We start from the raw sequence: 57,671 nt of genomic DNA on the forward strand, positions 1-57,671 counted from the left end.
CGGGGGCTTGAACGGCTGGGCCGTGACCAAGAATGCGCCGCCTGAAACCGAGGCGTTTTTGAAATTCCTCTCCAGCGAGAAAAACCAAAAGCTGCTTGCGGAAAAAACCCGTATTATTCCGGTAGCCAAGGGGGCTTTGGACGGCGTTCAAAATCCAATTCTCAAGGACAGCGCGATCGCGCTCAGCAAAGAGACCTGGCATCAGAACTTCCTTGATCAGGATTTGGGCCCGAATGTTGGCGGCGTTGTCAACGATGTGAGCATGGAAATCGTCTCCGGCGCAATGACGCCCAAAGATGGCGCTGAGCAAATTCAGGATGCCTATTCGCTGGAAGCGCATTGACGGTCTGCGGGCGCTTTAACGCAAAAGCGCCCGCATTTCAGATGGGCTGATATGTCCTGTGCGGTACCGATGAATTTCATGGTTTTAGAGAAGCAGAACATCTGCCTTTTGGGTATGGCCTGTCTTTTTCCGGATAAAACCGACGGGCAAGTAAAAACTGAGAGCATCGCAGAGGGTTCATAACCAAAACCTCTAAGCCTTTGTTTCCCATAACTTCTAAGCGCATGGCTATGAAGCATTTTTGTTGAAACTGTTGTCATGGCCTCGGCTAAGGGAGCCTGCAAACGCAATGACCAATACCACGATGAACGCTGCGGACGCCATGGCAGAGCAGATGTCGAGGCCGATTCGGCGGCGGCGCTCGCTTGCGCAGGGCAAGTGGCCCGTGCTTGTGCTGTTTTTACCGCCCGCCTTGTTGCTCTTTACCGTGCTGGTGATCCTGCCCATGGGGGAGGCCGCCTGGTATTCCTTCTACGATTGGAATGGATATGGCACGCCCGAAAAATGGGTGGGATTGCGCAACTACCTGTTGATCTTCCACAATCGCGCTTTCACGCAGGCCTTGCTGAACAATGGCCTCATTGTTCTCGTGTCAATTTGCGTACAGATTCCCCTGGCGTTGTGGCTGGCGACCATGGTGTCGTCACGGATAAAGGGCGCGTTGGCTTTTCGGCTGATCTTTTTCCTGCCTTATGTTTTGGCCGATGTTGCGGCTGGCATGATCTGGCGCTTCGTTTATGACGGCGATTTTGGTCTTGTGGCCGGTATCTGGCATGCCTTTGGAGCGGAAGCGCCATTCTGGCTTGCGGATCGCCATGTTGCCATGTTCGCCATTCTTGGCGTTATCGTCTGGAAATATTTCGGCTTTCACATGATGCTCTTCATTGCGGGGCTGCAATCGATAGACAAAAGCATTCTGGAAGCGGCCGATATCGATGGTGCCACCGGTTGGCAGAAATTCCGGCTGGTCACCCTGCCGCTTCTTGGCTCAACGGTGCGTCTATCGGTGTTCTTTGCGGTTGTCGGGTCTTTGCAGCTGTTTGACATGATCATGCCGCTCACCGGTGGCGGTCCTTCAAACTCCACCCAGACAATTGTGACCTTCCTTTATAACTTCGGGGTGACACGTATGCAGGTCGGTTTCGGCAGCGCTGTTGGCGTCGTGCTGTTCGTGATCTGCGTCACGCTCGCCTTCAGCTACAAACGGGTGTTTATGCGCAATGACTGAAGCAACAGCAGAGCCAATTGATGCAGCAAGTGCTGGCGGCGAGGGGCGTCAGCTTTCAGCGCGGCAAAAACTCTACATCTATTTTTCCTTGGTGATTGTGGCGAGTATTGTGCTGGTTCCGCTTATCAGCACAGCCCTTGGCGGGTTCAAAACCCTATCCGATCTGCGGGGGAACCCGTTTGGCATGCCGAGCCAGTGGGAATGGAGCAATTATACGGACATCATCTTTAGCCAACGCTATTGGTTGCAGATGGGCAATTCATTGTTGATGGCTGTGTTGACCGTGTTTCTCACGCTGGTTTTCGGTGGCATGGCGGCCTTCTGTTTTGCTCACATCCGCTTCTTCGGGTCGAGCTATCTGGTCAACTATTTCCTGATCGGGTTGATGTTTCCGGCGGCAACGGCGATTTTGCCGCTTTATATCCGTATTCGTGATCTGGGAATGCTCGATACCTATTGGGGGGTGGTGTTGCCGCAGGTGGCTTTCGGGCTTGGTATGAGCATCATGCTGTTTCGCAACTATTTTCGAAACATGCCGAGCGAGCTGTTTGATGCCGCTTTCGTCGATGGCTGTGGCTATATGCGCTTCTTTTGGCATATCACCATACCGCTGGCGCGACCGATTATCGCGACCGTTGGGATCATTTCCTTTGTTGGCAGCTGGAACAGCTACATTCTGCCGCTGATCCTTCTCAATTCAGAGAGCCTCTATCCTTGGCCGCTGGGTATCATGATCTACAAGGGTGAGTTTGCGACGGAATGGAACCTTGTGCTCGCTTTCATCACGCTGACTATCCTGCCCACCATCATCGTCTTTTTCCTTGCCCAGAAGCACATCATCGCTGGCCTTACGGCCGGTGCGGTGAAGTCCTGAGCAGACGAAAGCACGTTGCGTTCAATCGCACTGATGCATCGTGCTTTCACTTTTTGTTTTACCGCATGTCTTTATCCCAAAACCGCATACCACTTTTGGGAGACATGCTATAGCGGAGTAACACCTATGGCATCAGTCGAACTCAAGGATATTCGCAAGCAATACGGCGCGCTGGAAGTTATCCACGGCGTGTCATTATCGATCGAGGATGGCGAGTTCATCGCGCTTGTTGGCCCCTCGGGCTGCGGTAAATCCACGCTTTTGCGCATGATCGCAGGCCTTGAAGACATCAGCGGCGGCGATGTGGTGATTGGTAACGAGATCGTCAATCAGCTCACACCGCGTGAGCGCAATATTGCAATGGTCTTTCAATCCTATGCGCTTTATCCGCATATGACGGTTGCCGAGAATATTGGCTTCAATCTCCGCATTTCCGGTCAGCCCAAGTCGGTGATTGACGAGCGCGTCGGTGAAGCAGCGCGAATGCTGGATTTGACAGCGCTTTTGGATCGCAAGCCGGGACAGCTCTCGGGAGGGCAGCGGCAGCGTGTTGCCATGGGGCGCGCGGTGGTGCGCAATCCGGCCGTGTTCTTGTTTGATGAACCACTGTCCAATCTTGACGCCAAGCTGCGCGTGCAGATGCGCTCTGAAATCAAGACGCTGCATCAAAAGGTGCAGACAACGTCCGTCTATGTCACGCATGACCAGATTGAAGCCATGACGCTGGCCGACCGTATCGTGGTGCTGAACAAAGGCAGGATTGAACAGATCGGCACACCGATGGAGCTTTACCGCAATCCAGCCAATCTCTTTGTTGCGGCCTTTATCGGCTCACCTGCCATGAATATGGTTGACGGCACAATCGAGAGTGACGGCGGTATGCCGATGGCGCGTCTGGCCGATGGCAGCAGCATTCTCATTTCAGACAATCACGATGTTGTCATGGGGCAGCCAGTGACCCTGGGGCTGAGACCAGAACATCTAACCCCTGGAGGGGAAGGTGGATCGCGTTTGGGTGGCAAGACATTGCTGGTGGAGCCAACCGGTGCGCAAACCCATGTCATGTTTGATGTCGCCGGCCATTCCCTGACGGCGGTGGTGGACGGCGAGGTGCCTGTTCGCCACGGCGGGCCATTTGAAGCCCATATTGCCCGCGATCTGGTTCATGTCTTCGACAGAAAAACCGGCGCTGCGTTATAAGACCCCAAAATTGCATTGTTACCACCAGACGGCAAAGCGCGGGGGTAAGCACCTCGCGCGCAAAGCACACGTGTGGCCGTCGAAACTGGCGAAGACGCTTTCCGCGCATCGCCACATATGGCGCACGGCGCTGTAAAATGAAATAACTTGTGTAAACAAATCAAGTTATATGTTGCGTGGTCTCGGGCACCGATTTAGGAAGGCAACACTGACGGCGACTAACGAAAGTTTTGAGTGCCAAATGCCCATGGTGCGTTTCAAATGGCGAACGGTGCCTTATCGAGGAGGTGATGTTGCTCTCCCGGATGTGGTGCGACAAGCGTGGGGGAGGCCGATTGCGTGCCTGCCATTTTGAACGCTATTTTTGCCGCCCACCGGCGCTCCCTGCTCTGGACCGTCATGCGCATCGTGCGCGATCCGCAGACGGCGGAAGACTTGGCCCAGGAGACCTATCTGCGCGCTCATAAGGCGGTCGAGAGTGGACAGGTTGAGCATATCGAGGGCTTTTTGCACCAGACGGCCCGCAATCTTGCGCTGGATCATCTGCGCCGCCGCAAGACCCGCGCGGGTGCCGAAGTGCAGGGATTGGACGAGCATCTGCTTGCTGGAATCTCGGCCGATATCCCCTCCATAGAACAGGCTTTGATTGAGAAACAGACGTTCGGTGTGTTTCAGACGGCGCTTGCAGCCCTGCCAGAGCGCGCTCAGGCCGTGTTGGTGCTCAGCCGCATCGAAGAGTGGTCAAATGTCCGCATCGCCGCACATCTCGGCATTTCGGAGCGCACGGTCTTCAACGACCTGAAGCTTGCCATGGCCCATTGCCGGGATGCGATGGCGCGTCTGGACCGGAAGTAAGGAAGACAATGGCGATTTTCTTGATCCTGCAACTTAGCGAGGCTACCGCGACAAAGGCTCTGCTTTGCTGTCTTCAAGAGCATTTTTCCGGGTTTGCCACGCTCGCACGTCAAGGTAAAAGGCCCCTGCAAACACGTTTGGATCGGATCGCCTGAGTGGGACACCAGAACGGACACGACACGGATAGGACAAGCGGTGGATCTCCCTTCGCAAATTCGGTAGCGGATCAGGCGCTCGACTGGTTTGCCCGGTTGCGAAACAGCGAGCCGGATGCGGGGACACGCGCGGCCTTCCAGGCATGGCTGACAGAGGATCCCCGGCATGAGGCAGAATTCCGCAATCTCGAGACCCTGTGGAACTCGACGGCTTTCAGCGATGCGGTGAAAACGCTGCCGGTGGGTCGGCGCACGCTGGTGCGGCCGAAGACACGTCGCTGGTCGTTGCAGGCCGTCGCGCTTGCGGCCTCGGTTCTGATTGCCGTCGGCGTCTGGCAATATCCGGCGCTCACGATTGCCTTTCAGGCAGATTTCCAGACTGCAACCGGCAGCCAGACCACGGTTCGTCTGCCGGACGGCTCTATGATGATGCTGAACACCGACACGGCCGTGGCGACAGATTTTGAGGGTGGCCGCCGTCACATTCGCCTGCTGCGCGGCGAAGCCTTCTTTGATGTCGTGCATGATCCTGCCCATCCCTTCACCGTCAGCGGTCATTATGGTGAGGTGCAGGTGCTGGGGACGGCCTTCTCTGTCAGAACCGGGGATGACGAGGATCAAGTGGTGCTGGAGCGTGGTCGGGTTGAGGTTCTCTGTCTATGCGAGGGTAAGGGTAAGGGCAAGGCTGCACTTGTGCCAGGAGAAGCAGTCAGCATCACGGCATCCGCCATTTCGCCCGTGCGGGCGGCTGACCCATCGGCCACACTTGCCTGGCGGGAAGGACGCATTATCTTTGAAAACGCCAGCCTCGGCTCGGTTCTTGAAGAGCTGCGCCGCTACCATCGCGGACCCATCGTGGTCGCAGATGATCGGGTGAACCGACTGATGGTCACCGGCAATTATCGTCTCGACAATGTCGAAGGCGCTTTGAGGACGCTTGCCGATGCGGCGGGTGTCGGATTCTACCGGATTCCCGGCGGCATTATAATCCTTCGCTAAATATTCAACTTTTTTTGCCGGTTTGCAAACCGTGCTGCGTCCTTGCTGACAGAAGGGCTGGATGATGCATGACGCACATCTGTCCTGGGGTTTTCTACAGAGGGTTTGGACGAGCATGGTTTCGGGGAAAAATTCACGCGTTGACATGGTTGCTTACGAGCGCCGCCGCCAAAGGACAAATGTGCTTCTGGCGTCAAGCATTCTAGCCTGCATCGCGGGTCTTCTTCCGGCTGCCGCCCATGCGCAGGCGCGGCCGGTCGCAAGCGCGACCGAAGCCCTCAGCTTCCAGATTCCGGCCCAGCCGCTCTCTGCCGCCATCAATACTTTCATTCGTCAGAGCGGCTGGCAGATCAGCTATTCCTCGGCGCTCGCCGCCGGTAAGACCTCAACCGCCGTCTCCGGCAACCTCACGCCGTCGGCGGCATTGCAGCAGCTCGTGCGCGGCACGGGTATCACGGTGCGGATCAGCGGGCCGGGCTCAGCCGCTCTCGTTGAGCCGCAGGCGGCCGACGCCGCAAGCGTTGCGGCGAATGGCACGACTGTTCTCGATCGGATTGTCGTCACCGAGAATAACAGTGGCGTTGATACCTTCGTTCCATCCCGCTCGCAAGGCGCGCTGAAGACCAGCGCTCCACTGATCGAAGTGCCGCAATCGGTATCGGTCGTGGGGCGCAAACAATTGGACGCGCAGAACGCGCAGAGTGTTTCTGAGGCGCTTCGTTATGTTCCAGGTGTCGCCATCGAAACTTACGGACCCGATCCCAAGGGGTATGATTGGATCATGATGCGTGGCTTCAATGCCCAGGCCACGAGTTCCTATCTCGATGGCTTGCGGCAGGTGTCCAGCAGCTACAGCTTTTTCCGGACCGATCCTTACGCCTTGGAAAGTGTCGAGGTTTTGCGTGGCCCATCTTCGGCCCTGTACGGACAGAGTGATGCAGGCGGCATTGTCAACAAAACCTCCAAGAAGCCGACAGAAAAAGATGTGCGCCAGATCGAGCTTCAGTATGGAAGTCACGACCGCAAGCAGGCAGCCTTCGACGTCGGCGGCGCGCTCAATCAGGACAAGAGCATTCTCTACCGCGTGATCGGTGTTGCCAGGAATGCCAACACCCAGTTCGAATATTCGAACGGGGCCGAAATCGGCGATGACCGGATGATGATACAGCCTGCCGTGACCTTGAAGCCCGATGAGGACACCACGCTGACGGTGACCGGTCAGGCGCTGAAAGACAAGAGCGGCGGTACGATCATGCTGTTTACGCCGACCAACATTCTCCTTGGTGACCCCAATTTCAACCAGAGCACCCAGGAGCAACAGAGCATCGGCTATGAGTTCGAGCATCGCTTCGACGAGACCTGGACCTTCCGCCAGAACGCGCGTTACGGACATGTTAACTTCACACTCGACAACCTTTTCTTGTCCGGTCTTGGCTCATCGGGCCTTAGCCGTATAGCGCGGCATTTCGACGAAAGCCTGGATACCTTCACGATCGACAATCAGGCTTTGGCCGAATTCGATACGGGGGCGCTCTCCCATGAGGCGCTGTTCGGCATCGACTATAGTTGGTCTGATGCTGACGTTCGGCGTTTTCAAGGATCTGCTCCATCGCTAAACCCCTATGCACCAGTGTATGGCGTTACCGTTCCGGTACCCACGACGCCTATGATCAACTATACGGAGCGCTACAGCCAGACAGGCATCTACGCCCAGGACCAGATCAAGTTTGGCAATGGCTTTGTAGCAACTCTGGGCGGTCGGTATGACTGGCTTAACCTGGAGACCCATAACCGCCTGACAGGTGCCGATACCAAGATTGATGTCGGCAGCTTTTCCGGTCGCGCTGGTCTGAGCTACGTCACCTCCTTTGGTGTGGCCCCCTATGTCAGCTATTCCGAATCCTTCGTACCCAACAGCGGCGTGGATGAAAAGGGAAATACCTTCGATCCATCCAAAGGCCGCCAGTGGGAAGTCGGCGTGAAGTATCAGCCTAACAGCTTCGATGGGCTCTTCACGATCGCATATTTCGACATCGAGAAGACGAATGTCCTCAACTATCTCTCGAATGGCTTTGCCGTGGCAACGGGCGAGATCGCTTCGCGTGGTCTCGAGCTGGAGGGCAAGGTCAGCCTCGGCGGCGGTTGGGACTTTGTCAGTTCCTACACATACACCGATGCGGAGATCACACGCGACGCGACCGGCAATGTGGGTAAGCGCCCGATGCTCGTGCCAGCACAACAGTCCTCGGCATGGTTGAACTACACGTTTGAGACGGGCGTTCTCGAAGGCGCATCGGTCGGGGCCGGGGTTCGTTATGTCGGGAAGGTCTACGGCAACAATGCCAATACGTTCTCAGTGCCCAGTCGGACACTCATTGACCTTGGGGCAAGTTACCGGATCAACGAGCATGCGAAGGTCTCATTGAATGCGACCAACCTGTTCGACAAGAAGTATTTTTCGACCTGCGAGGCGAGCTACTCCTGCTATCAGGGTGATCGACGTACCGTTATCGGCAAGCTGACCGTCGATTTTTGAGATGGGGGAAGGCGTGACCGCAAGGTCACGCCGCCACAAATGTCATGTTGAACAGACGCTTTTTCATCACCAGTAGCCTTGCCGCTCTTCTGCCTTCGATACCGGTTCTGGCTGAGGAGGGAAGGCGCATTGCCGCTGTAGATTGGGCTGCCGCCGAGTCTCTTCTTGCCTTGGGGATCGCGCCGCTCGCCGTTGCCGATACTGGCTACTACAATCAACGTATGCCGCAAATCCTGCCCGCAGAAACCCACGACATCGGGCCCTTCTGGGAAGTCAATCTGGAGCTGCTGGACAGGCTCCGCCCGGACCTCATTTTTATTGGTGCGGCAAGCCTGTTCATGACGCCCCGCCTGAACGAGATCGCGCCTGTCGAGGTCGTCGAGGATAGGACGGGCGATAAATCTTACGGGCGGGCGGCAGCCATTCTGCGTCAATGCGGACGTGCTGCTGGTATTTCGTCCAGTCAGGTCGAGGCCGTCCTGTCAAACTTTGAGCAGCGAATGCAGAGCCTTGCCGCAAGCCTTGGAGGAGGGCGGCGGGTCTGCATTTTGCTACCCGATCAAAGCGGCAGCCGCGCCATGGTCTATGGCAATGGCAGCATGCCCGGGTCCGTGGTCACCCGTCTGGGTTTGCAAAATGCGTGGCAAGGACCAACCAATGCCAATGGCTTCATTCAGGTCGGGTTCGATCAGCTGATGGCGCTGGACGATGCCGTCTTCATGCAGATCGAGATCCCGTCACTTGCTCCGCAGACGAACAGGGCGCTGGGCAATAGCCAGCTCTGGCGTCGGCTTCCCGCAGTGCGCGACGGACGCGTGGTGCCCATGCCGCAATTCTATCCGTTCGGGGGATGTCTTTCGATGCTTCATCTTGCCGAGGCTTTGGCGCGCGCGCTTCAAGCGCCTTCAGGAGCGGGTATACCATGAGCATGAGCAGCATCCTTGCCCGACGCGGTTCACTGCAAGGCCTCGTCCTGATCTCCCTCCTGGCTTTGCCGGCTCTTGCTCTTGCCGTGCTGGCCATCGTGCAGGTCAAAGAGCCGGCCATCCTTTTCTACGCGACTTTGCCGCGCATTGTTGCTGCGCTGGTTTCCGGTTGCCTGCTGGGGTTGGCGGGGGGCGTGTTTCAGAGAACCTTCGACAATCCGCTTGCCGAACCGTCACTTCTCGGCATCTCTGGAGGAGCGGCACTCTGTCTCGCCGCATCGCTGGTCTTCGCCCCGGTCTTATGGTCACACGGCTATCAAATCGTGGCACTCGCCGGGGCGCTCATTGCGCTTGCAACGGCTTTCGCCGTTGCCTGGGGGCCGCACCTTTCAACCCAGACACTGGTGCTGGCCGGTGTGATGATCAATCTCTTCTGCAATGCGGCCTATGCTGGCCTTGTCCTTTTCAATCATGATTTCCTCAGCAATCTCCTGATGTGGCAGGCCGGTTCGCTGCAACAGAGCGGCTGGGGGCCATCGCTTCGGCTGGCGGTGCTTGCCGCAATCTCTCTCGGTCCGCTTCTTCTTCTGGAGCGCCCGCTACGGCTGCTCTCCCTCGGTGATGGTGCTGCAGCCAGCCTCGGTCTTTCCGTGCGCACGGTGAAGCTGATCCTGCTTTTCATCGCTTCGCTGCTGGCCGCGTCGGTTACAGCCGAGTTCGGCCAGATCGGTCTCGTGGGGCTGGCCGCTCCGGCGCTTGCCCGCGCTATTTGGCGCGAGACGCAGGCGGGATTGATTCGCTGTGGGGTGACGGGAGCTCTGCTTCTGCTTCTGACGGACCAGGTTATGCGTTTGCTCTCCAGTGTGCTGGGCAATCTGCCGGTCGGGGCGGCTGCAGGGCTTCTGGCGGGGCCTTTGCTGGTTGGTCTTGCACGCAGGGCACCGCTGAACGCGCCGACACCAATCATGCTCACCTTCGCGGCGCGTGGCCATGGCAATATTAAGCGGCTTGTGATCTTGTCTCTGCTTCTATTGGCCGCATTTGCGTTTGCGGCAGTCGTGGGACGCGGACCGGAAGGATGGGCACTTGCGGGGCGTGACGACCTGGCTCTGGTCTGGCGTTGGCGTCTTCCGCCGCTGCTGGCAGCAAGCGGTGCCGGTCTCTGCCTTGCGGTTGCGGGTTTCATTTTGCAGCGCTTGCTGCGCAATCCCCTGGCCGGTCCCGATCTTCTGGGCATCAGCCACGGTGCCGGACTCGCTCTTGCTGTGGCCTTTGTTATCCTGCCGACGCTCGGGGTTGCAACGAAACTGGCAGTCACTTCTGCCGGTGCCATTGCTGCTCTGTTGGTCGTGACATTGCTTGGACTTCGAGCGCGTTTTGAGCCCACGCGCATGCTGCTGCTCGGCGTCGGCCTCGCAAGCATGGCGAATGCCATGCTCGTCATCGCACTTGCCGGTGGCGGGCAAAGAGGTGCCGCGCTGCTCGGATGGTTCTCAGGCATGACCGCAGGTGTGGATCTCGCAACATCGGTCGCCGCGTGCCTGGTGGGCTGTGCCGGTCTCCTCGCCTGCCTTTCGCTCCATCGGCAGATGGACCTGATATCGTTGGGCGATGCAGCAGCTACGGGGTTCGGCCTGCGTGTGGCCGTGGTGCGTGCGGCGGGCATTGCTCTCGCCGCCATCCTGACAGCCGCCGGTACCATGGTTGTCGGTCCAATCAGTTTCATCGGCCTGATGGTGCCTCATGCCGCTGCAATTCTGGGTTTTCGCAAGACAGCAGGGGCAAGCGTTGCCAGCGGTCTCATTGGCGCATTGCTGATGACGCTTGCAGAGTGGCTGAGTCGTAATCTCGTCTGGCCCTGGGCGCTTTCGCCGAGCCTGCTGGCCGCGCTCGTCGCCGGACCCTGGTTCCTCTGGCAGTTGCACCGTCGGCAGAGACAGTGAGCAGAGCCCTTGTCGGTGCAAACCATTCCATTCCAGCCATACCAGGAGACATATTCCATGCCGCTTCCAGCTCCGGTCCCCGCACAGATGGTGCCGAAGTTCTCCTTGCAGGGGATTTCCTTTACCGTCGCCGGTCGCACGATCCTGCAACCGCTGGATCTGGACCTTGCGGCGGGCAAAACCATTGGTCTCATCGGACACAACGGCTCAGGCAAATCCACTCTGGTCCGGCTGCTGGCCCGGCAGATCAGGCCCAGCACCGGACACATTCTGATTGATGGACATCGGCTGGAAACTTGGTCGAATCGCGAATTCGCAAGGCAGCTTGCCTACCTGCCACAACAGATGCCGGTGCCGACGGGAACCAGCGTGCGCGAGCTTGTCAAGTTCGGACGTTATCCTTGGCATGGTCCTCTTGGCGCTTTTGGCAGACTGGATGAGGAAAAGGTGGGGGAGGCACTCGACCTTACGCACACGACGACGCTTGCGGATCGTTCCATCGAAACACTGTCTGGGGGCGAGCAGCAGCGCGCCTGGATTGCCGCACTCGTCGCACAGGACACAACATGTCTTCTGCTTGACGAACCCATTTCGGCACTCGACATTGCGCACCAGATCGCAGTGCTCGATCTCGTCCAGAAACTCAGCAAGGCAAGGGGGCTTTCCATTGTCATGGTTCTCCACGATATCAATATGGCGAGCCGCTACTGCGATGAGATTGTTGCGCTTCGGGACGGTAGCCTCATCGCCAGAGGGTCGCCAAGTGACATCATGACGCCGAAACACCTCAAGCGCATCTACGGGGTGGATTTCACCATCCACCACCCAGCGGATGGCGGTCGGCCCTCAGCACTGCTGCGTTGAGTTTCTGGTAACCGGTATATGCTGGCCGGGTCTATAAATGATCGGCGTTCATTGCCCCAATACAGCACCGTGCGCCACCCATGGCAAACGGTGCTGTAACGCTTAAATCTGCCGCGAAGGGGGGCACGCTGCCGAATTGCTCTGCGTGCCAACTCATCACTGTCAGCGCCAGTCGTTATTTCCCCCCACTTTTATCCGCCCCTTGATCCTTGTGTCACCAGTCGCATATTGGTAGCGAGGTGTGCTGCCTGCGATGACGTGTTTGGAGTGTTCATGAAACGCGAGAGCCTGCGTGAGAAAAACAAAGAAGATAAGCTTCTGCGTATCAAGAACGCTGCCATCGAGCTGTTTTTGTCCAAAGGGTTCGACGATACGACAACCCGTGAGATCGCAGCCCAAGCCGGTGTCGGTATGGGAACGGTTTTCGTTTATGCGGAAACCAAACGCGACCTTCTGTTCCTGATCGTCAACGACGGGCTGGAAGCCTGTGTCACCGAAGCCCGCGCGACGATTCAACCGGACTATTCGCTGTTGCGCAATCTGTTGATTGTTCTGCGGCGGCACTATCAATATTTTGCAGAAAGCCCGGTGCTGTCGCGGGCGGCATTGCGCGAAATGTATTTCTATCAATCCGGCAAGCAGGCCGAGCGGTTCAACCAAACGCGACACGCACTACGCCACCTGCTGATCGATCTGATCAGCGAAGCGCTGGAAAAGGGTATCATCACATCGACCGAGGGGGCGGATCTGATCGCCCAGACCATCTTCGCCATCTATCAGGTCGATCTGCGAATTTGGCTTTCCGAGGATGAGCTTGATCTTGACGCTGGCACTGACCGGCTGCGCCGCCAGATCGAGATCGTATTGACCGGCCTTTCTCCTCAGGCGTCTGCGCTGGCATTGCCCGGCTAACATCCCTCAATCTGTTTTCATAAAAAAATTGAGCATGATCAAGTTGACATTGATCTTGCGTTATGCAAATTTTGATCATGCTCAATTTTCCACACAAAGTCGGTGATTGATGCGGCGCTGAGGCAGCATGCTTCGGTTATGGGACATGAGGAGCGTGTCCTTCGGGAGGATCAGAATGAACAGCTTGCACACTGCGGCCGAACACGGTCGCGGCATAGCGATGGCGGTTGCGCCCAACGGTGGTCGTCGGTTGAAGGTCGATCATCCGGCCTTGCCGCTCTCGCCTTCAGAACTGGCCGAATGCGCGGCGGAATGCCTGGAGGCAGGTGCCAGCATGATCCATATCCATGTGCGTGATGACGCCGGGCGTCATTGCCTGGATGTGGAGCGTTACCGTGCGGCCACGGCTGCCATTCGCGAGCGCGTGTCGGATCGCCTGATCATTCAGATCACCACCGAGGCGCTGGGGATTTTCAAACCCGCTGAACAGATCGATCTGGTGCGGGTGCTGCGTCCTGAGGCGTGCTCGATGGCGCTGAGGGAGATTGTGCCAGATACCTCCTTTGAACGTGGCTTTGCCGCGCTGCTTGCGTGGATGCGGTGTGAGCGGATCGTGCCGCAAATCATTCTCTACGATCGGCGCGACCTTGAATATCTTCAGGATATGTTGCGGCGCGGGTTGATCCCGGCTGACGATATTCCGGTTCTTTTCGTGCTGGGGCGTTACACGACACATCAGCAATCCAGCCCGGCGGATCTTCAGGATTTTCTTCAGGCCTCGCCCTCTTTTGCGCATTGGAGCATGTGCGCCTTCGGGCGGGATGAATCGGCTTGCGCGGTCGCGGCGGCTCTGATGGGCGGCAATGTGCGGCTCGGCTTCGAAAACAACCTGCACCTGCCGGATGGCACGGTGGCGGCCAACAATGCCGCGCTGATTGCACCGGTGCGCGAAAGCCTGCGTCTATTGGGACGCAGGATCGAAACGGCGGAGACCCAGCGCGCAGCGCTGGAGGCGATCTGGTGATCGCAGCTTTAAAACCAAAACAGGGAGACTGCTGATGTCGGCACCGACAGGCGAACTAACCGGACCACGATCTCTTGACAATGCCAAGGCCTGGATGCGCGATCGTCTTGCCAAGCGCATCCACCCGCTCGGGTTGACCGACCCGCAGGCGACGTCGGATACCATCGACAGGCTGGAAGGGCTGGATGGCGCGCGCTGGGCCAATGCCTGGATTGCGACCGGCAATGGCTACATGGAAAAAGCCGAGGCGGCTATTGCCGCCGGGGATACGGCGGCGGCGCGGGATGCCTATTATCAAGCCTATGGCTTCTATTTTCTCGGCCGCTTTCCCTGCCCGAACCATCCGGACAAGGAAGAGAGTTACCGGCTTGAACTGGAGGCCTATGCCAAATTCGGCGCACTGGCCGATCCTCCGATCATGCCGGTCAGCCTGCCATTTGACGCACCGGATGCGTTATCCCACGAGATCCGCTTTTATCTGCGCAAGCCTGCCAATGTGGAAAAGCCGCCCGTGGTGATCATGTGGGGCGGTGTCGATGCCTGGAAAGAAGAGATGACCGAGCTTTCCAGCCAGCTCGTCTCGGCAGGCATTGCCACGATAGCCCTGGACAATGTTGGCACCGGTCAGTCGCCGATCAAGGCGCGCCGAAATGGCGAGATCCAGTTCGCCCCGGTGATCGACTGGGCCATGCAGGCGGCGGATATCGACGGCAGCCGCATTGCTTTGATCGGTCGTTCCTTCGGCGGTCACTGGGCCACCAAGCTTGCCCATCTGATGCCCGAAAAACTGCGTTGCGCGGTCAATTGGGGTGGCGGTGTGCATTACATGTTCCAACCGGAATGGGTCGAAGCATCCCGCTACCCTGACAGCTATCTGATGGAACTTGTCGAAACCCGCAGCCGCATGCTCGGGGCGCAAAACGATGCCGAATATATTGAAGGTTTCCGGGTTCTGTCCCTGCTGGACCAGGGGCTTCTTTCGCAGGCTTGCGCGCCGCTGCTGCTGGTGAACGGCAAGGACGACAAGCAGTGCCCGATTGCCGATATCCACCTGCTTTTGGAGCACGGCAGCCCGAAATCCGTTCGCCTGTTCCCAGGTGGTCATATGGGCTTTGGCCCGCACACGGTTCCCACGATTGTGTCGTGGGTCAGCAATTATCTGAAATAATGGGAGAGAGACTGCCATGAGCAATTGGCGGCTGATGATGCCAACCACGGAGGCCTATCTTTTGGATAAGGTGCTCTACGAACTCCACCACAAGCCCGATGATCTGGCTGCCTACAATCAGGACAAGGCGGCCTATCTGGCGCGTTTCAAGCTGAGCCCGGAGATGGCCGAGAAAATCAGCGGCAACGATGTCGCTGGCCTCTATGAGGCGGGGGTGAACCCCTACCTTCTGCGCGCCCACTGCATCGGCGTTCGCATTCCCGAAGATGTATCGCTGGCGGCTCTGCGCAGCCTGATGAAAGAAGGAGACGACAAATGGCTGAACTGACCGGAATTTATACCGCAAGCCACACGCCGGTCATGCTGAACTTCCCGGACCGGATTCCGGCGGACCTGCGCACCGAGATCTTTGGTGCCTATGAAGCCATGGGCCGGGATTTCGAATCCGGCAAGCCAGATGCGCTGGTGGTGCTTTCCAACGACCATCTGCACAACTTCTTCCTCGACAACTTTCCAGCGCTGTGCATTGGCGTGGGAGAGAGCTATGAGAGTCCGATCGAACACTGGCTGAAGGCCAAGCGGCGGGTGTTTGCCGGCAATCAGGCCTTCGGTGCCTACCTGCTGCAGGAAGCCCTCAACGCCGATTTCGACCCGAGCTTTTCCATGGACATGGTGCTCGATCATGGCTCCTTGACGCCGCTTGAGCTTGCAGGTCTCGACCCTGACCTGCCCATCGTGCCGATCTTGTTCAACTGCGTGCAGCCGCCCATGCCAACGATGCGCCGCTGCTACCAGTTCGGAAAGTTCCTGGGTGATGCAATCCGCCGCTATGACGGTGTGGAGCGCGTGGCCATTCTGGCGACCGGCGGCATCAGCCATGATATTGCCACGCCGCGCATGGGCATGGTCAACCGCGAATTCGATGAAACGCTGCTCCAGCTTCTGGAGGCGGGCGATCCGGATGCGGTGATAACCTATGCGACCGAGCAGGTCCACACCGCCGGTAATGGTGCAGAGGAAATCCGCATGTGGATGGCGGCCATGGGAGCTGCGGGCGGCTTGCCCTTCCGCCGTGCCTATTATCGTGCTGTCAATGATTGGTACACGGGCATCGGCATCGGCCATTTTGGCCAGGCAGAACGCGCAGCGGCGACGTCCAGCCATGGCTGAAACACGCAAAGCGCTCATCATCGGCGGCGGCATTGCTGGCATGACGGCGGGCATTGCCCTTCGCGAGGCAGGCCTGACCGTGGACCTCTGTGACCAGGACCCGCATTGGCGGGTCTATGGGGCAGGCATTACAATTACCGGCCCAACGCTTCGCGCCATGGGCCGGCTCGGTATTCTTGAGGCCGTGCTTGAACACGGCTACACCGCCGATGGAATCGACATCTGTTCCGCCGATGGTAAGCCCTTGTTCAGCATCGATACGCGCAACGATGCCCTTGGCGATATTCCCACAGCCGGCGGCATCCTGCGACCGGTGCTTCATCGCATCATGTCCGAGCGCTTCCTGGCACTGAAGCCCACGGTCATGCTGGGTGTTACGGTGGACGCCATCGACTGGCATGGCGATCTTGCCACTGTTCGCTTCAGCAACGGTACCTCCGGGACCTACGATCTGGTGGTCGGTGCCGATGGTATCTATTCGCGCACCCGTCAGCAGATGTTTGAGACGGCACCTGTGCCGCGTTATGCGGGGCAGATGTGCTGGCGGTTGATGATGGAGCGTCATCCTTCCATCGTGCGGCGCACCTTCTTTTTGGGTGGTCCAGCCAAGGTCGGCCTCAATCCGGTGGCACCCGACCAGATGTATATGTTCTATCTCGAAGCGCAGCCGCAGCCGGTCTGGCGCGATGAAGCAGACCAGCATCTCGTGCTTCGTGAGCTGTTGCACAGCTATGGCGGCATTCTGCGCGAGGTGGCGGATGGTCTGAATGCGCGTTCCAACATCATCTGCCGACCGCTGGAAACGGTTTTGGCCGGTGACACCTGGCTGCGTGGAAATACGGTGCTGATCGGCGATGCCGCCCACGCCACCACGCCGCAGCTTGCATCCGGTGCCGGAATGGGCATTGAGGACGGTCTGGTGCTCGGCGAGGAGATCGCGCGCCAGCCACATGTTCCCACCGCGCTGCAAAGCTTCATGCAGCGACGCTATGCGCGCTGCAAACTGGTTGTCGACTCGTCTCTTGAGATTAGCCGGCTGGAGCGTGAACGCGCCGCACCACAAGCGCAAACCGCCGTCGTGGAAAAAGCGCTTGCCGCGCTGAATGAGGAGTTTTGAGCGATGTTTATCAGCATCAATGACCACAATATTCATGTAGCACTTCACGGCAGCGCGGATGATCCGGCACTGGTTCTGCTTCATTCGCTTGGCACGTCGCACGATGTCTGGCAGGAGCAGGTTCGTGCCTTTAGCCGAACGCATTATGTGATCTGCCCTGATTTTCGTGGCCACGGCCTCAGTGATCTTTCCCGAACACCCGTCACAATCGAAGCACTCGCAGAGGATATTGTCGCCCTGCTGCGGGAACTTGGCGTTGACCGCTTTCATCTGGCGGGCATTTCTATCGGTGGGCTGGTGGCGCAGTGCGTTGCCGGGGCCTTGCCGGACCGCGTGCGCACATTGACGCTGTTCGATAGCAATATCGTCAGCCTCGCCCCGCAGATGTGGAAGGATCGCGCGGCAAAGATCAGAGCGGATGGACTGGCCTCCATCGCCAGCGGTGTTCTGGCACGGTGGATCACGCCGCAGGCTCTGGAAACGCCCTTTGGCCGTGGGCTTGCAACCATGCTCGCCCGCATGTCTTCGGAAGGATACGCCGCCGGTTGTGATGCGCTGGCAATTGCCGATTGCCGTCCGCACGCCGCCCGTCTCACCATGCCGGTTTCTGTCGCGGTCGGAGAATTGGATGAGGCCACGCCGCCCGCGGCAGGCAAGGCCTTGGCCGATGCCATTGCCGGTGCACGGTTTTCCATCATTCCGGGAGCCGCCCACATTCCGCTCTTTGAGCAGGCAGCCGTCGTGAACAACACGCTCGAAGCGTTGATCCGTGAACCCTGACGCAGCGCCAATCCGAGACGGCCGGGAGAGGGGGGGGGGGAGGCGATGGCGATCCCATCACTCTGCCCCGGCAATGTCATGCAGCGATGGTGCCGCCCATCTAAAACCGTGAGGCAACACAGGCCGTGGGACTGGCCGGCCGAGGAGCCAGTCCATCAATTGTCATCGGGAGGAAGACAATATGACCAACGATATGATAGCAGCTATGCCGGAGAGAGGAGGGGCTCACCTTGCAAAAGGGACCAGCCGTCAGGCCGCAGGAGCGACTGCCGCAGCAACGGTGGGACTGGTTTTCGGGCCAAGCACCTTCCTGCTCTTTTTGTTCGGCGTTTTCGTTGAACCCTTGTCGCGCACCTTTGGTTGGTCGAAACCTTCGATCCTGTTTGCAGCGACGATCGTGTCGCTGATGATCATGGTGATTTCACCGATTCAGGGCTATTTGATCGATCGTTTCGGCACCCGACCGATCGTGCTGGCATCCAGCGTCACCTTTGCGCTTGGCCTTGGCGGCATGTATTTCCTCTCCGGCAACATTGTCGGCTTCTACGTGATGTATGCGGTCTTGCCGCTGCTCGGCATCGGGTTGTGGCCCGTGTCTTATCTCAGGGTCGTCAGCACCTGGTTCGAGCGACGGCTCGGTCTTGCGATCGGCATTGCCAATGGCGGCATCGGACTGGGCGCGGCCCTCCTTCCGCCGGTCATCACCTTTGCAATCCTCAACGGGTCAGTGCAATGGGCCTATGTCAGCCTCGGCGTCATCGTCATGCTGATTGTCCTGCCGATCAATGCCCTCTTCCTGCACGAAGCAAAGAAGGCACCTGTCGCCCAAGGCACACGGGCTGCAATCGCGGAGGAGACCGGCGATTTCAAAACGCTTGTCAAAACGCGGGCCTTTATCGTGCTGGCGCTCGCCTTCTTCCTGCTCGGCTTCGTCAACACAGGTCTTGTCACGAACCAGATTTCCCTGCTGATTGATGGCGGCCTGACACCGCAGAATGCCGCCTTCGTACAGTCAGTCTTTGGGATCGCAGTGTTGCTCGGCCGCTTTCTGACAGGAGTTCTTCTGGACTATGTGCCGGCAAAACGTCTGATGAGTGCTGTCTGCCTTGGCGGAGCCCTTGCCTGTCTTATCTATGCTTCCGCTCCGGTGGGGGGGCTGGTTTTCCTGTCCGCCATCCTGATTGGTATGGTTTACGGTGCCGAATTCGACGTGCTGAGCTATATCATCAAGCGCAGCTTCGGCCTTGCTGCTTTTGGGCGCATCTATGGCACGATCTTCGCCGTATTTCAGTTGGGCGCAGCTTTAGGCGCAACGCTTCTTCCGCTGAGCCGCACGCACTTCCTAAGCTACGCACCCGGCCTCATGGTCTACGCCGTGACATTGCTGGCGAGCGGATTGCTTTTCGTCTTGCTGAAGGACAGGTCGACCAGACACCCTTGACGCCAGACCCTTTGACAATTGTGCATCGACGATAACAGAACACCAGATGGCGGCATGCCCGAACAGGCGAATGTTCCGGGCTTGCCGAAAAAGGCTCACCGTAGACACAATTGGCGAAACCGCGAAAAAGGGCTACAGGGGGCCGTCTGTTCTGGCGAAAACGCCCGGCGTGACGCCGACATATCGTGTGAATGCGACGCTGAATGCGCTGGCTGAGGCATAGCCAATTTTTGTTGCGATCTCGACCAGCGACATCTCTCGCCGGACCAACAGCTCCTTTGCAAGTGCCATGCGCCAAGCCGCCACGTATTCCATCGGAGGCAGGCCCACCTCCCTTCGAAAACGATCAAAAAACGCCGAGCGAGACATGGCGGAGGTCTCTGCCAATGTCTTCACGGACACGTCTTTGCTCGGGTCTTGATGAATGCGCCGCAGCGCTGGAGCGAGGCGGATGTCAGAAAGGCCCCGCAACAGGCCAGGAGATGTCTCTGCTGCTCCTGTGCTGCGCAACGCGTCGATGAAGAGAACCTCCAGCAATCGGGCAAGGATCATATCCCGCGCTGCACGTCCGCCGACCATCTCGGCGTGAATCATCGCCACGAGGTCCATAAGCCTGCGTTCGCCTCGTGCATGAATGATGTCCGGCAGCAGCGAGCTTAGCAACTGCTTGTCGTTTGCCAAGAAAGAACAGTGACCCACCATGGCCGTGACGTCTGCTGGCGCGTCTGGATCGCCGAGGCGGAAGACGCCGGGGTTGGTCTCCAGCCGTCGCGGCAAGGTGCCCGGCGGAGGCGGTTGAAGGCTGCTCATGGTGAACGCATGAATTTGCGGGACGAGAATGAAATCGCCGGATTCGAGGATGATCGGCGATCGGCCAGCGATGGTGAGAAGGCAGCGTCCTTCCACAATCGCGCAATAGAACGGACTTCCAAGCTCACGGCGCTCGACCAGCCAGGCCCCACCGGCGGTTACCAGCTTGGCAATTGAAGGCACAGGCTTGAGAAACGAGACGATCTCGGCGAGTGGATCGAACATATCTGGACTTTCGCGAAACAAATTCGGACATTTAAATATAGAACATCCAATCTTGTTCGTCCATCTTGGTGACGCACAAGGAGACCACGCATGACCACGAACAATCTTATCGACATTGCCCGCAATATCCCGACACCGGATGCCGTTCTCACAATCGCCTATTCGCCGATCCGCCTCGACATGGCTGGGCGGCAACCTCTGGAGCTGCGTTTGACGGCACCGGCAACTGGCGATAGCCTCCCGATCGTCATTCTGTCGCATGGATTTGGGCCATCCTTTTACGTTCCATCGAAGGATGGCTACGCGCACATGGCAAATTTCTGGGCGGAGCGCGGCTTTGCTGTTATTCAGCCAACTCACGCGAGTTCCCGCGTCGGCGGACTTCCTGCAGATGCCGAAGGTGCCCCTTTTTTCTGGCGCGAGCGCGTCGCGGAGATAAGGACAATCATCGACCGGCTGTCCGAGATCGAAGAGCGCGCCTCGGCCGTCTCTGGCCGACTTGACCATAACCGCATCGCTGCGGCAGGACATTCTTTCGGTGGCCATACCGTAAGCCTGCTTTTAGGTGCGCAACTCCATGGAGAAACGTTTCGCGATCCACGCATCAAGGCCGGAATTCTTCTGACGGCTCCTGGCAGAGGCGGGAAGGATCTGACGGAAGAGAACGCCGCACGCTTTCCGTTCTTCGACCTCGACTTCTCACACCTGACGACGCCGAGCCTGGTCGTTTGCGGGGCCGACGACAATCCGCATTTTACACCCCGTGGACCGGAGTGGCACGCCGACGCCTTCCATGACGGGATGGGTGCGCATGCGCTGCTGACGCTTGATGGCGTGGGCCACGGCATTGGCGGCATTGCCGGGCTCGACGCCAAAGAGACTGAGATTGAAGCACCTGATGCGCTTGAGGCGACGAAGCGCATGACGCTGGCATGGTTGAGAACTGCCCTTGGCTATGACACCAATGCCTGGTCTTCGGCATGTGCGGCATTGACAGGTCCGGCGCGCAGCCTTGGACATGTTGTTGCGAAGTAACGGGATCCCTGAGACCGGGTCATGACATACGCTTTCGGCAGGCAGAGGGGTGTGAACGCGGCGAGGGCAAGATATTGCCTCCGCCTCGCTCACTTGCGTCTTCCTTTGTGCGCCCTATTTGGCGCACGGCGCTGTAAAGCCGGACCGACAGCAGCGGCCTGTCGCCGTTTCGACGCCGATGTGCCAAAACCACAGGCGGCACCGTCACAACGATGCATTGGTTTAACCTCGATCAGCATTTGCCAAAAACCGCAGCAACTCAATGGTGTTGCGTGAGAACGCCGCTGGCGATTGCGCAAAAAGCCTCGATAGCCTTAGGCAGCACCGTGGCAGCATCTTGGCTCGCAGCCACCCAGAGGGCGGCGTTGAGGGCCGCGCCGCTGATCAGCCGGGCGGCGGCTTCGGGATCCAGCGGTTTCATGGTTCCACGCGCAATCAACCGCTCGACGGCTTGTTGTGTCACCTGCAGGCAATTGTCCTGGCTCGGCCATTTGGACGGGTCACCCAGCACGGCTGGTCCATCAAGCAACACGATGCGCTGCACTTCTGGATCAAGCGCCATTTCAATATAGGCTATGCCTTCTGCGACCAGGGCCTTCCACTCGTCAGGCTCGGAGGCTGCCACCGCCTTGGCGCGCGCCGCCATTTCGGAATCGATCTGGTTGACGACAGCGGCAAACAGCCCGCGTTTATCTCCAAAATTGTGGTAGAGCGCGCCACGCGTAAGGCCCGCCTCTGCGGTCAACTCATCCATGGAGGCGGCGGCATATCCTTTTTCGGCAAAGGCCTTGCGTGCTGCCGCAATGAGTTTCGCCCTGTTTTCTTCCATGGTTTCTGCACGCGTCTTCGCCATTCCGTCCTCATTTCACATACGGAGCGTATTTAATTTGACATACGTTCCGTATCTCGTTATTTCACATACGCACAGTATCTGAACTGCATTGCCATTGGAAGTAACTTTGGCATAGCCACCTGAAAGGAAGACCCATGACCGCACGCACACCCATTTTTCCAGCCGACCGGCACGCGCTTTACCAGCAGCATGGCTATTCCGCCGCCATTCAATCCGGTGACCTGCTGTTTGTCTCGGGTCAGGTCGGCAGCCGTGAGGACGGAACGGCAGAGCCTGATTTCGGCGCGCAGGTTCGGCTGGCATTCCAGAATTTGCGGGCAACGCTCGAAGCAGCAGGCTGCACCTTTGACGACATCGTCGATGTCACGACGTTCCACACCGACCCGCAGAACCAGTTCGAGATCCTGATGCCGATCAAGGATGAGTTTTTCCCGGCACCACCATATCCGAACTGGACTGCCATTGGCGTCACCTGGCTTGCCGGGTTCGATTTCGAAATCAAGGTCATCGCCCGCATCCCCAAGGCGATTTAGCGCACCGACTGTGATCGAAACTCTTTCAGAAGGGATTCTCTCATGCATTCTCTTATCGTGATTGCTCACCCCGACGCTGAGTCGTACACCCATGCCGTGGCCAAGCAGGTGATCACGGGCCTTCAGGAAGACCCGCAGAACACAGTCGAAATTGCCGATCTGACAGCGGAGGGTTTTGATCCGCGCTATACAGGTGCGGACTATCGGGCCTTTCGCGACGCAACAGCTTTGCCCGCCGACATTGTTGCCGAGCAGGCAAGAATCGACCGCGCTGATCTGCTGATCCTGATCTTCCCTGTCTACTGGTGGTCCATGCCGGCCATTCTCAAAGGCTGGATCGACCGCGTCTTCACCAATGGCTGGGCCTTCAATGCCGAGGGTCAGGAGACAACCCGTCTTCTCGACCGGCTCTTGGTGCAGACGGTGGCGATTGGCGGGGCAACGCAGCACACCTATGACAAACGGGGGTATGCTGAGGCCCTCCGGACACAGATCGATGAGGGAATTTTCGACTATGTCGGCGCTCGCAGGATTGGATCGGACCTCCTGCTTCCGCTCCACGCCGGGTCTGCCCAGGCAGGTCTGCAACGAGCGCGTACAATCGGCGCAAACCTCATCTGCGCAACACAGGAATCGGCTGGCGCATAGCGTGCTTGGAAAGACCTGCAACATCCGGAAGCCCCGTGATCATCTTGAGCAGGCCGGGCGGTCCAAGCTGTCCTCTTCGGGAGCAATGCGGCCATGGCGCTGATACACCAACACCGGACATCGACCAAGGATCACGTCTGTGGTTTCTTGCGAATACGACATAAAGCATATCGCCCACCGCTTCGAGGCGTTGAGGTACTTTACCGTGTCACGAATGGGTGGTTGTCTGGTGTGGATGAACCAAGCCCCGGAGTGAATATTTCGCTCCGGGGCGTTGCGGGCACGCCTGCCCGAATGGCCATCAATGCCATGCGGTCTTGACATCATCCGATGGTGACATCGCGACGAACGGACATCAAAGTGTTGTATTGAGCACCGGCATGTTGGCCCGCTTGCGAATGGACTCCTGAGCCCGTGCCGCCTTTTCAACAACGGCATGGACATCGACGCCGATCAGCTTGCCTTGGCGCTTGCGGATGATGCCGTCAATGATCACGGTATCGACATCCGTTGGCGCTGCGTGCTGGACGAGCTGGAAGGCGGGGTTGGTATTTGCAGCTGGCAGCATGTTGGGCTGGTCGGTGCGCACGAGGATGACGTCTGCCCGCTTGCCCGGCGTCAGCGAACCGATCTGGTCGGCAAGGCCCAGCACATGCGCGCCACTCAGTGTTCCGACGCGAATGGCATCCCGATAGCTGAAAGCCCATTTCAGGCCCTTGTGGGCAATTCCCAGCAAATCGCCGGTCAGCTTGTTGGCTTCTACCTGCTGGATGCGGCTGGAATTGACCAGGGTTCTCATCCCGGCAAAGGGATCGGCTGGCGACTGGCAGGTGACGTCGATGCTCATACTGATATTGTCGAGCGGAACGCCGCCCTTGATCAACGCGTAGACGGGTGGGAGCCCGGCACCAATCATCGGGTCTGTGCTGGGGCACAGGGCAACCCCGAGCTTCTTGCCAGCGATCAGAGCGACGGCCTCCGGCGCAATACCGGCACCATGGGTAAAGATAAATTCGGGTCCGATGACATCCGGATACGCCATGAAGCCGCCATGGTCCGTGATCGGGCGCAGCTTCAGTTTCCGGGCAAGTTCGACCTGCGGCTTGAAATACTCCCCGGCATTGTCCAGAGTCATGCCGAGACCCAACCGGCCCTTTCCATGGGCGGCAATCCACTCCAGCGCACGCTGAAAATCGGCAGCGGGGGTTGGCACGTTCTGAATGACGCCGTTATAGCTCAGCTTCGCGCGAATGCCAGCCTCTTGCAGCGCTGACAGTTCGGCCTCCATGTCATCATAGTTCCGCAGGCCGTGCGCCCAGTTATGGCAGGTGGTAAATCCAGCATTGATCGCTTCCAGCGCCGCATACTGAACGGCGGTGTGATGGTCTTCGACGCTGTAATAGGGCAGCAGGTCGTGCCGGTTGAAATAGTCCGTGGCATCGTTGACCAGGCCCCGCCAGAGACCATCCCACATGTGCCAGTGGGTATCGACGAAGCCCGGCAGAACAATCATCTCGGACGCATCAATAACGTCCGCGCCCGAGGCCTCAATCCGCTCCGCGACCGCAACGATCTGGCCATCCTTGATATGCACGTCGCCCTTGACCAGATCCTTCATCGTCGGGTCGACGGGCATCACATATCCGCCGCGGATCAGGATCTCACGCGGCGACTGGCCAGCGCTTTTGACCTCTTCCGCGGCAGCCGGTCGTGGCAGTGCAGAGGCCAAAAAAGGGCCAAGCAGCCCGGCACCCAGCGTCGCCAGTGTATTCCGTCTCGTCATATTCAATTGAGGTGTCTTGCAATTCTCGCACATGGCGTCTCTCTCCCGGTATGCGTGTGTTGATATGTGCAGCGGGAGTTACAGGGCCGCGCACCATATATGGCGCTCGGTGCTCTAACACTCTTAATCTGCTGCATAATTTTTGCCTCAAACCCACTCTGATTTAAGGAATCATGCATTAGCAGCAGCTGGCGTAGATGTTCAAATCGTTTGCAACGCGAGGCGGTATAAATGGGATTTATACTGCTGGTCCTCCGCCTCGAGATGATGCCTGATATTGGCGCGCAGCCAGTTCAGCCCCTGATCAGCATTGGCGCGCGAATGCCATTGCATGACGAGCCGGACGGGCGGAATAGGAAAGGGGGGATCCAGCAGCTTCAGGTCCGCAAAGGACATGTAAAGCTCGGCCGTCTTCGCCGGCAATGTTGCCAGCCGCTTTGTACCCGAAAGGAAAAACGGCACGAGGGAGAAGTTATCCAGCTTCACGGCGACTCTCCGCCGAAATCCCAGAGACGAAAACAGAGGCTCAGGCAAATAGGGCTTTTGCCCCGAGCCGACAAAAACCTCCACATGGTCCGCTGCGGCATAGTCCTCCAGTGTGACGTGGTCGGGCGCGAAGGTCTGGCGACAGGCAATGACACGGTGATCTTCCTCTAGAAGCAGCTCCTTGGGATGATCCGGCGAACAATGCATTTCCGGTGCAATGATCAGGTCGACACGGCCTGCCTCCAGCCGCTCTCCGAGATCCCCATGGGGTGTCGCGATCTCGAGACGCAGCTTCGGTGCCTGTTGGAAGATATGTTGCAGCGGCTTTGCCAGGAAGCCCGCGACAAGCGTGTCTGCGGCCAGCAGGCTGAAATCCCGCTCATCCACGCTCGGGTCGAAGGACGGCTGGGTGATGATCGTGCGGTCAATGGTCCGCAGCATCTCGAAAACCGGTGTCGACAGTGTCTGGGCCAAGGGTGAAAGCACAGACTTGCCACTGCGGGTAATCAGCAGCGGATCGCCAAAATATTGCCTGAGCCGTGCAAGCGCCGCACTCATCGCTGGCTGGGTAATATTGACGACATCAGCCGCCCGCGACACGTTCTGCGTGCGCAACAATGCGTCAAGAGCCACCAGAAGATTGAGGTCAAGCCCCCGATATCGCATCGTTTAAACCTTGAGAGATGAAAGGAGAGGCCACCGTTTCGCAGTGAAGGCAGTAATTGTCAATCGGCCAGAAAGTCTATCCCGCATGGGACGTGGTGTTGCCTCTTGTTGCATGATTCGGAGCTGCTCTGGCCGCGAATTGGCAATTAGTCGGATAAGCTTGGATCCGGGCATTGCCTATGGATTGAATCAGCGATGCAGACGAGTGTGGCTGTGAACCGCAGTTCAAACTTCAGGCGAAGAGTTGTTCGTTATCCTGCTTGCAAATGGGCCATAAACTTCGAGAGTGAACCGCTGGAAGGATTATAGATACGCTGGGAAAGCATGACAGTTTGCTTCATATCGCTGACTTTGACACGACAAAAGAGCGACCATGCACATTATGTTCCATAATTTACCTTATCAATTTTTTGCAGTAGCCGGTTGGGTTTAAGAATGAAGTGCGACTTGCAAATGATACCAATGGGTTGTCACTCGCAAGGAGAATGCAATGACCCCCCTCTTTTATGCAGTTGAGTTTGGACGAACGACGCATTATCGTTCAAATGAATGACAGAAAGATCAGCGGCAACCGGCTCTGTCGAGCAGAATAAATGTGATAATAGACTAAACAAGTTTCAATTCTTCTATATTTGAAATCTAAAATGGCCAACCATGAACAATGGAATGCCTATTGTGTTACTCGGGATGTCGGCAAGCACTGTGTGGCGGCATTGTTAAGGAGATGAAAGTGCACGAAGATTCGATGCGAGGACTGTCCGTTGGGCGGTTGTTTGGTGTGTCGAATGCGCCACATCTGCGGATCAGGCCTGTGCGTGAGGCTGCGTTTTCTGTGACCTATCTTGAGTGTCGTGTTGATGCCAGCGGCTCCCGCGTGGTAAACCTTCCAAAGCAGGACTGCTTTTTTCTGATGCTTTATCTTGATGATACACGCCATTGCGATTTGATGCCCGATGGGCGTGAAAGCGCGATTATGGATTACCACAAAGGATCTCTTTGCCTGGTGGATCTGGCGGAAGGAGCATCGATCAGATTGTATGATACGCTTCGCTCTTTGGCTTTTCTCATTCCGCGCGCTCTTTTGGCCGAGGTGTCAGAATTTTCGAACGCTCCAGGGGCGCGAAATCTGCGCGGCTGTCGGGGAGCCTATGATAATGTCATGGGCAACCTTGGCGGGGTGCTTTTGCCGCTGCTTCAACAGCAACACTCTACACCGTCGCCTGTCCTTGGGCATGTTGCCGTAGCAATTTGCGCCCATCTTCTACACAGGTATGGCGATACGAAGCCGCAAAACCAACGAGGGCCGGCTTTCTCCGCGATGACGAAAAACACAGAGAAAGATTCTACGACATTTACGGGTTTTTCGCTAGAAGATTGGCGCAAACGCTGGTTGAATTGATGACGCAATAAGGCACGGTCGCCTCGACAAAAATATCAGCCTTGGGTCAATATGGCCCAATTTCAAAGATTGCACGTCGCATTCAAAGAGGATGAGTAACCGTTATGAACATCAGCGTTGCAGCCGGTGCTATGTCGTCCCTTGAAGGTAGCCCACAGATTGCTGGCAAGCCAAGCATGGTGGGCGCAATTGCTCAGGGTGGCATTGTGATACGCCGGGTGCGATCTGAAGGTGATGATGCTGGAAAAGTGCAGATTATGCCGCGGGCGGAAGCGTTTGATATTAGCGTGGAAATGCAAGAACTTATCAAGGTAAAACGTTGGCACCGTGGACGGCTCGCCGGTTGTGGTGCACAGAAACAGGCATCAATGATCATTACTGACCTTACTCAGGATTGGCAGGTTCAGTATTTCTCAGCCTTTGATACCGTTCATTTCCATGTTCCCTTCGCGCAGTTGAATAATTTCGCAGCAGAAACCGGGCGCCCGCTTTTTACCGCGTTATCCTGTCATCAAGCTCGCTATGACCCGGTTATGTTTGGCCTTGCGCGGGCGCTGCTGCCTTCATTGGATGATCCCGCCACAGCCAACCTGCTTTTTGTTGAGCGCATAAATCTCGCGGTTCTTGCGCATCTCAGCCAGACCTACGGTGGCATGTATTTTCCCGTTGAGAAAAAAGGCACGTTGGCACCATGGCAAGAGCGACGTGTGAATGAGTTTCTAGAGGCTAACTTCAGTCAGTCAATTTCTATTGCAGATCTTGCTGATGTATGCGAACTTTCGCGCAGCTACTTTATCAAGGCCTTCAAGGAAAGTTTTGGACAGACACCCTATCGGTGGCTGTCAAAATATCGGGTTTCACGCTGCCGGGACATGCTGCTTGGTGATCAAGCGATTGCGGAAATTGCTATCGAATGCGGCTTTGCCGATCAGAGTCACATGACACGGATTTTCGCAGAGTTTATGGGCCTGACACCAGGGCAATTTCGTCGTCAAAATCGCTTAGATCGTGAGAATTGAATGAGAGATGGTTGTGCGGGCGACGGCGACAATCGAAAGACACGCATTTTTATACAAAACGCCTGACTTTTCCACAATATGCATGGGCTGCGTTTCGCTATAGCCGCAGTGCAAAGGCGAAGCATTTCACATTTTTAAAGATTGTATTTCGTGAAGCATCTTTGACTGACAGAATCATAGAGCAGGAGTTGGTAGAGTGGATCAAGTTTTGCCTGAAAAAGCAGCTTTACCACGCGACAGTCTTGGCTGTTCCCGCGATAAGCTGAAAATTGATCAATCGATTTCCAATGGGAGAATGAATTTTTATCGCAAGGGAGCCTTGAGTGCGCCGAAAGAGCGGGTGATAACCCCTGCCAACAATCGAGGATATTTGCTGGGACTGTCTGCGTCGAATGGGCACCGGCGACGCATTTTTCATGAGCATCACTCGAGCCTGCATGATTTTGAGGAAAACTCAGTCTATCTACGCAGTTTCGCGGAGGATTATCAGGCCGATCTGCATGGAACCTTTGACTTTTTGCTGCTCGAAGTGAGTGAGGCAGCAATGGCGATTATGGCAGATGAGGCCGATATTAAAGGTGTTGTCGCTCTGGAATGCGTCAGTGAACGTCCTGATCCGGTTCTTGGCGGATTGCTGGCCGCGCTGTTTTCCCCGGTTGGTGGGGAGATCAACAAAAGTGCCTTGTTTGTCGATCAGATTTCCGTAGCCATCGGAATTCATCTGGCACAACATTATGGCAATCGCCCGGCGCAATCGTTGGGCCGCAGACGGATGCTTTCTACAAGGCTTCTCGCGGCGCTCCAATCTCAAGTGCGCAGCAATCTTGATGGCCAACTCTCGGTCGAAGAGCTGGCGCGAACCTGTAATCTCTCCACAAGCGCATTCCTGCAGGCGTTTCGTGAAACAACTGGCAAGACACCTCATCAGTGGCTGACATTGGAGCGGATTGAAAAGGCGAAAGATGTGATGTTGTCCTCAACCCAATCGCTGAGAGATATCGCAATTTTGTGCGGATTTGCCGATCAGAGCCATTTTACGCGCGTTTTCTTGAAAATGACCGGAGCCACACCAGCGTCGTGGCGTCGTATTCGGCAATTTTAATCGGCCTATCATTTGCAAACCAGATTGTACAAATTGGAGTTGTTATCGACAAGAAGTTGATGATCAGTTGAACAATAATCCGCCCATTGCTGAAAACCACTTTTAGCCAGCGGAGATCATCTCATCATGACACTGAACGCGACACCCACGCCGAGCCCGAAGCTGTTGGAACCAAAGGATCACACGCTGATCCTCATTGATTTTCAATCACAAATGGCGTTTGCCACCAAGAGCATTGATGCGGTTAATCTGCGCAACAATGCGGCCCTTATTTCGCATGGTGCCAAGGGGTTTGGCGTTTCCACCATTCTGACAACGGTTGCGGAAAAGAGCTTTTCCGGCCCGATGTTCAGCGAAATCACCGAGGCTTTCCCCGGTCAGCCCCTGTTTGATCGCACCTCGATGAACACTTGGGAAGATGCCGCCGTTATCGGCGAAGTCAACCGTATTGGCAAAAAACGCATCGTGCTGGCAGGTCTTTGGACCGGCGTTTGCATCGTTGGTCCTGCTCTGTCGGCGATCGCCCAGGGCTTTGAGGTTTATGTTATCGCTGATGCCTGCGGCGACGTCTCGGATGAAGCCCACAACCGCGCCATGGACCGCATGGTTCAAGCCGGTGCGCAGCCGATGACCTCGGTGCAATATTTGCTGGAATTGCAGCGCGATTGGGCACGCAGCGAGACCTATGACATGACCACTGGCATCGCCAAGAAATTTGCGGGTTCCTACGGCATCGGCATTACTTATGCCAAGACGATGTTTGGTGCATCCGAAGGGCATTAAGCAGGCCAGACGTGACATCCGGCGCGAGCGAGCTTGCGCCGGTCTCCTTTGCTCCCAAATTTGCTGGCCGTGTAGCCTCGGTCGCATCATGTCGATTGCGTATATCACCTTCCATTCAAGGACACGTCGATGAAGGTCTATTTTTTCTCGCTCGCGGCAGGTTTGCTCGTTGGTATCATCTACAGTCTCATCAATGTTCGCTCGCCTGCGCCGCCGGTTGTGGCGCTGGTTGGTTTGCTGGGCATTCTGGTGGGCGAACAGATTGTGCCTATCGCTAAAGGCTTCTGGAAGAATGAGCCCGCAGCAATGTCATGGCTGCACCAAATCAAACCGCATGTGTTTGGCCATTTGCCAAAGGGCAGTGACGGTGCTGCACGCGCGTCCGTTCTGGATGCTGAGAAAACGAAAAACGCAAGCTGAGGTCGCCGCAGACTGGCACCACGCATTTTGTTAGACATTGGAGATATTCCATGACCGCAGACATTATTCTCCATCATGGCCTTGTCACGACCCTTGATCGCGAAAACCCGACGGCCTCGGCAATTGCCATCAAGGATGGGAAGTTTCTCGCCGTGGGTCGAGATCACGACATCATGGCGTTTGCCGGTCCTGAGACGAAGATTGTTGACCTGAAGGGCAAGCGTGTGTTGCCGGGCCTGAATGACAACCACACCCATGTTGTGCGCGGTGGCTTGAACTTCAATATGGAGCTGCGCTGGGACGGCATTCGCTCGCTGGCCGATGCGATGAACATGCTGAAGCGGCAGGTGGCGGTGACGCCTGCGCCGCAATGGGTGCGGGTGATTGGCGGCTTTACCGAGCATCAATTCATGGAAAAGCGCCTGCCGACCATAGACGAAATCAACGCGATTGCGCCCGATACACCGGTTTTTCTGCTGCATCTTTATGATCGCGCCTTGCTGAATGCTGCTGCCGTGCGGGCCGTTGGCTATACCAAAGACACGCCAAACCCGCCCGGTGGAGAGATTACCCGCGATGCAAAGGGCAATCCCACTGGTCTGCTGCTGGCCAAGCCCAATGCGGGCATTCTTTATGCCACGCTGGCCAAGGGCCCGAAGCTGCCTTTTGAGTATCAGGTCAATTCCACCCGCCACTTCATGCGCGAGCTGAACCGTTTGGGTGTCACCAGCGTGATTGATGCCGGTGGCGGATTTCAAAACTATCCCGATGATTATGCGGTGATTCAAAAGCTGGCTGATGAGCAGCAGATGACGGTGCGGCTTGCCTATAATCTGTTTACGCAAAAGCCCAAGGAAGAGAAGGAGGACTTTTTGAAATGGACCTCCTCGGTCAAGTACAAGCAGGGCGATGATTATTTCCGCCACAATGGCGCTGGCGAAATGCTGGTGTTTTCAGCTGCCGATTTCGAAGATTTCCGCGAGCCACGTCCCGATATGGCCCCGGACATGGAAGAGGATCTGGAAGGCGTTGTGCGTATTCTGGCCGAAAACCGTTGGCCATGGCGCCTTCACGCCACCTATGATGAGACGATTTCGCGCGCCCTCGATGTGTTTGAGAAGGTCAATCAAGATATTCCGCTGGACGGCCTTAACTGGTTCTTTGACCATGCCGAGACCATCTCGGATCGCTCCATCGACCGGATTGCAGCCCTTGGTGGCGGCATAGCTGTGCAGCACCGCATGGCCTATCAGGGCGAATATTTTGTCGAGCGCTATGGCTATGGCGCTGCCGAAGCAACCCCGCCTGTGGCCAAAATGCTGGAAAAAGGCGTGCCGGTGTCGGCTGGCACCGATGCCACCCGCGTTGCCTCTTACAATCCATGGGTCTCGCTGTCGTGGATGATCACCGGCAAGACCGTCGGCGGCATGAACCTCTATCCCCGCGCCAATTGTCTTGATCGTGAAACGGCACTGAGAATGTGGACAGAGAAGGTTCAATGGTTCTCCAACGAAGAGGGCAAAAAGGGCCGGATCGAAAAAGGCCAGTTTGCGGATCTGATCGTGCCCAGTCAGGATTTCTTCGCCTGTGCGGAGGACGAGATCAGCTTTCTGACATCGGACCTGACCATGGTTGGCGGCAAGATCGTTTATGGCGCTGGCGATTTTGCTGACCTCGATGAAAACCCTCTGCCACCGGCCATGCCGGATTGGTCGCCTGTGCGGACCTTTGGCGGTTATGGCGGGTGGGCAGAGCCCGAAGGCGCTGGCCGCAACTCACTGCGCCGACACGCAATCTCCTCATGCGGATGCGCCAGCAATTGCGGTGTGCATGGCCATGACCATGCGAGTGCATGGACATCGAAACTGCCGATTGCCGATCTCAAGGGCTTTTTTGGCGCACTTGGTTGCTCGTGCTGGGCTGTTTGAACGGGAGAAAAAGCATGCTCCGACGTGTTGAAATGCCTATCGTACAAGCCATCGCACCCTTTGCAAAAAGCAGAGTCCTGCTCTGGATCGGATTGCTGGGACTTTGCTCCGCCTATCTCCAGGGCAGCCTGATGAAGCTCTTCGATTTTGCATCGGCAATTGCCGAAATGCAGCATTTCGGGCTTTGGCCTGCCGCTCCGTTCGCGGCGGCTGTCATCGTTTTCGAGCTTGTTTGCTGCCTTTTGGTCTTAAGCGGCTTTTGCCGGTGGCTTGGTGCGCTGGCTCTTGCGCTGTTCACACTGGCGGCAACGTTTGTGGCACTCCGCTTTTGGCAGGTGCCGCCCGGTCCCGATCACATGATGGCGACCAACGGCTTTTTTGAACATCTCGGTCTGGTGGGTGCGTTCATCCTCGTGGCCTTGAATGATCTTCGACACAAAGCAGAACCTCTTGCATGAATTGGCCAGTCTGTCTGCCCATGAAGAACGCTCATAGGTCTGACGACAATCAGGACAAGGAAATCATTATGAAACAATCGATTAAAGGCACGGTCGTAAAACTCTTGGCCACGGCTGTCGTCAGTTTTGGGCTGCATGGTACGGTCTTGGCCGATGACACACAAATCGGTGTCGCGCCACAATATGATACCACCCATGTCTATGTGGCGCCAAAAGATGTCGATGCATTTTCCCGCAGCTTTTTGGCGACATTTGGCGGCAAAAGCACCAAGCAGGTGGTGGCGACCGTAACCCCGACACCCAGCAAAACAACATCGCAACTGCTGCAAACACCAGTCGGCACTGTATCGCTGTTTGGCTTTAAGACACCGGTGCCCTATCCGTTCGGTCAGGAGCGCACCGGATATCTCGTCAAGGATATGGATGTTGCCGTCAAACAGGCAATAGCGGCTGGCGCAGAGGTGGTGGTTGCACCATTTCCCGACCCTATTGGCCGCGATGCGGTCATTCGGTGGCCGGGCGGCGTGAATATGCAGCTTTATTGGCACACGACAACGCCTCATTATCAGGCGTTCGATACGGTGCCTGACAACCGGGTCTATCTATCACCACAAAAGGCCGATGCTTTTTTCACCAGCTTTTTAGCCTTTTCCGGCGGCCATGTTGTGTCAGACACGCCTGATGCGCCCGGTGTTACCATCGGACGGCCCAATGAAACCTATCGTCAGATTCGCCTGACCTCCGCATTTGGCAATATCGTCGCTTTCGTCACGGATGGACATCTGCCCTACCCCTATGGACGAGAAATGACCGGATATGCCGTGCACGACCTGAGCCAAACACTGCGCAAGGCGAAAAAGTCAGGTGCTGAAGTTCTCGTGCAACCCTTCACCTCCAACGGCGTCGAAACGGCGATGGTCAAGTTTCCAGGTGGATATGTCGCCGAAATTCACAGCACCTCTCACTGAAACTGGCTGTGAGCACAGCGGACACCTGAAAGGAGCCTCGCGATGGTAAAACTTTTGCTCTCCCGTCGTCAAACCCTGATCGCAGGAGGCAGCGCCTCGCTTGCGATGATTGCACCTGCCTTTGCAGCAATGAAGACCAACACTCAGCAAACCAATGGAGCTATCTCAATGACAGAGAATTTCGTAAAAACCAAAGACGGCGTTGATATTTTCTATAAGGATTGGGGTCCGAAAGACGCTCAGCCCATCGTTTTCCATCACGGCTGGCCGCTGTCATCCGATGATTGGGATGCACAAATGCTGTTCTTTGTGCAAAATGGCTTTCGCGTGATTGCCCATGATCGTCGCGGCCACGGCCGCTCGGCGCAAGTGAGCGACGGCCATGATATGGACCATTACGCCGCCGATGCCGCTGCCGTGTTTGAGCACCTGAACCTCAAAAATGCCGTCCATATTGGCCATTCCACCGGCGGTGGCGAAGTGGCCCGCTATGTTGCGCAGTTTGGTGAGCCGCAAGGCCGCGTCGCCAAGGCCGTTTTGGTCAGCGCCGTGCCGCCGTTGATGCTCAAAACGGCCTCAAACCCAGGCGGTTTGCCAATGGAAGTGTTTGATGGTTTCCGCTCTGCTCTGGCCGCCAACCGTGCGCAGTTCTTCCTCGATGTGCCTTCTGGCCCATTTTATGGCTTTAACCGTGATGGAGCAAAGATCTATCCGGGCGTGATCAACAACTGGTGGCGTCAGGGCATGATGGGCAGCGCCAAGGCCCATTACGATGGCATCAAGGCGTTTTCGGAAACCGACCAGACTGAAGATCTGAAAAAGATCAGCGTGCCAACCTTGGTCATGCATGGGGATGACGATCAGATCGTGCCGATTGCCGATACATCGGAACTGGCCGTCAAGCTGTTAAAAAATGGCACGTTGAAGGTCTACAAGGGCTATTCGCACGGCATGTTGACCGTGAATGCCGATGTGATCAATCCCGACCTGCTCGCCTTTATCAAGAGCTAACGCGCCGCATGCCCCGGCTTGCTGCCGGGGCATGCCCAGTTCGCACGCAATGCTTGGTTCTGAAGATGAAAAGGAAATGCCATGGCCAAGCCACATCTTGCCGTTGTTTTAAGCCTCAATGCTGGCTACGTTGATACAATGGGCTTTCTCGCCTTAGCCGGACTGTTTACGGCGCATGTTACCGGGAACTTTGTCACGCTGGGTGCTGCCAGTGTTTTTGGCAGCAGTGGCGGTTTGGCCAAACTGCTGGCGCTGCCGGTGTTTTGCATCATTGTTTTGCTGACCGGTCTGTTCATGCTGCGCCTCAAACAAGGACGTGAGCAAAAAATCCGGCTTTTGCTTTTGTTACAATTATTTTTTCTGATCGCTGCGGCCATTATGGCTATTCTTCACGGCCCTTTACAGCATGGGGATCAATTGGCTGAAGTCACCATTGGCATGACTCTGGTGATTGCCATGGCCGTTCAGAATGGCCTGCACCGCATCCACCTCGGCAAAATGCCCCCCACCACCTTGATGACCGGCACAACCACGCAGATCATGCTGGATGCGGCAGAACTCATCAATGGCCGCGCAGGCAGCCACAAACCTGCTATCATTGGGCGCATGAAGCGCATGATCGCCAATCTCGCCGCCTTCGCCTTGGGTTGCGCCGCCGCCGCCCTGGCTATCACGGTGCTTGGAATTTGGAGCTTCGTCATTCCACCGCTTATTCAGTTGCTTGCCTTTTTCACCGAAACCTCAGAGCCTGATGCATGAGATATCGATCTGAACTGATGGAATGAGATCGTACACTTCCAATCAGCATCAATAACAACGGCTGAGCACAATTTTTACCTTAAATCCACTCTGATTTAAGGAATTATGCAGTAGAGGCTGTCAGGTTCAGGTTGAGCCAGACAGACTCTAACATTCTTTGTTTACGTTTGTCTGATCAGGAAAATCGGATTCCACTTTTCCCTGACAAACTCTCATGCCGCACAAACGGGCTGCGCAAGTAACCGCTGGCAATAAAGATCACAAACGCAAAGAAACCCCTGCATATCAGGGCCTGTTTATAAACAGCAACGCCCAGTTGACAGCAAGAGTCTATACATGCCATTTCAGTGATATTAAAATAAGATTCTCGCGCACGGGTATTGTCAGCCTTTTGTGATTCGAAGATTCTACTTTAAGTTGGTTGAAAAGCTTCAGTGCTGAGGGGTTAGCAATGAATCGGACTGGATTTGTCAAGGCATCTCAGCGGCGCGGGCTGCTGCGCGCAGGTGTTTCTCTGCAAACCCTGGGTATTGCGATCGCGGCCAGCCTTGCAAGCGTGAGTCCTGCGACCGCTGGCTGCACCAGCAACGGAGCGGTGCTCTCTTTTCAATGCGACGTCGGCGGCGTGAACATTCAGCCATATGGGACGGATGTAACGACCGTTGCTGATATGACGATTCCGAACGGATGGATCAATTATTCGGTCAGGCCGGCAGGAACACAGCTCGTTACCCAGCCGCTGGCGATAACGCTCAATGTTTCCAATACCAGCGTTACTGCGTCTGGTAACGGTGCCGTCAATGTGTCGGCTCAAGATTATGCGGCCGACATCACGGTCAATTTGGATGCAGATGTTACCCTTAGCAATACGGGCGGTTCCGGCGGTCTGTGGGTGCGAAATCAGATTGGCGGTAATATTGTTGTCACCAGCGGGGCAGGTATTACGTCCACGGGCTCTCCTGCGCTGACTGCCACCAGCAATGCCGGATCGGTGCTTATCACGAACACTGGCACAGTCACATCCACGGACGATGTCGGCATCTACGCGGACGGCAGCCCGATTGGTGGCTCCACGGCAGTTCCGGTTTCGGTAAACAATAGCGGCATAGTCAATGCCTATCTCGCTGGCATTCGCACCATTGACTATCTGGGTACCTCCAAAATCGAAAATTCTGGAACAGTAACCTCGACGACCAAACAGGGCCTCATTGCGTGGTCACAGTCAGGCGACACGATTATCGAAAATTCTGGCAGCGTTCTGGCTAGAAATTATATCGGTGTGCAGGCCGCGACCAACGCTGGCAATATTACGGTCAGCAATAGCGGTTATATCGAGGCTCAGCGCGACTCGTCGCTTGGTCCATCCACGACCAACCAAGGCATTTCCGCATCAGGCAGCAACAATGTTACGATCACCAACACGGCAACGGGCCGAGTTGTTGCTGGCTCAGATAGCGGCATTTATGCGGCGACGGCCAACGGCACGATTTCGCTGAGCAATGCTGGACGTGTGACGGGCACCAATGGCATCGTCGCCAATGCTACCATTGGTAACGTCTCGCTGAGCAACACGGGCACGATTACGGCGACTTCAGGCTCAGGTGCCAGCCTCAGCAGCGGCAATGGTGCGGTGTTGCTTACCAATAGCGGTACGATCTCCGCTACCAGCCTGGGAGTATCCCTCAATGGCACCACCAACCAGATCGTAAACACCGGCACAATTAGCTCTACCGGATCAACGGCTGTGCAGACTGGTAACGGTGACAGTACAGTGGTGCTAAATGGTGCGATTACCGCCCACACGGCAACGGATACAGCAATCAGCATGGGTTCGGGAAGCAATCGTCTCGTCCTGTCGGATACAGCCACGCTTGTCGGCAAGGTGGTGAATGCCAGCACAGGCAATATGCTGGAATTGACAGGCTCAGGCAATGGCAGCCTTGCTCTTGATTCTGTAGGTGCTGCGGGTAATTTCCAGGGCTTTGCCAATCTGACCAAATCGGGTGCCGGCCAATGGACATTGACGGGCAATGGCACGGGTGGCCTTGGTGGCACCGGGGCCATTGATGCGGGAACTCTGACGCTTACCGGCTCGCTCGGCCTCTCTACCATGACCATCGGCAATACCGGTCAGGCGATGCTCAACATTAATGCGGGCGGCACGCTCACCAGCAGCCACGCCACCATTGGCACAAATGCCGGCGGGGATGGGCATGTCACGGTTTCCGGTTCTGGCAGCAAGTGGACAAGCACCGGCAACATCTATGTCGGCAACGGCGGCAATGGTGCCCTGACTGTCGAGAATGCTGCCGTGGTGTTCGCTGTGGATGGGTATGTCTCAACCCTCACGGGTTCGACGTCCAGCCTTATGGTGTCAGGCGCGTCTTCAGCAATGAACCTTTCTGGCGTTTTCATTGCGGGCTACAGCGCAGGCACCAGTGCCACTGTTACGTTGAGCAATGGCGGCCAAATTACAGGCTTGCAAGGCACGCTTGGTGATCTGGCGGGATCGTCCGGGTCGATGACCATCACGGGTAGCGGCGCGAAATGGTCTGCATTTGTTGACAATAGTGTTACCTACTCCGGCTTTTTGAATGTAGGTCGGCTTGGTACTGGCAACCTGACGGTCAGCAATGGCGGTATGGTCAGCGGCGAGCGCCTTTATATCGGTAACGAAGTTGGTTCTGAGGGTACTGTGACGCTGAACGGTCACGATACCCGCCTTCAAATGAACAACAATTTGTATGTGGGAAGTGAAGGAACAGGCACCCTCACCTTATCGGATGATGCGCAAATCTCTGCGGCCACCATCAAGATTGGTTATCTGAATGGTTCAACTGGCACCCTGAATGTTGGCGCAGCCTCCGGGCAAACGGCAGCAGCGGCGGGCACCATCAATACCTCAGAAATCGTGTTGGGTGCAGGCGCAAGTAAGCTTGTGCTCAACCATACCAGTAACAGTTTCGGCCTTTCCGCCAATATTACCGGCAGCGGCCAAGTTAACCAATTGAATGGCATCACCATTCTTACCGGCGCAAACACCTATACCGGCGGCACAACAATCTCGGGTGGTACGCTATCGATCGGTAATGGTGGTACGGCAGGCTCTATCGCTGGCAATATCACGGACAATGCATCCCTGGTTTTCAACCGTTCAGATGATGTGCAATATGCCAACATTATCTCCGGCACCGGATCTGTGACCAAGGCAGGCGCTGGCACTTTGACCCTCACGGGCACCAATAGCTACACCGGCGGTACCACAGTGTCGGCAGGCATATTGCAACTGGGGAATGGTGCAAATACTGGTTCACTCACAGGTGCGATTGCCAATAGCGGTACAGTTGTCTTTAATCGCTACGACGATGTCGTCGCGGGTGGTACCATCTCAGGCTCTGGTGCGTTGATAAAGCGCGGTTCCGGTAAGTTGACACTGGCCGGTACCAACAGTGCCGTCGCCGGAACAACAGTTGAACAAGGCTCGCTGCAAATTTCGGATGGGACATCCCTCACCAGCGACGTAACTGTCGGGTCTGGGGCTGCATTGCTGGCCACAAATGGTGGCGCTATCAATGGCACCGTCTCGGTGCAGGATGGCGGCATGTTGGCTCTCGCCCCACCCACCGTTCCGGGCTACGGCCTTTCCATGACAGGTTTGACGCTGTCGCATAATGCGATCCTGTCTGTGGGTCTGGGTGCGCCGACAGGCACTGCGCTTGCCTCTGTCGGCACATTGTCTCTGGATGGTATTCTGAATGTTACCAATGCCGGAGCGATGGCGCAGGGCGTGTATCGCTTGCTTGATTATACCACACTTGCGTCCAACGCCGGTCTTCGCCTTGGCACGACACCGAGCGATTTTTCCTACGAGATTCAGCAGGTTTCGGGGCAAGTTAACCTGTCGGCCCTGACCAGTACAATGTCATACTGGAATGGCAGTCAGACAACGGCAGATGGAACAGTTCACGGCGGGAATGGCACCTGGAGCAACAACGCCGGCTTGACAAATTGGACCACACCGCAGGCCAATCAATCACGCGGATGGAGCAACACATTCGCCGTGTTTGGCGGAACAGCCGGAACGGTGACGATTGACAATACATTCGGAGCCGTCTCTGCACCGGGGCTCCAGTTCATGGTTGATGGCTACAACCTGACTGGCGGACAGTTGACGCTCGCAGCACCGTCTGGCCAGACCCCCATTCGCGTTGGTGATGGAACATCTTCTGGGGCGTCTTTTGTGGCGACGATCAGTTCGGACATTACGGGCACAACCGGCCTTGAAAAGACCGACCTCGGGACACTGATCTTGACGGGGCTGAACAGCTACACAGGAGGCACGACGGTCACGCAAGGAACCTTGCAGATTGGCAATGGAGGTACTTCGGGTTCAATCCTTGGGGATGTTGTCAACAGCGGTGTTCTTGCCTTCAACCGCAGCGACGCAGGCACCTACGCGGGATCGCTTTCTGGCTCCGGTATTTTCAACAAGCTCGGCTCTGGTACGCTGACACTGACAGGGACCAATACCTATACTGGTAATACGAACGTCAATGCTGGTACGCTGATCGTTGGCGGCGGTCAGGCGATTGGTGATACGAGTGCTGTGAGCGTGGCAAATGGTGCGCGCCTGACCGTTCAGAGCAATGAGACGGTCGGATCGATTGCGGGGGCTGGTAACATTACACTTGCCGGGGCCAAGCTGACAGCAGGTGGTAACAATAGCAGCACGATCTATTCCGGCGTCATTGATGGATCGGGCGGCCTCGTCAAGATCGGCTCCGGTGTTCTTGTGCTCACAGGGACTAGCAGCTACACCGGCGGCACAACGATTGCCGAGGGCACGCTGCAAATCGGCAATGGTGGCATAACTGGTTCGATCATCGGCGATGTGGTGAACAACGCCAACCTCGTGTTTAACCGTTCTGACAATTACGTTTTTAACGGATCTGTTTCGGGCGCCGGTTCCGTGACCTTCAAGGGCGGTGGCAAGGTGGTGTTCTCTTCACCTTACAATGGTCCTGTGTCGGTAGAAGACAGTTTTACCCAACTGCAACTGGGCACTGTAACCGCGTCCCCATTCACGGTGAATGCGGGTGGCGTTTTGGGAGGCACAGCATCGATAGGTGGTCTGGTCATCAATTCGGGTGGTACCGCAGCACCGGGGTATTCGCCGGGTACGCTGACAGTCAATGGTCCGGTGACATTCAACAGTGGTTCGATCTATGCTGTCGATGTGACCCCTCAAGGGGCGCATGACCTGATCATCGCAAATGGCCCGGTCACCATATCGTCCGGCGCGAATGTGCAGGTATCTGCGGTGGCGGGTCGTTATCCGAGCACCAGCAAAATAGCAATTATCACCACCTCGAATACGATCACCGGAACGTTCGGAGGTGTCACATCGAACTACGCTTTCCTGACGCCGCTCTTGGGCTACGATGCTCAGAACGTTTATTTGACATTGAACTATAACGGCGCGAATTTCAGGAATTACGCCCTCACCGCCAACCAGACCAATGTAGCAGATGCAGCGCAGTCGTTGGGGACCGGAAAACTGGTGTTCGACGCTCTGTATGCTCTGCCGCAGACGGCGGTATCGTCCGCTTTGGATCAATTATCGGGCGAAATCTATGCGTCAGCCAATACAGTCATAAACCAGCAGTCGATTTATCTGCGTGATGCTGTGGGGGCTCGTCTTCGCCAGTCAGAGGCGGCAAATGGAGATCCATCCAGCGCCTTGAACGCCGCAGCCAAGGCGGGTGGGCCTGTAAGCACCGAAATCGGCAAAAATCTTCTACCCACTGTATGGATGCAAGGCTATGGTGGCTGGGGTGAGCGGTTTGGCGACACCAATGCTGCAACGGTTTCCAATACGATCGGCGGTATTTTTGGTGGCGTTGATGTGGACCTGTCAGATACGATGCGGGTGGGTTTGATTGGCGGGTTCAGCCAATCGCATTTTGATGTCGATAGCCGCAATTCTTCCGGCTCAATGACCAATTACGACCTTGGCCTTTATGCTGGCAAGCAATTTGGACCCGTTGCTTTGCGGGGTGGCGTGTTGCACTCATGGCATGACGTGACGATATCACGCAATGTCTCGTTCTCCGGCTTTTCCGATTCAGAGCGATCTGACCGTGTGCTTGGCACGACCCAGGTCTTTGGCGAATTGGCTTATGACCTGGATGTCGGCGGTTATAATGTCGAGCCCTTCGTCGGTCTGGCCTATGTCAATACAAAGGGTGGATCCTTCAGGGAACGCGGTTTGAACGGTGCCGGACTGTCAGTGAATACCGACTCGCAAAATACGCTTTACTCCACGCTTGGGGCGCGGGCTGCAACGTCCATCACCCTGGGTGAAAGCGTCTTGACGCCAAGCCTGACCTTGGGCTGGCAACATGCAAATGGGGATACCACCTCTGATGCAACTGCGCAGTTCCAATCTGGAGGTTCTCTATTCCGGGTTTCTGGTGTGCCCACAGCAAAGGATACGGCGTTGATCGGTATCGGCGTCGCCTATGACCTTTCGGAAACCTCGAAGTTCCAGTTTAACTATTCGGGACAAATAGCGACCCATGGCGTTCAGAATGCCTTCAGTGCACAGTTCTCGGTAAAATTCTGACTTTCCTGCGCCTTGCGTTTGCCAAATTCAAGGCGCTGAGCAACTTCAATATTTTGCGTAAAACATTGAAATTATGTTATTTAAATGGTTTGCGCGGCAGCCGTAATAGACCTATTCGCTGATCCGCAGGGTTGCGGATCAATCTTTGAATGACAGTGAAGGTAAAGCAGACATGACAAAGCGTTCAACTGCCGTTTTGGTGAGCCTCTTGGTTGCTCTTGCAGGCGGACCGCTCTCGGCAGTGGCCCAGACAAAGGCGGCAGGAACTCAAGCAAAGCCGGTTGCTCCGGCCGAGACCAATGCGCAACCTCAGGGCACAACGGCAACCTATCAGGATTGGTTGGTGCGGTGTGTGACTGCTGCGGAGAACGCCCGGACCTGCGAGATTGTGCAGAACCTGCAAGTGGAAGGTCGAGGACTTGTGGCGACTGTTGCTTTGGGGAAAATTGATCCCAAAGACAGTTTGCGGATGGTGGTGCAGGTTCCATCTGGTGTGTGGTTGCCGACTGGCGTGACATTAAAGATCGACGAGAAAGCAAATCCTCTGCATCTTGAATATAAGCGCTGCTTGCAAGGTTGTTTTGCCGAGATCGAAGTAGACGCGCCAATCCTCCAGGCTCTAAAATCCGCAACTCAAGCCGGAAGCTTCACATTCGAGGACGGTAATCGGCGCGCTGTGACCCTGCCGCTGTCCTTCAGCGGCTTCACTCCCGCCCTCGACGCAAGCCTGAAGCCTTAATCAAAGCTCGATGCATCATAGGAAGCGCAGTGTATTTCTAAATTGGGTCCGGCAATGACGTTAGACGGAGCGTCTTATCCGGCCTATAGGACGCGCTTCGCATAATGGCCTGCTGCCGGTTTGGTGGACACTGAGTTAAGGTGTTCTGCATGAAACCGGAGAGTGTGAATGCAACGATGACAGTTCGGTCGAGAATACAAAATTGAGGCTGTGAAACTGGTCAAGGAACGCGGTGTCGGCGTTGCTCAGGCGGCCTGCGATCTTGATGTTCATGAGACGATGCTTCGAAAGTGGGTGCGCGAATTCGGAGCAGATCCAGCTCAATCATTTACTGGTAACGGTCAGATGAAGCCAGAGCAGCTTGAGATCGAGCGTCTGCAGCGTGAGGTGAGCAAGCTGAAGGCGGAGCGTGACATCTTAAATTGAAGCCGGAAGAGCAATCGATCCAATGAATCGATTGCCCGGCGGAACGCCGCAGCCTACTTTGCCAAGGACGTGATATGACCCGAAGGGCCGCGCAAAGCAGCGAATTTCGCGTTCATTGCAAACCACCGTTCGATCTGGCCGTGAAACTGGAATTGCGGCATGGCTCTGCGAAGCGCTGGGTGTCTCACGTTCGGGCTTCCATGCCTGGCTTGATCGCTCGCCGAGTGATCATGCCCGCTATGATGAAGTCCTGCTCGACACGATCGGGCAGAGCTTTCGCTCAAGCGACAGAACCTATGGTGCGCGCCGTGTCTGGCATGACGTGCTGGCGGAAGGGCTATCCTGCGGGCTTCATCGCATTGAACGGCTGATGCGCCAAAATGCTCTGAGGGCGCGTCCAAGGCGGCGTGACCTGCCGAAAGATGCGGGCGAGCGTTCGGTGATCGGACCGAATGTGCCCGACCATCAGTTCTATGCCGAGCGACCCAACCAGAGATGGGTCGCAGACTTCACCTACATCTGGACGGCGGAAGGGTGGCTTTATGTGGCCGCCGTGATCGACTTATTCTCCCGCCGCGTTGTTGGCTGGTCAATGAATGTCAGCATGACGGCCCAACCGGTTACCGATGCGCTAATCATGACCGATCATGGTATTACCTGCTCGATGAGCCGCTCTGGAAATGTCTGGGACAACGCCGCGATGGAGAGCTTCTTCTCATCCCTGAAAACAGAAAGGACGGCGCGGAAGGTCTATTGGAGGCGGAATGATGCTAGAGTTTGTCAGGGAAAAGTGGAAACCGGTTGTCCCGAAAAGGCCAAGAAAAGAGATTAACTGAGAGGCTGTCAGGTTCAATCTTAACCTGAGAGCCTCTCATCACCGTTTATGCTCCGTAGGGCACCCAGATGTTTTTCACCTGCGCGGCTCTGCGCAAATAATCGCGGCCCTGAGCTTCGGTGCGATTCAGCCAATCGGGTTGGCGGCCATTGTTGACCCAGGTGGCCTTGAGATTGCCCGCAGAAGCCTTCTCGACCATTGCGCTTCCCTCCGTCGAACCAAAATACCACACTGCCGCAACCTCATCATGCTCTGCCAGCGTCTTTGCAAGCAGATCGCGTTCGCCGGTGACAATGTTGATGACGCCGCCGGGTACATCCGAGGTATCCAGCACCTGATAGAAATCACCGGCAATCAATGGATGGCGAGATGACGGGATCACGACAACACGATTGCCAATCGCGATTGCTGGCAGCACCAGCGACACCATTGAGAGCAGCGGCGCTTCATCCGGGCAAACGATCCCGACAATGCCCCAGGGCTCGTTCATGGCAAGAGTGACATGACGCGACTTGGTAGAGTGTACAGCACCATCGAACTTGTCGGCCTGCGCGGCATAATAGAAAATACGGTGCAGGGATGCTTCAAATTCCTCACTCGCTTTCTTTTCGCTCACGCCCGTGCTCTCGATGATGCGGGCAACGAACTCGTCGCGCCGGGCATCAAGGTTCTCGGCGAGATAATAGAGCACTTGCGCACGGTTATGGGCGGTTAGGGAACTCCAGCTGCTTGCCTTGGCCGCTGCTTCCACCGCATTGCGGATGTCCTTGCGGCCGCCTATTCCGGCCATACCAATCACGGTATCGCCCTTGCCCGTCACAGAATAGCTGTAGCCGCCGTCCGGGCGGGCTTGCTTGCCGCCAATATAGTTCTTCATGGTCCGATCGAGACCGTTAGTGGCCATCTTGCTGTCAACGTTCGGCAATGCGGAGGGTATAAAGGCTTTAACGGGCTTGGGAAGCGCCATGTTCTTTTCCCAATCTGCTGCCAGATATTCAAAGAGCCCTTCCCGCGCACCTTCCCGACCGAAACCGCTTTCGCGGTAGCCGCCAAAACCAGCGCCCGCATCGAGCATGTTGGTGCAGTTGATCCAGACCACGCCTGCCTTGACACGCGCTGCAAGATCAAGCGCAACGTTGATGTTTTCCGACCAGATCGAGGCGGCAAGGCCGTAACGGGTGTTGTTGGCCAGCGACACGGCTTCATCGGGCGTTCTGAACGTGGTCGCGGCCGCTATCGGGCCAAAAATTTCCACCTGACAAACGGTCGATGCCGGATCCACATTGGTGAAGAAACCGGGAGCGACATAGTTGCCAGTGGCCGGGAGGGGCTTGGAGCCCTGCCATAGGTCTCCCCCTTCTTCCACGCCTTTGAGGACCAGATCCGTGATGCGTTTCACCTGCGTGGCAGAGACAATCGCGCCGACATCTGTTGACTTATCCAGTGGATCGCCGACCCGCAGGGTTTCCAGCCGCTTTTTCAGTCGTGCATAAAATGTCTCGGCAATGCCCTCCTGCACCAGCAGGCGGGAACCGGCGCAGCATACTTCGCCCTGATTGAACCAGATGGCGTCAACAACACCTTCAACAGCCGCATCAAGATCGGCGTCCTCGAACACAATGAAGGGCGACTTGCCACCCAGTTCCAGTGACAGCTTCTTGCCCGAACCGGCAATTTGCTCGCGAATAACGCGGCCAACCTGTGTCGAGCCGGTAAAGGCAACTTTATCAACACCATCATGGCCGCAGATCGCAGCGCCTGTGGTGCCATCGCCTTGAACAATGTTGACGACACCCACTGGGAGGCCGACCTCATGGCAGATTTCGGCAAAGGCAATGGCCGTCAGCGGTGTCAGATCAGCAGGCTTCAGCACCACGGTATTGCCTGCTGCGAGTGCAGGCGCAATCTTCCAGGCCAACATCAGCAAAGGGAAATTCCAGGGGATCACCTGTCCGCAAACACCAACAGGCGAGAAACCACGGAATTCGTCTTCCACCATTTCGGCCCATCCGGCGTGATGGTAAAAGTGGCGCGCAACCAGTGGAATGTCGATATCGCGGGTTTCGCGAACCGGCTTGCCATTGTCCATCGTTTCCAGAACGGACAGGAAGCGTTCGCGCTTTTGTATATGGCGGGCGATGGCATAGAGATAGCGGGCACGCTCAAAGCCCGACAGCTTCGACCATTTTCCAAAGGCGGTGCGGGCGGCCTTGACCGCCTGATCAACATCCTCCTCATTGCCGCAAACAATCTCCGCCAAACTCTCGCCATTTGCCGGGTTGGACACGGCAATGGTCTTTCGGCCTTCCGGTGAAACGAACTTGCCATTGATATAGTGGCCAAATGAGCGGCCATGCATGTCCAGCCATCGCTTCACATCGTCATTGGCCTCGGGAGACGGTCCATAGTCCATGGTTTCCAAAATGTCCTTGATGGGTCGCATTTTTTCGGTCCTTATGCGGCAGCGTGATGGTGAGCGCTGGAATAGCGGCCGGTGACAAAATATTCGAGCTGCCGCTCGATATCGCCCAGCATTGAGCTGGCACCGATGCGAAACAGGTCTGGCTCCAACCAACGATTGCCGAGTTCTTCTTTCATCAGCGTCAGCCAGGACAGCGCATCCTTGGCTGTCTTCAGCCCGCCCGCAGGCTTGAACCCGACCATCTGGCCGGTCAGATCGCCATAATCGCGCAGCGCACGCACCATCGTCAGACTGACCGGCAGGGTCGCGTTGACCTCCTCTTTGCCGGTTGAGGTTTTGATGAAATCCGACCCCGCCTGCATCGCCACCATGGAGGCGCGATATACATTGGTGAGCGTGTTGAGATCACCTGTTGCCAGAATAGCCTTCATATGGGCGTCGCCACAGGCTTCACGCATGGCCGCGATTTCATCATAGAGTGCCGACCAGTTCTGCGTCAGAACGAACTCACGGGTGATGACGATATCGATTTCTTTGGCACCCTGCTCCACAGCATAGCGGATTTCGGCCAATCGCTGCGGCAGTGGCGTGAGGCCAGAAGGAAAGCCTGTCGCCACCGATGCGACGGGAATGGAGGTGCCTTCCAGCGCCTTGACGGCATGAGGCACCATGGTTGGATAAACGCAGACCGCACCCGTTGTGATACCGGCGTCGGCAAGGCCGAGTGCCTCAAGAATATCATCGCGGACCGGGTGCCGCGCTTTCGCACACAGGCGGCGCACACGACCGGGCGTATCGTCGCCAGACAGTGTTGTCAGATCGATGCAGGTAATAGCCTTTATCTGCCAGGCAGCCTGATATTCCTTCTTGATCGAGCGCCGGGCGGTGATTGTGGCGGCACGCCGTTCGGAGGCACTGCGATTGACGGACACATCTTCAAACCATTCCGGTTTGAGAGCTGTGCCATTGTTTCTTGGGAATGCTTCGCTCATTGCTTGTCCATTCTTGGGGTCAGGCTGTGGCATGGGCATGTTCGCGGCAAAATGCTTCGAACTCGGCTATGCTGGCATAGGCCTTCTGTGTTCCGGGACGGGTGATGGAATGCGCCGCATAAAGCGATGCCTTCTTGAGTGAGGATAAGACGTCGCCCGTCTCGACATAGAAGTGAGAGAAAGAGCCAATAAAGGCGTCACCTGCACCGGTGGTGTCTTTTGGCGTGACCTTGACGGGCTCAATGTTGACGATGTCGATGGCGGTAATCATACGCGCGCCACGACCGCCCAGTGTCACAATGACTGTGCGAATGCCGCGTGCGATCAGGGAGCGGGCAGCAATAACGATGGCGTCGTCGGTGTCGGTCGGCAACCCGGACAACAATGCCAGCTCGCTCTCGTTCGGAACGAGGAACGTGACCTGGCGGATACGTTCTGGATCGAGATTGGCAGCAGCAGGGGCAGGATTGAGGATTGTCTCGATGCCGTTTTGAGCCGCAAAGTCGATGGTGTGATAGACGGTCTCAACCGGTACTTCCATCTGCAAGAGGATCAATCGGCACTGCTCCAGGTCGGCTGCTGCCTTGTCGACTTCTGCCGGAGAAAGATCGGCATTGGCACCCTTGACGATAAGGATCGAATTCTCGCCGGATTGTTCGACGAAAATCGGCGCAACGCCGCTGGACTTGCCAGCAAGTTTCACCACATGGCGGGTATCCACACCAAAGCTCGCGAGATTGCGAATGGTGTTGTCGGCAAAGACATCGTCACCCACACGGGTGACCATCATCACCTCCGCGCCAAGCCGCGCCGCAGCCACCGCCTGATTGGCCCCCTTGCCGCCGCACCCCATCTCAAAAGCCGGAGCCTCAAGCGTCTCGCCCGGTCCGGGCATACGGTCGACATAGGTGATAAGATCGACCATGTTGGAACCGACAACCCCGATTTTCTTGCTCATACTGACATTCCCCGATTATCCTGTTTCAAAGGGTGCTGATCTTCGCACTGAACTGATCGGCGGCAGCACGGTCGAGATAGCCGAGCCGCACCGGAAACACCTTGCGTTCACCCGGCAGCAGACTCTGCACGTTGTTCTTGGCCTTTTCCGCCAGATAGCCCTCCGGCTCGCAGGTGGACGGCAAAGCAAATGCCGCCACTTGCGCATCTCCATTCACCAGTATCCAGCGCACCGTCTTCGGGAAGGCGGCCAACGGGTAGGAGATGGCAAAGCCATCGCCCTCACGACGCTGCATCATCAGATGTGTAAGCCCCTCGCCGTCTGCGGGCAGGCCGTTAATGTAAAACACCTGCTCGGGGTCGTAACGGTGCGGCTCATTCAGCACTTCCATGGCTGAAGGCTGCTCTGCCAGCGTCTCCAGCAGCGAAAGATAATCGGGGTTTGGCACCACATGGCCGGGTACGACGTTGCGCACCTTGACCTGCGCTGGCGTATACGGCACGGGCTGAACGATCCGCGCGCCCTCGGCATAGGCGAAGTTCACATGGCACATATACATCAGATCCATCGGGGCCGATGACAGGTTCTCTATGTCCATGACCATGTCAAAAAGCGTGTCTTCAGCATGCAGTGTCACGCTGGGGCGGGCCAGATAATTGGCACCGAAACCCATGACATATTCAACCTCACCAGTGACCTGCACGTAAGCGCCGCGTGCATCAAAGCCGATGGTGAAACCGGCCTTGTCCATCTGGGCGCAGGGCATTTCACCATGCAGGGCGTGATTGTCCTGTGGCGACGGGCAGCCATTGCGCAACATGCCGCTGTGGAAAGCAAAGCAGCCGTAGGTCTCGACAATTGAGCCTGCGGGTCGCGGCATGGAAAAGCGGCTGCCCATGGTCAAGTCGACACCGTTGAACGCAACACTCCAGATCATCTGCCCCATGAAGGGCAGTATGACAATCCGACCGTGGTGATTGTCCAACTGGAGCGCCTCAACACCGGTGGCATAGCGAAAGGCGGTAACCTTCAGCCCGTCGGTTTGTGCCAAAAGATGCGGAACGTCGGTGAAATCTTGCCTGCGGAGATGAAATTCTGTCGTCTTCATGGGATCACCTGCCGGGATTGCGCCACGCATTGATGGCAATGACGAGAATGAGGAATGCGCCCCAGATAAAATCGATAAGATGGTAGGAGAACCGCATCATCTGAAAGCCGGAAGAGAGCAGCATGAGCGCGATCAGCGCGATGACGATGCCGAGAACCCGGCCTTTTCCGCCTGCCGGATTGGTGCCGCCGAGCACGGCAATCAGCACGGCTTGCAGCAGATAGGATGCGCCGTAGTCGGATTTTGCCGCATTGGTGCGCCCCGACAGAATGATACCTGCCAGCGACGCCAGAACGCCTGTCAGCATATAAGAATACAGCATCATGCGATCTTTGCGAATGCCTGCAAAAACTGCGGCCCGAGGATTGGTGCCGATCAACATCAGATTGATGCCGAGTGTCGAGCGTGTGAGCAAAATTGCGACAATGATGCAGACGGCGATGAAGAGGAGGAATGGCGTCGCGATACCAAAAATCTTGCCGTTTCCAATCCAGTTCCACGCATCGGGAAAGCCGACAATTGCTGGTCCCCCAGTGAGGACCAAGGCCAAGCCCATCAAGACCTGGCCTGTGCCAAGCGTGGCCAGGATTGGCGTGATGCGCAATTTTGCGACCAACAAGCCGTTGACCAAACCGGCCAGCAACCCCACGGCTATGGCCAGCAAGATCCCAAGCCCGGTGTAGAACACCATGCTGGAGGGGGAAGAATGTCCCGCCTGGACCATCGTGGAATGGAAGTAGACACCAGCGATAATGCCCGCCAAATTGGCAATTCCCACCACCGAGAGATCGATACCACCAGTCAGCATGGCAATCATAATGGCAATGGAGAGGATCCCCAGTTCGGGCATGATGTAGCTGATGGATTCGAAATTGTAATAGTTCAGGAACTTGCCGGGATTCATCCACGTCATCAAAGCAAAGACAATGATGGTGATGACCAGCAGCTGAAAGATATTGTTATCGCCGCCGAGAAGCCGGCGCATGTCGAACGAGTTTTTCATGATGCGCTCTCCCGTTAGCTTACGCTTTTACGATCACGCCATGCAGTGATGGCAGTGGCGACAATGATGATCACACCCACAACAACCCGCTGCCAGGTGGTGTCCACCTTCATGATGATCAGTGAGTTTTTGACCATCACCAGCATGAACACGCCCATTAGCGTGCCTATAACCGTGCCGCGCCCCCCGAAGATGGATGCACCGCCCAGAACCACGGCGGCGATGACGTCCAGTTCCAGCCCAACAAAATCGCGCGGGTTGGCAAGCCAGATCATCGACGAATGCAAAAGGCCAGAAAAGCCTGCCAACGCGCCGGCAAGACAATAGACAAAGAAGATCGTGGCACCCGTGTTGAAGCCCACGCGCTTGGCGGCCTCCGGCGAGCCGCCATAGGCATAAATGCTACGCCCGATCATGGTGTAGGTAAGGACGAGATGAATGATCAGCGCCAGAGCCAGATAGACCAGGAACATCGCCGTCAGGCCAAAAGTTGAACCCGTGGCCGACGTCAGCGCGATCACGTCGGTTTTGCCGAACTCGATAAGGTCCTTTGGCATTTTGTTGATGTTGACGATGCTGGTTCCAACGAGACCGAGAACCAGACCGCGCACAATCGATCCCGTTCCAAGCGTCACAATCAGCGGTATCATCTTGAAACGATGGATAATCAAACCATTGAATGCACCGAGAACCAAGCCGATCAGCGTTGCCGCAATGAAGGGAATGAGCACGCCATCATAACCCAGATAGACCATGGCCCGCACGGTCAGATACATGGCAGCAATGGCGAAGGCCGAGAATGATACGTCGATACCCCCCGAAATCATCACCAGCAAGACGCCAAGCGCCATGATGCCGATCACGACATTGGAACGCAACAGGCCGAAGATGTTGTTGAGCGACCAGAATGCAGGATTGATCAGGCCGATGATGACCATGGCTGCGAGCAAAACGCAGGCAATAATAAACTCTGTGCTTTTGAAGAATTTCATGTTCTGCGACCCCTCAATTCAACATCTTGAGCCGGTCATTGACGGCATCCTCGGTCATGTTTTCGGCCGACAATTCGTCGACGAAACGCCCCCGGTGCATCACCAGCACCCGATTGCAGTTCTGCACCAGTTCCGGCACATCGTCGGAAATCATCAGCACGGCCAAGCCCTCCTTCTCGGCAAGCGTGCGGATGATGGTGTGGATCTGCGCTTTGGAGCCAACATCCACCCCCACGGTCGGGCCGTTGAGGATCAGCACCTTGGCACCCGTCAGCAGCCAGCGGGCCAGAACCACGCGCTGGGCATTGCCGCCGGAGAGATGATTGACTGGCGTGTGTGGTCCCGGTGCCACGATCTGCATGGCCGAGAACATATCGCGGGTCGTCTCCTCCGCCTTTTTCCGATTGATGAAAAAGCCACGGACAAATTTATCGATCGACGTCACAATGATATTGCGCTCAATTGATTGAGTCAGAAACAGCCCCTCGGTCAGGCGATCTTCCGGAACATAAGCAATACCACTGGCAATAGCGTCTTGAACGCTCGCAGGATGAACCTCCCGCCCCTCCACGCGCACGGAGCCAGTAAAATCGGGGCGCATGCCAAACAGCGCCAGAGCAAGTTCGGTGCGGCCCGAGCCGATCAGGCCGGAAATTCCAACGATCTCGCCCGGCTTCAGGGTCAGACTGACCTCTTCTACAGAACCGGGAACGGAGAAATTTTGCACGTCCAACACAGGTGTGCTGGCACCCTCTTGCGGAACCCACTGATAGCTGTGGGCTGTCAACTCCTGCCCCGTCATTGCGCGGGTGATTGCTGATTCGTCGAATTCGGTGATCGGTCCTTCGGCGACTTTCTTGCCGTTGCGGAAAACCGTCAGGCGCTCGCTGATTTCCAGCATTTCGCGCATTTTATGGCTGACAAAGAGTACCGCGATACCCTGCGCCTGTATATCGCGGACGATCTTGAACAGAGCGTCGACCTCATGGCGTGTCAACGCCGTGGTCGGTTCATCCATGATGATCAGACGCGCGTCGGCCATGACGGCGCGGGCGATTGCCACGATCTGCTTGCCCGAGGTCGGCAGGCTTTCAACATCGGCATCAAGATCCATGGTCACACCAAGGCGATCCAGCGCTTGTCTAGCCAGTTCACGGACACGTCGCCAGTCAACCGACTTGCGACCCTCAATCAGGAAAGTATTGATCGCCAGGTTTTCAGCCACCGTCAGATTACCGAACAGCGAAAAATCCTGATAGATAACCTGAATACCGTGGTGAACGGATTTCACCGGATCGAGTTTGCCAACGGGCTTGCCGTCAATCAGAATCTCGCCGTCTTCGGGCGTGTAGACGCCCGACATGATTTTGATGACGGTGGATTTGCCGGAACCGTTTTCACCGGCAAGGCAATGGATTTCACCCGGACGAATGCTCAGTGATACGTCTTCAAGCGCCTTCACGCCGCCAAACCGCTTGCCGATATGGCGCAGTTCGATCAGATTTTCAGTCATAATGGCCTCGTGCAAGGCTGAAAAACACGGAAATAAAAGGAGAGAGGGCTACCCTCCCTCCTCGGCTCGGATCAGAAATTATACTTATCCATGTTTTCTTTGGTCACACCGACCCAACCTGCACCATAAAGCAGATGTGGGTTGGAAGCGTCTGGAACCAACAGACTTTCGTAACCGGGCAGACCGAGGTTGAGACCGGCCTTGATCTGATCATTCTTCTTTTCGAGAACAGCCACAGCCAACATGTTCATGGCATAGCCAGCAACGGCCGGATCCCAGAACTGGATGTACTGTATGTTATCATTCTTGAGGTATTCGCCGGCAACAGAAACCAGACCGGTCCCCGCAAAGAACACTTTGCCCGACAGACCGCTCTCGGCGATCAGACGGCCAGCACCTGCGGATGTTGGCATTGGAGCACCCAGAATACCGGTGATGCCCGGATAGGCCGTCATCGCTTCCTTGAGCTTGGTGTAATCGGTATTGGCATCGTCATAGGTTTCCAGACGCTCGGTCGCCATCGACATGTCCGGGAAATTGGCCTTCTGATACGCAACGGCACCATCAATCCATTCCATCTGCGACTTGGACGTCAGGCTGCCGACGGTGGCAATATATTTGCCCTTTCCGCCCATGGATTTGCCAAGTTCCTTCATCAGGTTGGCACCATAGGCCTTGTTGTCGAAAGCTTCGATGTCAAAATCGACGTTCTTAATGTTAGAGGCCTCATGGCTGATAACCACAATGCCGCGATCGCGTGCTTTCTTGAGTACCGGCTCAACCGCTTCAACCGAGAATGGGACGATGGCGATGGCATCAACACCCTGAGCGATCAGGTTTTCAACGATCTGCACCTGAGCTGCGGCGTCAGCCTGACTTGGGCCAACCATCCAGACATCATTCCCAGTGTCGCCCTTGAATTGGTCGACACCCTCGCGCATGCGGTCAAACCACGCGATACCATCAACCTTCACAACGGTTGCAATTGTGTACTTCTTGCCGCTCGGTGACGTGATCAACTCCTTGTTGACCTTCGACGTATCAACGGCACTCTGCGCAAAGACCGCTGACGCCGAAAGCGACGCAGCAAGCGCAATGGTTGCGAAAATTTTATTCATAGATAGCTCCTCCCATGGAAATTCCGATGTGCGACATCGATCCAGTCGCAAAACTCGGCAATATTCAACCTCCAGCATTCAACCTCCAGCGCCGGCACGCACCTCTCGTGTCCGACACGTCCTCACCCTTTCGGAATAGGATTCCCACATCCTACCGATAGATCATGACAGCGGTCCTTCGTGCGCCGTATTGGCGCAAGACGCTGTCGATGACCTAGAAACCTGTTGTTTTCCTCTCCCGATGATGCGAATTATGATGTTACAACTCGATCATTATGTTACGATCGTTTCATATTTGTTATTCCCTTGTCAAGCGCAGCAATGGGCAATTGTCAAGAAAGTGACACCCAAATCACAAGCGTGCAAATGAACCGAAAGCGGAGATACGGTGAGCAGAATAAGTGCACACAACGCCAGGCTGAATGCGTTGGCTCTTCTTGTTCAGGAAACGGGCGTCCTGCGACTGCGAGATGCGGCTTCCCGGCTCGGCGTATCTGAAATTACCATTCGCCGCGACATTGCCACTGATGATCGCAAGCAGTTGAGCTGTCTTGGTGGCTACATTATTCCAATCCAGGATGGCGTAATCAGCAGCGATTACGTGCTGGAGCAGGAAAAGGATAGCCACGCGACGGCCAAAGAGCGTGCCTGTGCGCAGGCGGCAGCGCTGATCGAGGCTTACGATACAGTGTTTATTGACTGCGGAACGACAACGCCTCATCTGGCGCGACACATTCCGGCCAACGCCCATGTCACCGTTATCTGCTACTCCCTCAATGTTGCAGAGGAGCTGGCGAGCAGAAGCGATGTCCGATTGATTATGCTCGGGGGGCTCTATCACCCGGAAGCGGCATCCTTTTCGGGGGATGAAGGCATTGAGGTTCTAAACCGTATCAACATCAACAAGGCATTTCTGTCGGCCGGTGGCGTAGACGAACAGCACGGGGTCACCTGCTCGCATTTCCATGAAGTGCCAATCAAGCAAATGGCTATGCACCGCTCGGTGCAAAAATATCTGGTGGTGGACAGCAGCAAGTTCAGCAAGGTGCGCGCCGCGCGTTACGCTTCCATTCGCGACTTCAAGTCAATTATCTCAGACCAGCCTGCACCATGGGGTTGAAACAGCTGCGAGCATTGGCCGACAATGCGTCGAGTGTCGCTGACAGCGCATCTCGCTTCCATTCAAGCGTATGCCATACGGCAGAAAACCGTTCCCGGGCCTGCCGGTTCAGATCAGCAAATTCCCCGACGCGGCTCGGCGTTGCCTTCTGGGCAATAGCCTGTGTCAGTGCGGCAGTTCCCGCCGTCGCATCAGCTACGATCGCGACATCTGGCTTCAGACGCGCCAATTCCGTCGGATCGATGTCGATGCGGATGACCTTGAGTCCCCTGGGGAGCCGTCTCCAGCGCATGAACTCAAGTTCAAGACGGCTACCAATGCCCTTGCTGGAGCGATGCGACGTGACTGGAGCATTAAGCGCCTCTGCCAGTGCAGCGATCTTCAGACCGGCATTGACTGTACCGTGCAATTGACAAGCATCGCAATCCGATCGACTTTTTACGAATGGCAAAGCGCGATTTCGGTGCCGCCAAACGGTTCTTCCGCGAGATGCTGAAGGACGAGCCCCTTCTCTCGCTGTGAAAGATCGGTACCGACGGCACCAATACCTTTCGCGCAACGATCAAAACAGCCGTCTATGACAGGTTCCTGTGTTCAGACCCGGTACAGGCATCGTGAATTTATGCAGCAAATTTAAAATGTTACAGCGTCATGCGCCATATACGATGAGAGACGCTGGCAGCAACGCCGGAGCTTTTTCTATCTGGAAATCCGTGTTGAGAGGATAATCGATGACAGGGTTCGCTCCACCCCGTCAATTGTGCCAATCTCGTCAATTGCTTGATCCAGCTCAGTAATCGATGGAGCTGCGAGAAGGGCAATAAGATCGAAATTGCCGCTGACTGAGTGCAGCGCGGTCACCGGTTTTAATCGCTCAAGCGCACTCACCACTTGGGAGAGCGCCTTTGGCGCAATGGTGATCAGAATATGGGCGCGGATCAGCGATGAAGCGTAGCGGTCGGAAAGCCGCACGCCATAACCGGCAATCACGCCTTGCGCCTCCAGCCGCTCAATCCTCGCCTGCACAGTGGTGCGCGACAGGCCAAGCTTTTTGGCAAGGGTTGCCACCGGCATCCGGCTGTTTTCGCTCAGCAGGGCTAACAATTCACGATCCTTGTCATTCAGCATGGAATGTCACTTTGTCTATTATGATTGGCATATTGTCTGAATTTGACCTTTATTATGCTCATTTCAACACTGTGAATCAACAGTCAGGCAGCGCAAAATAATGTCCAGAAAGCTATTCAAAGGGGAATATCATGAAGGACATCATCGTTATCGGCGCAGGCAAGATTGGCGGTGCCATTGCGCTCATGCTGGCCGCGACCGGCGATTACAAGGTCACGGTGACGGATCGCAGTTCCGAGCAGCTTGCCAAGATCGACAAGCATCCGGCGAT

The 57,671-nt window shown here is 56.3% G+C and carries 48 protein-coding genes and 3 pseudogenes (2 of these 51 cut by a window edge); 37 read left to right on the forward strand and 14 right to left on the reverse strand.

Annotation, left to right across the window (positions count from 1 at the left end):
- From E6C51_RS12705 to E6C51_RS12790, 18 genes are all read left to right on the forward strand, one after another.
- Positions 1-343, forward strand: partial view of an extracellular solute-binding protein gene (locus E6C51_RS12705; RefSeq protein WP_190236228.1) — the end only. The gene continues 956 nt to the left of window position 1, outside the view; only the last 343 of its 1,299 coding nucleotides appear in the window; the start codon falls outside the window, past its left edge; it ends in the stop codon at positions 341-343.
- Positions 344-677: 334 nt separating this feature from the next.
- On the forward strand, positions 678-1,571 hold the full coding sequence (locus E6C51_RS12710; protein WP_407920809.1) for a carbohydrate ABC transporter permease: 894 nt from the start codon (positions 678-680) through the stop codon (positions 1,569-1,571).
- Positions 1,564-2,445 (forward strand): carbohydrate ABC transporter permease, encoded by an 882-nt coding sequence (locus E6C51_RS12715; RefSeq protein ID WP_146936039.1) that lies wholly within the window; start codon positions 1,564-1,566, stop codon positions 2,443-2,445. Before E6C51_RS12710 ends, E6C51_RS12715 begins: the two co-directional genes overlap by 8 nt.
- Before the next feature lie 126 nt (positions 2,446-2,571).
- A complete protein-coding gene (locus tag E6C51_RS12720; RefSeq protein WP_146936037.1) occupies positions 2,572-3,645 on the forward strand; it encodes an ABC transporter ATP-binding protein in 1,074 nt (357 codons plus the stop codon).
- Positions 3,646-3,984: 339 nt separating this feature from the next.
- A complete protein-coding gene (locus tag E6C51_RS12725) occupies positions 3,985-4,500 on the forward strand; it encodes an RNA polymerase sigma factor (RefSeq protein ID WP_186827789.1) in 516 nt (171 codons plus the stop codon).
- A gap of 155 nt (positions 4,501-4,655) precedes the next feature.
- Positions 4,656-5,654, forward strand: coding sequence for a FecR family protein (locus E6C51_RS12730; RefSeq protein ID WP_190236230.1), 999 nt, complete (start codon positions 4,656-4,658; stop codon positions 5,652-5,654).
- A 61-nt stretch (positions 5,655-5,715) separates the two neighbouring features.
- Positions 5,716-8,190, forward strand: coding sequence for a TonB-dependent siderophore receptor (locus tag E6C51_RS12735; protein ID WP_230987264.1), 2,475 nt, complete (start codon positions 5,716-5,718; stop codon positions 8,188-8,190).
- A 44-nt stretch (positions 8,191-8,234) separates the two neighbouring features.
- Positions 8,235-9,116, forward strand: a complete 882-nt coding sequence (locus E6C51_RS12740; RefSeq protein ID WP_190236231.1) for an ABC transporter substrate-binding protein — start codon at positions 8,235-8,237, stop codon at positions 9,114-9,116.
- Positions 9,113-11,059: a Fe(3+)-hydroxamate ABC transporter permease FhuB gene (gene fhuB, locus E6C51_RS12745; protein WP_230987265.1), complete on the forward strand. Its 1,947-nt coding sequence runs from the start codon at positions 9,113-9,115 to the stop codon at positions 11,057-11,059. Before E6C51_RS12740 ends, fhuB begins: the two co-directional genes overlap by 4 nt.
- A 57-nt stretch (positions 11,060-11,116) precedes the next feature.
- Entirely contained in the window at positions 11,117-11,923 is an 807-nt protein-coding gene (locus E6C51_RS12750; protein ID WP_190236232.1) for an ABC transporter ATP-binding protein, read from the forward strand.
- A gap of 273 nt (positions 11,924-12,196) precedes the next feature.
- Positions 12,197-12,835, forward strand: a complete 639-nt coding sequence (locus E6C51_RS12755; RefSeq protein ID WP_190236233.1) for a TetR/AcrR family transcriptional regulator — start codon at positions 12,197-12,199, stop codon at positions 12,833-12,835.
- A gap of 175 nt (positions 12,836-13,010) precedes the next feature.
- Entirely contained in the window at positions 13,011-13,859 is an 849-nt protein-coding gene (locus E6C51_RS12760; protein WP_190236234.1) for a BKACE family enzyme, read from the forward strand.
- Positions 13,860-13,893: 34 nt separating this feature from the next.
- Entirely contained in the window at positions 13,894-15,027 is a 1,134-nt protein-coding gene (locus E6C51_RS12765; RefSeq protein ID WP_190236235.1) for an alpha/beta hydrolase family protein, read from the forward strand.
- A 16-nt stretch (positions 15,028-15,043) separates the two neighbouring features.
- A complete protein-coding gene (locus E6C51_RS12770; protein WP_146936022.1) occupies positions 15,044-15,355 on the forward strand; it encodes a subunit of meta cleavage enzyme in 312 nt (103 codons plus the stop codon).
- Positions 15,343-16,197 carry a DODA-type extradiol aromatic ring-opening family dioxygenase gene (locus tag E6C51_RS12775; RefSeq protein ID WP_190236236.1) on the forward strand — a complete coding sequence of 285 codons (855 nt, stop codon included), beginning with the start codon at positions 15,343-15,345 and terminating at the stop codon, positions 16,195-16,197. The genes E6C51_RS12770 and E6C51_RS12775 overlap by 13 nt, the downstream gene beginning before the upstream one ends.
- A complete protein-coding gene (locus E6C51_RS12780) occupies positions 16,190-17,314 on the forward strand; it encodes an FAD-dependent monooxygenase (RefSeq protein WP_190236237.1) in 1,125 nt (374 codons plus the stop codon). The genes E6C51_RS12775 and E6C51_RS12780 overlap by 8 nt, the downstream gene beginning before the upstream one ends.
- 3 nt (positions 17,315-17,317) lie before the next feature.
- On the forward strand, positions 17,318-18,094 hold the full coding sequence (locus E6C51_RS12785; RefSeq protein ID WP_190236238.1) for an alpha/beta fold hydrolase: 777 nt from the start codon (positions 17,318-17,320) through the stop codon (positions 18,092-18,094).
- Between the two features lie 181 nt (positions 18,095-18,275).
- Positions 18,276-19,535 (forward strand): MFS transporter, encoded by a 1,260-nt coding sequence (locus E6C51_RS12790; protein ID WP_190236239.1) that lies wholly within the window; start codon positions 18,276-18,278, stop codon positions 19,533-19,535.
- Between the two features lie 132 nt (positions 19,536-19,667).
- On the opposite strand, the gene E6C51_RS12795 is transcribed toward E6C51_RS12790, so the two are convergent.
- Positions 19,668-20,570 carry a helix-turn-helix transcriptional regulator gene (locus tag E6C51_RS12795; protein WP_190236240.1) on the reverse strand — a complete coding sequence of 301 codons (903 nt, stop codon included), beginning with the start codon at positions 20,568-20,570 and terminating at the stop codon, positions 19,668-19,670.
- Positions 20,571-20,660: 90 nt separating this feature from the next.
- Here E6C51_RS12795 and E6C51_RS12800 point away from each other — a divergent pair, with 90 nt between their 5' ends.
- Positions 20,661-21,605: an alpha/beta hydrolase family protein gene (locus E6C51_RS12800; protein ID WP_190236241.1), complete on the forward strand. Its 945-nt coding sequence runs from the start codon at positions 20,661-20,663 to the stop codon at positions 21,603-21,605.
- Positions 21,606-21,864: 259 nt separating this feature from the next.
- On the opposite strand, the gene E6C51_RS12805 is transcribed toward E6C51_RS12800, so the two are convergent.
- Positions 21,865-22,458 carry a TetR/AcrR family transcriptional regulator gene (locus E6C51_RS12805; protein ID WP_190236242.1) on the reverse strand — a complete coding sequence of 198 codons (594 nt, stop codon included), beginning with the start codon at positions 22,456-22,458 and terminating at the stop codon, positions 21,865-21,867.
- A 134-nt stretch (positions 22,459-22,592) separates the two neighbouring features.
- Here E6C51_RS12805 and E6C51_RS12810 point away from each other — a divergent pair, with 134 nt between their 5' ends.
- Positions 22,593-22,991 carry a RidA family protein gene (locus tag E6C51_RS12810; protein WP_190236243.1) on the forward strand — a complete coding sequence of 133 codons (399 nt, stop codon included), beginning with the start codon at positions 22,593-22,595 and terminating at the stop codon, positions 22,989-22,991.
- A 42-nt stretch (positions 22,992-23,033) separates the two neighbouring features.
- The gene (locus E6C51_RS12815; protein WP_190236244.1) at positions 23,034-23,639 is read left to right on the forward strand and encodes an NAD(P)H-dependent oxidoreductase; all 606 of its coding nucleotides are present in this window, start codon (positions 23,034-23,036) and stop codon (positions 23,637-23,639) included.
- Positions 23,640-23,994: 355 nt separating this feature from the next.
- Here E6C51_RS12815 and E6C51_RS12820 read toward each other — a convergent pair whose 3' ends face one another.
- Positions 23,995-25,422 (reverse strand): amidohydrolase family protein, encoded by a 1,428-nt coding sequence (locus E6C51_RS12820; protein WP_190236245.1) that lies wholly within the window; start codon positions 25,420-25,422, stop codon positions 23,995-23,997.
- 201 nt (positions 25,423-25,623) lie between these two features.
- Positions 25,624-26,574 carry a LysR family transcriptional regulator gene (locus E6C51_RS12825; protein WP_269141829.1) on the reverse strand — a complete coding sequence of 317 codons (951 nt, stop codon included), beginning with the start codon at positions 26,572-26,574 and terminating at the stop codon, positions 25,624-25,626.
- A 724-nt stretch (positions 26,575-27,298) separates the two neighbouring features.
- Between E6C51_RS12825 and E6C51_RS12830 the strand changes: the two genes are divergently transcribed.
- The 13 genes and pseudogenes from E6C51_RS12830 to E6C51_RS12890 form a co-directional block, all read left to right on the forward strand.
- Positions 27,299-27,973: a hypothetical protein gene (locus tag E6C51_RS12830; protein ID WP_190236247.1), complete on the forward strand. Its 675-nt coding sequence runs from the start codon at positions 27,299-27,301 to the stop codon at positions 27,971-27,973.
- Positions 27,974-28,077: 104 nt separating this feature from the next.
- A complete protein-coding gene (locus E6C51_RS12835; protein WP_230987268.1) occupies positions 28,078-28,992 on the forward strand; it encodes a helix-turn-helix domain-containing protein in 915 nt (304 codons plus the stop codon).
- Positions 28,993-29,188: 196 nt separating this feature from the next.
- The gene (locus E6C51_RS12840) at positions 29,189-30,094 is read left to right on the forward strand and encodes a helix-turn-helix domain-containing protein (RefSeq protein ID WP_230987270.1); all 906 of its coding nucleotides are present in this window, start codon (positions 29,189-29,191) and stop codon (positions 30,092-30,094) included.
- A gap of 126 nt (positions 30,095-30,220) precedes the next feature.
- Positions 30,221-30,877 carry a hydrolase gene (locus E6C51_RS12845; protein WP_190236248.1) on the forward strand — a complete coding sequence of 219 codons (657 nt, stop codon included), beginning with the start codon at positions 30,221-30,223 and terminating at the stop codon, positions 30,875-30,877.
- Positions 30,878-31,006: 129 nt separating this feature from the next.
- Positions 31,007-31,297: a XapX domain-containing protein gene (locus tag E6C51_RS12850; RefSeq protein WP_190236249.1), complete on the forward strand. Its 291-nt coding sequence runs from the start codon at positions 31,007-31,009 to the stop codon at positions 31,295-31,297.
- 50 nt (positions 31,298-31,347) lie between these two features.
- Entirely contained in the window at positions 31,348-33,225 is a 1,878-nt protein-coding gene (locus tag E6C51_RS12855; RefSeq protein WP_190236250.1) for an amidohydrolase, read from the forward strand.
- 32 nt (positions 33,226-33,257) lie between these two features.
- Positions 33,258-33,683, forward strand: a complete 426-nt coding sequence (locus tag E6C51_RS12860; protein WP_230987295.1) for a DoxX family protein — start codon at positions 33,258-33,260, stop codon at positions 33,681-33,683.
- A gap of 68 nt (positions 33,684-33,751) precedes the next feature.
- Positions 33,752-34,651: a VOC family protein gene (locus E6C51_RS12865; protein WP_190236252.1), complete on the forward strand. Its 900-nt coding sequence runs from the start codon at positions 33,752-33,754 to the stop codon at positions 34,649-34,651.
- 42 nt (positions 34,652-34,693) lie between these two features.
- Positions 34,694-35,662, forward strand: coding sequence for an alpha/beta fold hydrolase (locus E6C51_RS12870; RefSeq protein ID WP_190236253.1), 969 nt, complete (start codon positions 34,694-34,696; stop codon positions 35,660-35,662).
- Between the two features lie 81 nt (positions 35,663-35,743).
- Complete coding sequence (locus E6C51_RS12875) at positions 35,744-36,421, forward strand: DUF1275 family protein (protein ID WP_190236254.1); 678 nt, start codon at positions 35,744-35,746, stop codon at positions 36,419-36,421.
- Positions 36,422-36,872: 451 nt separating this feature from the next.
- Positions 36,873-43,046: an autotransporter domain-containing protein gene (locus E6C51_RS12880; RefSeq protein ID WP_190236255.1), complete on the forward strand. Its 6,174-nt coding sequence runs from the start codon at positions 36,873-36,875 to the stop codon at positions 43,044-43,046.
- A 145-nt stretch (positions 43,047-43,191) separates the two neighbouring features.
- The gene (locus E6C51_RS12885; RefSeq protein WP_230987271.1) at positions 43,192-43,785 is read left to right on the forward strand and encodes an invasion associated locus B family protein; all 594 of its coding nucleotides are present in this window, start codon (positions 43,192-43,194) and stop codon (positions 43,783-43,785) included.
- A 201-nt stretch (positions 43,786-43,986) separates the two neighbouring features.
- Positions 43,987-44,986, forward strand: a pseudogene (locus E6C51_RS12890) (IS3 family transposase); the annotation flags it as partial.
- 106 nt (positions 44,987-45,092) lie between these two features.
- Here the strand turns inward: E6C51_RS12890 and E6C51_RS12895 are convergent.
- The 8 genes from E6C51_RS12895 to E6C51_RS12930 all read right to left on the reverse strand — a co-directional run bounded on the left by E6C51_RS12895 (position 45,093) and on the right by E6C51_RS12930 (position 55,152).
- Positions 45,093-47,489 carry an aldehyde dehydrogenase family protein gene (locus E6C51_RS12895; RefSeq protein ID WP_190236256.1) on the reverse strand — a complete coding sequence of 799 codons (2,397 nt, stop codon included), beginning with the start codon at positions 47,487-47,489 and terminating at the stop codon, positions 45,093-45,095.
- Between the two features lie 11 nt (positions 47,490-47,500).
- Positions 47,501-48,460 carry a deoxyribose-phosphate aldolase gene (deoC, locus tag E6C51_RS12900; protein WP_190236257.1) on the reverse strand — a complete coding sequence of 320 codons (960 nt, stop codon included), beginning with the start codon at positions 48,458-48,460 and terminating at the stop codon, positions 47,501-47,503.
- A 19-nt stretch (positions 48,461-48,479) separates the two neighbouring features.
- Positions 48,480-49,418 carry a ribokinase gene (gene rbsK, locus E6C51_RS12905; RefSeq protein ID WP_190236258.1) on the reverse strand — a complete coding sequence of 313 codons (939 nt, stop codon included), beginning with the start codon at positions 49,416-49,418 and terminating at the stop codon, positions 48,480-48,482.
- A 25-nt stretch (positions 49,419-49,443) separates the two neighbouring features.
- A complete protein-coding gene (locus tag E6C51_RS12910; RefSeq protein WP_190236259.1) occupies positions 49,444-50,526 on the reverse strand; it encodes an aldose 1-epimerase family protein in 1,083 nt (360 codons plus the stop codon).
- Between the two features lie 4 nt (positions 50,527-50,530).
- Complete coding sequence (locus E6C51_RS12915) at positions 50,531-51,529, reverse strand: ABC transporter permease (RefSeq protein ID WP_190236260.1); 999 nt, start codon at positions 51,527-51,529, stop codon at positions 50,531-50,533.
- A 14-nt stretch (positions 51,530-51,543) separates the two neighbouring features.
- Positions 51,544-52,521: an ABC transporter permease gene (locus tag E6C51_RS12920; protein WP_190236261.1), complete on the reverse strand. Its 978-nt coding sequence runs from the start codon at positions 52,519-52,521 to the stop codon at positions 51,544-51,546.
- 13 nt (positions 52,522-52,534) lie between these two features.
- Positions 52,535-54,034: a sugar ABC transporter ATP-binding protein gene (locus E6C51_RS12925; protein WP_190236262.1), complete on the reverse strand. Its 1,500-nt coding sequence runs from the start codon at positions 54,032-54,034 to the stop codon at positions 52,535-52,537.
- A gap of 71 nt (positions 54,035-54,105) precedes the next feature.
- On the reverse strand, positions 54,106-55,152 hold the full coding sequence (locus E6C51_RS12930; RefSeq protein WP_190236263.1) for an autoinducer 2 ABC transporter substrate-binding protein: 1,047 nt from the start codon (positions 55,150-55,152) through the stop codon (positions 54,106-54,108).
- Positions 55,153-55,540: 388 nt separating this feature from the next.
- On the opposite strand from E6C51_RS12930, the gene E6C51_RS12935 reads away from it, so the two are divergent.
- Positions 55,541-56,272, forward strand: coding sequence for a DeoR/GlpR family DNA-binding transcription regulator (locus tag E6C51_RS12935; protein WP_190236264.1), 732 nt, complete (start codon positions 55,541-55,543; stop codon positions 56,270-56,272).
- Between the two features lie 76 nt (positions 56,273-56,348).
- Here the strand turns inward: E6C51_RS12935 and E6C51_RS12940 are convergent.
- Positions 56,349-56,675, reverse strand: a pseudogene (locus E6C51_RS12940) (thiamine pyrophosphate-dependent enzyme); the annotation flags it as partial.
- Between E6C51_RS12940 and E6C51_RS20275 the strand changes: the two are divergent.
- Positions 56,669-56,878 (forward strand): annotated as a pseudogene (locus E6C51_RS20275) (DDE-type integrase/transposase/recombinase); the annotation flags it as partial. The pseudogenes E6C51_RS12940 and E6C51_RS20275 sit on opposite strands and share 7 nt — an antisense overlap.
- A gap of 93 nt (positions 56,879-56,971) precedes the next feature.
- Here the strand turns inward: E6C51_RS20275 and E6C51_RS12950 are convergent.
- Positions 56,972-57,400 carry an Lrp/AsnC family transcriptional regulator gene (locus tag E6C51_RS12950; protein ID WP_146935967.1) on the reverse strand — a complete coding sequence of 143 codons (429 nt, stop codon included), beginning with the start codon at positions 57,398-57,400 and terminating at the stop codon, positions 56,972-56,974.
- A gap of 131 nt (positions 57,401-57,531) precedes the next feature.
- On the opposite strand from E6C51_RS12950, the gene E6C51_RS12955 reads away from it, so the two are divergent.
- A protein-coding gene (locus E6C51_RS12955) for a saccharopine dehydrogenase family protein (protein WP_190236266.1) crosses the window boundary here: on the forward strand, positions 57,532-57,671 show its start. The gene runs 964 nt beyond the window's last position; the window shows 140 of its 1,104 coding nt (coding positions 1-140); it begins with the start codon at positions 57,532-57,534; its stop codon lies off the right edge, out of view.

The sequence above is a fragment of the Gillisella terrae genome (genome assembly GCF_004801395.1).
In the GTDB taxonomy this organism is placed as follows: Bacteria; Pseudomonadota; Alphaproteobacteria; order Rhizobiales; family Rhizobiaceae; genus Allorhizobium; species Allorhizobium terrae.

Bases quoted from the DNA above. Each gene is read 5' to 3' on its own strand.
- E6C51_RS12710 (WP_407920809.1), top strand. From the start codon at position 678: ATGTCGAGGCCGATTCGGCGGCGGCGCTCGCTTGCGCAGGGCAAGTGG.
- E6C51_RS12715 (WP_146936039.1), top strand. From the start codon at position 1,564: ATGACTGAAGCAACAGCAGAGCCAATTGATGCAGCAAGTGCTGGCGGC.
- E6C51_RS12720 (WP_146936037.1), top strand. From the start codon at position 2,572: ATGGCATCAGTCGAACTCAAGGATATTCGCAAGCAATACGGCGCGCTG.
- E6C51_RS12735 (WP_230987264.1), top strand. From the start codon at position 5,716: ATGATGCATGACGCACATCTGTCCTGGGGTTTTCTACAGAGGGTTTGG.
- E6C51_RS12740 (WP_190236231.1), top strand. From the start codon at position 8,235: ATGTTGAACAGACGCTTTTTCATCACCAGTAGCCTTGCCGCTCTTCTG.
- fhuB (WP_230987265.1), top strand. From the start codon at position 9,113: ATGAGCATGAGCAGCATCCTTGCCCGACGCGGTTCACTGCAAGGCCTC.
- E6C51_RS12750 (WP_190236232.1), top strand. From the start codon at position 11,117: ATGCCGCTTCCAGCTCCGGTCCCCGCACAGATGGTGCCGAAGTTCTCC.
- E6C51_RS12755 (WP_190236233.1), top strand. From the start codon at position 12,197: ATGAAACGCGAGAGCCTGCGTGAGAAAAACAAAGAAGATAAGCTTCTG.
- E6C51_RS12760 (WP_190236234.1), top strand. From the start codon at position 13,011: ATGAACAGCTTGCACACTGCGGCCGAACACGGTCGCGGCATAGCGATG.
- E6C51_RS12765 (WP_190236235.1), top strand. From the start codon at position 13,894: ATGTCGGCACCGACAGGCGAACTAACCGGACCACGATCTCTTGACAAT.
- E6C51_RS12770 (WP_146936022.1), top strand. From the start codon at position 15,044: ATGAGCAATTGGCGGCTGATGATGCCAACCACGGAGGCCTATCTTTTG.
- E6C51_RS12775 (WP_190236236.1), top strand. From the start codon at position 15,343: ATGGCTGAACTGACCGGAATTTATACCGCAAGCCACACGCCGGTCATG.
- E6C51_RS12780 (WP_190236237.1), top strand. From the start codon at position 16,190: ATGGCTGAAACACGCAAAGCGCTCATCATCGGCGGCGGCATTGCTGGC.
- E6C51_RS12785 (WP_190236238.1), top strand. From the start codon at position 17,318: ATGTTTATCAGCATCAATGACCACAATATTCATGTAGCACTTCACGGC.
- E6C51_RS12790 (WP_190236239.1), top strand. From the start codon at position 18,276: ATGACCAACGATATGATAGCAGCTATGCCGGAGAGAGGAGGGGCTCAC.
- E6C51_RS12795 (WP_190236240.1), bottom strand. From the start codon at position 20,570: ATGTTCGATCCACTCGCCGAGATCGTCTCGTTTCTCAAGCCTGTGCCT.
- E6C51_RS12800 (WP_190236241.1), top strand. From the start codon at position 20,661: ATGACCACGAACAATCTTATCGACATTGCCCGCAATATCCCGACACCG.
- E6C51_RS12805 (WP_190236242.1), bottom strand. From the start codon at position 22,458: ATGGCGAAGACGCGTGCAGAAACCATGGAAGAAAACAGGGCGAAACTC.
- E6C51_RS12810 (WP_190236243.1), top strand. From the start codon at position 22,593: ATGACCGCACGCACACCCATTTTTCCAGCCGACCGGCACGCGCTTTAC.
- E6C51_RS12815 (WP_190236244.1), top strand. From the start codon at position 23,034: ATGCATTCTCTTATCGTGATTGCTCACCCCGACGCTGAGTCGTACACC.
- E6C51_RS12820 (WP_190236245.1), bottom strand. From the start codon at position 25,422: ATGACGAGACGGAATACACTGGCGACGCTGGGTGCCGGGCTGCTTGGC.
- E6C51_RS12825 (WP_269141829.1), bottom strand. From the start codon at position 26,574: ATGCGATATCGGGGGCTTGACCTCAATCTTCTGGTGGCTCTTGACGCA.
- E6C51_RS12830 (WP_190236247.1), top strand. From the start codon at position 27,299: ATGAAAGTGCACGAAGATTCGATGCGAGGACTGTCCGTTGGGCGGTTG.
- E6C51_RS12835 (WP_230987268.1), top strand. From the start codon at position 28,078: ATGAACATCAGCGTTGCAGCCGGTGCTATGTCGTCCCTTGAAGGTAGC.
- E6C51_RS12845 (WP_190236248.1), top strand. From the start codon at position 30,221: ATGACACTGAACGCGACACCCACGCCGAGCCCGAAGCTGTTGGAACCA.
- E6C51_RS12850 (WP_190236249.1), top strand. From the start codon at position 31,007: ATGAAGGTCTATTTTTTCTCGCTCGCGGCAGGTTTGCTCGTTGGTATC.
- E6C51_RS12855 (WP_190236250.1), top strand. From the start codon at position 31,348: ATGACCGCAGACATTATTCTCCATCATGGCCTTGTCACGACCCTTGAT.
- E6C51_RS12860 (WP_230987295.1), top strand. From the start codon at position 33,258: ATGCCTATCGTACAAGCCATCGCACCCTTTGCAAAAAGCAGAGTCCTG.
- E6C51_RS12865 (WP_190236252.1), top strand. From the start codon at position 33,752: ATGAAACAATCGATTAAAGGCACGGTCGTAAAACTCTTGGCCACGGCT.
- E6C51_RS12870 (WP_190236253.1), top strand. From the start codon at position 34,694: ATGGTAAAACTTTTGCTCTCCCGTCGTCAAACCCTGATCGCAGGAGGC.
- E6C51_RS12875 (WP_190236254.1), top strand. From the start codon at position 35,744: ATGGCCAAGCCACATCTTGCCGTTGTTTTAAGCCTCAATGCTGGCTAC.
- E6C51_RS12880 (WP_190236255.1), top strand. From the start codon at position 36,873: ATGAATCGGACTGGATTTGTCAAGGCATCTCAGCGGCGCGGGCTGCTG.
- E6C51_RS12895 (WP_190236256.1), bottom strand. From the start codon at position 47,489: ATGCGACCCATCAAGGACATTTTGGAAACCATGGACTATGGACCGTCT.
- deoC (WP_190236257.1), bottom strand. From the start codon at position 48,460: ATGAGCGAAGCATTCCCAAGAAACAATGGCACAGCTCTCAAACCGGAA.
- rbsK (WP_190236258.1), bottom strand. From the start codon at position 49,418: ATGAGCAAGAAAATCGGGGTTGTCGGTTCCAACATGGTCGATCTTATC.
- E6C51_RS12910 (WP_190236259.1), bottom strand. From the start codon at position 50,526: ATGAAGACGACAGAATTTCATCTCCGCAGGCAAGATTTCACCGACGTT.
- E6C51_RS12915 (WP_190236260.1), bottom strand. From the start codon at position 51,529: ATGAAAAACTCGTTCGACATGCGCCGGCTTCTCGGCGGCGATAACAAT.
- E6C51_RS12920 (WP_190236261.1), bottom strand. From the start codon at position 52,521: ATGAAATTCTTCAAAAGCACAGAGTTTATTATTGCCTGCGTTTTGCTC.
- E6C51_RS12925 (WP_190236262.1), bottom strand. From the start codon at position 54,034: ATGACTGAAAATCTGATCGAACTGCGCCATATCGGCAAGCGGTTTGGC.
- E6C51_RS12930 (WP_190236263.1), bottom strand. From the start codon at position 55,152: ATGAATAAAATTTTCGCAACCATTGCGCTTGCTGCGTCGCTTTCGGCG.
- E6C51_RS12950 (WP_146935967.1), bottom strand. From the start codon at position 57,400: ATGCTGAATGACAAGGATCGTGAATTGTTAGCCCTGCTGAGCGAAAAC.